Below are 57,671 nucleotides of genomic sequence, written 5' to 3'. Positions count from 1 at the left end.
CGGCCCCTCCATCAAGTATGTCGTCAATATCCAAACCTTCGATGATGTCGGCACCGCTCGTTTTTTCCGACGCGATGAGCATCGTCGCGAGTTCGTGCCAGGAAATGCTCTGGTCGCCCGACGTGAAATCAATGCGCTCGATACGGTCGAAGAAGATATTTCCAAAGACACCAGATGCGGCGTAGGCGAACTCGTTCTGGAGCGTAATGCTTCCCTGACCACCATTGACGTAGATAACAATTGAATGGCGGTCGCCATCCACCCTGCCGAAGCTAATATCCTCTCGGCCGATACCTGCTCCAAATCGCAGGAAGTCATCGGTTCCGGACAGAATGTTGGTCATTCGATCCTGAATGACGTCGTGACCGTCTCCAAGCGCATAGAGATAGAGATCGCTCTGATTTCCGCCGGAGATGAAGTCGTCACCCTTGCCAGCCCGCAGGATGTCTTCGCGCTCCATGCCATAGAGCTCGTCATTTCCATCAGTAGAATGGGCTTGCAACACGATGCTGGCGACCTGATCGCTTGTCAGGCTGCTGCCGTCATCGAACGTGAACAGGTCGATGCGGTTCATGTACCAGGTGCCATAAGGACCGGTATAGGTCGCAGCGAATTGTCCTTGGATGGTAATCTGGTCGAGCGGACTATTCTTGAAGCGGATGACGAGATCGTTCGATGCGCCATCGCGGAGGAATATCAGATCCCCACTACGGATGCCGTCCAGGAACTGAAGCATATCCTGGTCATTGCGGAAGGCATTGCCCTCGAAGTCGTGGATCGTATCCTGCCCGTCGCCACGACCGTAGCGATAAATATCAGTATCACCGCCGCCCTCGAGCAGGTCGTCTCCCTTACCACCCTGCAGGACATCGATGTCCTCCGTACCTGTGACGTGGGTCGATGCATCATCGATCTTCGAAACGGCTTCGGCAATGTCCACCTTAGTCCAAACGCTGCCGTCCTTGAATACGATCTGGTTGATTCCGAAGTCGTGGGAGGCGTCGCTAATCATCAAGCCAGGCCAGCGCCCTTCGAACTCGTTGGTGATGCGCAATACAGCGCCGGTGACCTTATCGGTCAGAAGCAGGTCGATACCATCGCGCGAGGCTATGATGTCGCCGGCATTGTGGGCGGAGAAGCGGACCGTATCGACGCTGCCGCCGAGACCATCGTCGTCAAAGATCTCAGTCGAGCCGAAGCTCTTGCCGATAACATAGTTGTCCGAGCCTGTCCCGCCGCGAACGACCGTTTCGCCACCATCGACGATCAGGATGTCGTCCTGTCCGCTGCCAATGACCACGCCGGTTCCGGTGAAGAACAGATCCTGCGCCATGCCGAAGGCATGCGCGAAGTCGACGACTGAGATGCCGCCGGCATGCTGCTCAACCGCGTTGAGCATGTTCTGCACCAGGAAGGCATAGGTGTTCTTCTGAGATGCCGATCCACGGGAATAGTCGGACAGGAATACGTCGAAGAAAGGCTTCCAATCGGTGAGCCATGACACGGCGTCGCTGCTTTGCTCGGCATCGGCAAGAAGCGCAGTGAAGACAGCGGCAATCTGCGAGCCGCTCTTCGAGGTGAAGCCGTCGCTTTGGGCATTATAGTCGATGCTATCGAAATAATGCGCAAGGGGACCGCTTTGCACCGCCAGCCGAACCGCAAAGAGGTCGAGGGCATCATCCATCTTGTCGAGGAAGGCCGCAACCGCCTGGTAGCCGGCGGTGGCGGAGTCCGGAACATCGAAGAACGCGTGCAGCGATTCACCGATCAACCGTTCATAGAAGGAGAAGTCCGAGCCGGAGATCGTGTCGATGACGACGCCGCTGCCGAGCGTGTGATTGGCCGACGATGCAAGATTGCTGCTCCAGTCGGCCTTCTGGTAGTTGTAGATGCGCAGGTAGTCGTCACCGTCGCGGTAATCGAGATAGGATACCGAAACGCCGTTATGCAGTTCCGTTCCGGTCGTGACGACAATCGATGAGTCGCCACCCGTCCATTGCGATAGGAGGCTGGAGAGCTCGCCGCGTCCCGACGTACCCTCACTGCTCGAGACGATGACGCCCGAGGCCATCCGGATGCCCGGAATGTCGGACGTGCTGTCACCGGCGGAGGAAACGCCCCAAGCGTAATCGACGACATTGCCGTCTTTGCGAACGATCGCAAGGTCGTCATACGCGGTCAGGCCCGCGGCGCCTGTTATAATATCAGCACCAATCTTGACCGGAGAGCCTTCAGCCCATGCCGTCAGGATAGGCCGGATTGCCTCGCGCAAGTCCGATAGGACCGGCGACGTCAGCGTTTGGACTGCAGCGCGCACAGCCGTCTCGGCTGTCGGAAGAACGCTCAGTGCCTCGTGCAAAGACACGAGGGTGCCACGCCCCTTAAGGTCGGCAAGGTCGAGGACCGACTGGGAGACCTGGATCGGAGCACCGACATAGGTGGTGTTCTGGTTGTCGAGACTGAGCAGCACGTCTGCGATCGTGCGAACCGTACCGTCAGCGAGCGTATAGCCTGCGGTGCTGGTGATTGTATTTCCATTGACCGTCTGGGTCGTGGTTCCGGTGTTCGGCGTCACGTTGATCGAGGTAATGCCACGATCCACGACACTCTTGAGCTCACCGGTATCGGTGCGGTGGTTCTCGTTGGCATCCTGCCAGACGAGAAGTGAGGAGAAGCTGTCGGCCGATGTGACCGTACCATCGCCATTGAAGTCTGCGAGCCCACTATCGTTGGCGTCGACCTTACCGTCGTGATTGCCGTCGAGAAGGGCGAGTGCGGCGAGTCCCGAAGTGGTGGCGTTGCCGAACATCTCGTCGGAACCAGTGATCTTGCCATCACCATTAAGGTCACGGACAAGAACGCCGTCGTCCTTGCCGACGAAACCGGATGACTCGGCATAGAGATCGTTGTCGAGATCGAGCTTCGATTTGGAGCGATCAAGCGCCGTGAGTTCGATGCCGTCACCATCGAGGTCGAGGACGAGAGGATCCTGACCACCCCAGGGATAATGACCCGTCATCGTCTTGATCATCAGGCCGAGAATGTCGAACGCGCCCTCGCCGAGCACGGAATACTGCCCCTTCATATCGAGCGTAATGTCACGGAAGCGGACGAAGTACATATGGTATTCGGCCAGGAAGATCCCGCCTGGCCCAACTTCGCCTTCGCCGCCTGGGCCCGCCGTCGCCTGATCCTTCCAATTGAGGACATACATCGTCGCGACGCCATCCGACGGGGTCCCATCGGCATTGGCCACATGCCAGAATGCATTGCGGATGACGAGTTCTCCCTCGGCATTCAATGCATAAGCTGTTCCATACGGACCCCAGGCATAGGGATCCTCCGACGCTTCGTTTTTGAGGCCGCCATAAAGCGTCAAGACACCGCCGAGCGCGATGCGGTCTTCGCTGCTGAGGTCAGTCACACCGATGCCGTTGGTGAACCAGATCTTGTCCTGGCCCTCACCGGTGGTGATGATCGAGCCGAAGTCGGCACTGATCAGCACATCATCATGATCGCTGAGCTTGACCTGATCGGCGCCTTGAACATGCAGCGCATTGTTGTAGCCAAGCGCTCCCTTGGCCGCGTAGTCGACAATGGTCAAGAGTTCCTGATCGTAACCCTGCCATTGGAATACGTTGTCAAGCGTGTAGACGTCATCGTGGTCCGACGTCACACCGTTGAGGTAGTTAATGCCGTGCGACAGCCCAGAGTAGTCGACGACATCGACGTTTTCAGTGAAGGCGTTAGGGCTCAACCTCTCGCCAGCCGGCACCTCGGATTGGATACGCCCGGATTTGCCCATATCGATGAGGATGGGTGCATCGAGTGCGGCATCGTTCAAAACAAGTTCGTCAGCTCGGTCTGACAATTCGACCTTATCGATCGAAAGAAGGATGTCAGTACCTTTTGCGCCGCTATTGGCGTCCTCTATAGTTATTTTAATGGCCTCAGCCTGGCCGAGCGTGGTTTTCTGGAGATCGGTGACGCGAAGGCCTTGTGTGAAGTCAGAAAGATCTCCGGTCGCCTCGGGATCCGTTGCTGACGCACCCGGATCAACCGTGTATCGGACCGTGTCTGTTTCGGTGCCGAATACGAGCCACTCGAGGAAATCAGTTAGAAGGCCAACCTTTTGATCGCTGCCGACGTAAATATCGTTATCGTTCTTATGGCCAGTGTTTACGTTCTCTTCAGTGACCGAGTCGATGAACAAATCGTTTCCGGAACCCCCGATCAAGATGTCGCGGCCGCTATGTCCATCCAAAACATCATCACCGTCCGAGCCAGCAATTATGTTGTTCTTAGAGTTGCCATCGACCGCGTCGTCTCCATCGGTAGCAGCTAGCAATGACGCATGGTGCGGGTCGTATCCGCCGTACCACTCAGGCAGCTTTGTCTTGAGCGGATCTTCGGAAACCGAAAATTGTATCGCGCCGATTACCTCTTGGATCGGCTTGTCTTCTGAGCTGGGATACAGAGTATGAATTGCCTCCGTAACGACACTGCTTCCGATTGTATCAGCCGTGCGCTCGAACAGGCTCTCCAGAAGCGTCTTCACGCCTCGGATTTCGATAAACGCGTTAGGGTCGTCCTGCCCCAAGCGCCATAGTTCCTGGTTTATTTCAAGCGTAAGAATACTTGCTTGATCAGCGGTCTGGACTGCATCGCCATTCTCGTCAGAAAGCTGAACAACTCCTTGCTCGGGACGGTAGGGGCTTGATTCGCCGTAGTCGTGATAGTTGACCTGTCGAACAGCCATCAAACCGGCAAATTGCACGATTGCTTCCGCCAGACCATCCAAAGCACCTTCCAGAACTGCTGATGACTTCCCCGATGAGACTAGAACTCCGAGAGCATCAGCGTCGTCGAAAAGAGCGCGCGCCCCCGTGTTGCCGAAGATAAGATTGCCCTCGTCGAGTACGGAATAAGCGATCGCATTCAGCATCTTGCTGGCTGCCGTTCCATATCCGCCCAGTTGATCCGCTTCAGCCGCAACGCCAAGCTGTTCGTCAAAATATGCTTTGAACAGAGACCCGCCTACGGAACTCCAGCTCACATGATGTTCAGCATCGGCGTAAGTCGTGAGAACCATAAGCGCCTGAGAATGCAAGCTGATGGCATCCAGCAAGCCGCCGCCATAGGCATTCATGGGCACGATATGAGACTGTCCATCGACCGAGAGCCCATATACGAGAGCTGCCGCCGCGATGGCGTCGACCTGAGCCGCGTCTGCACCGCGAAGTTTGTCGATCAACAGATTCGTTGGTATCCCGAGAAACGGCCCAAGGACGCGCGCCAAAGCTGCCACCTCTCCATCCATTCGATAGGAGGTTACGCTCGTGGCCATGGGGAGCCTGAAACCGTTAATGGTTAGGCCTTCCCCTTTCAGCGCATCGAGAACTGTGTCGGCAATCTGCTTTGGATCGTCAGCGATTGTCAGGGTACTGAAAAACGTATCAAGCGACGCCGTAAGCGCGAGGCCTAAGTAGGGTATCTCGTTAAAAACAACAGTCTCGGTTCCTGTCAGAGACCCGATGAAACCAGCAAGACTACCGCCGAGGGAGTGACCGGTTATGATCACATTTGACGGTGTGGACGAGTCATAATCGTCATCGCTGGAGTTCCATCCGGGGAAGACTTCATGACCCGTTACGTTTTTATAGAATTCTTCAGCATAGTAGGGCTGGAGATGAACGATCGGGACACCTGTATCGTCGCCGGTCATCCCAAAGGAACTGGACCAGCCGGCAATTATGTCCTTTAACGTCTCGATCGATGGCCAGCCGCCATTGGTGATAAAATCCGTGCCTCGATAGGCAATTACCGTTTCCGCAGTCCCGCCAACTGTCCATTTATAGGAAGTGGCGCTAAAACCAGATATGCTTGCAGTTCCGTCAAGTACATCGCTGGACAACTTGTCGACTTGGGCATTTCCAATTCTATTGGAGAGTTCGTTCCCGTCCTTGTCTGTAACTTGCGGGTTATCTCCCCTTGAATATGCATCCAGAGCAAGCAGGGCCAACATTACGTTCTTGTCGGTGGGCGTCTCTGTCATCGGCTTCCATCTCCAAAGAATCTGGCGGGAGTTATTATGTAGCTAAACGGCAGTTCATTGCGTGGGCGCGAGACCCCTGGAGGATCGCGTGGAAAAATTTTTCCGGGCGCCACGGCGGTATCGAGCCAGGGGAGCCGTTCTCGCAATTTATTGGTGATAGGGTCAGTCGTTATTTCGATATCGAGACCTGTGAAGTGGATACCTGGGAAGTATCGACCGAAATCCGCGGACTGGATTTCAAATATCGTTTTGGGATCGGTTTCGTTCTTGAACGAGACAATCACAGGCAGTCTGCCCGTTTTTAGCTTGAAGGGACGGCGACCGCTCGCATCGCGTAGTGTTGCAAAGTCCGCTTCCGACAGCGAACCAATGCTATTCTTGATGCCAAGGCTCGTCAGTACTCCGGCTTCGTAAACTTGAGTCAGAGTGTTGTTCGGATCATGCTGGACCGGCAGGATATAGGCCGTACTTTTGTCTCCGAGATCGAAAATCAGCGCCTCGCCGTACAGACGTGTGACGCCACCATTTCCGATAAGGCTGCGCGTTACCTTGGAATAGGTGATTTCCATCACCGAGGAACTCTCAATCGGTCGGCCATCCACCGTAGCCGACGCAATAACCTTAAAGCGAACAGATGCACTCTCACCCTGGCAAGACGCGAGAGGCAGTGCGCAAAGTGATGCCAAGAGCGACCGACGCTTCATTAGCTGCCCATTTTTCAATCAAGAGTTTTTCGCTACGATGAGGGGCACAGCCTTCATTATAAGCGACGCGAGCACGCTCACTGTCTGCATGTTGGTGCCAAACCCACCGCAACGGATATCGCACACCCGGTCGAGGCGCGCTCAAAGTTGACATTTGTTGTTGGAGTTTCGGCGGCCAGCTCGATCAGTTCATCACGTTGCCAAACTCAGCGCTGCTTGCAGCCGCTGACGTGACACCGTTAGTCAGTTTTCCCAAGATTTCCCGATCGACTAAATGGGCGACCATCGGGTGGATCTTGATGTCTCCTCGCTTGGCAACCTGATGAAAATTCGCCAGAACCATCGTTGCCAGCTCGCGTGTGGGCGCGATCACGTCGAGCAACCAAACGACCTCACCGCTCTTCCAGTCTTCCGGCTTCAGGCGGGCCGGGAACACTCCCGCCTTAGCCTGCTCCGAAATACGAGCATCAACCTCGGCACTGACAGTCGCCCAAATGGCGATCGCCGGCGGCTCAATGCCAGTGACGGCCTTGGGTGTCGCGATGGCGATACGATCATTAATTAAGGGATCCACAACCAGATGATGGAGGTCGGATAACATCTGACTGCGGTAGCGTGGCACCGAGCTCATCGCTAGAACAACCTGCCCAAATGTTGATTGCAATGCCGCCTTAGCTCCGGCAAGCTTCTTTTTGGTTTCATCAGATAATGGGTTTTGACTTGATTTAGCCGACGCTTCCGTCGCAATGTTATTCATGTATCCCCAGCCCCATGGGTTTCGAGCAAAATGGCTCGATAGAGTTGCAATCGGTCTATGCGCGACTGCCAGATGGACATTACAAATTGAATGTACAATTGCAAGTGAAATTGCCGCGCTATGCTCTCTTTGGGTGAAAATTTCGTCCGTGTCCTCTTCCGGCCCTTGACGGATGAGGCATACCCTCTCGTCAACAAGTCAGCGACCGAACTCAGTCGACTAGTCGGGCCGGGTCCCGACTCGGCCGCACGAGCCGCTACGGCTATTGCGTGCCAAGTCGCCCGAACTGACCCGGCCGACGTTTAGCCGATGTCGGCTGGGCCAACTTGTAACGGGCGGGTGGGCTGGAGTCCTCACCGGGAATGAAGGCAAGAACGAGAAGCATGCCGTAGAAGAAACAGGTAATTCCCTGGATCGCAAGCGTCGGCAAGGGAATTGCGAAAAACCTCGGTAAGAAGACGGGCGCGAGCAGCAGCCAAAGCAGATATTGAGACCAACCAATGTCGCGAAGCCGACTCGATACCATGTAGAGCAGGCCTACAATGGTGATCGCTGTCATCGCAATCGCGGCAACCATGTAAAGCGTTTCGAAGAAGGAGCGGCGGGCAACGAGCTTGGCTGTTTCGGCATCGCCCGCTCCAGTTCCCATGGCCATCTGTATAGCCCCTTTGGCCGCCATAGCACGGAAATTTTGCATGTCCTCTGCCGTCGGCTTGCGGCCGGAGGCTGCAACCTGCTTCACCAACTCTTCTTGCCCTTTGAACATCAGCGGCATGTTTTTGCCGCTGACCTCTCCTCCGACGGCGGTCCCTGTGCGTGGCGCCATTAACTCACGCGCTGCCTGATCATGTTCGGCCATAATCAGGCGCTCGATCGGGTCCTTCGCAAAATCGAAGCAGAACATGAGCAGAAGCAGCACGGCGTAGGTGATGCGTGTTAGGCGCGATTGGCCAAAAATGGTCATCAAGTCCAGATCCATCTCGAGGTGAGCGGACGATGCTCGCTGCAGCTCAAGGATTCGCTAACGCAATACAACTAGTTTTACGGATATAGGTGAAAATCATCGAGTTTTTCCTTCGCCGCTTGGTCTGTTCTCAATTTTCGCATTTGGTCCATCGGCGTTGGACGCGGGTTTTGATCTGAAGTGACGGATAGCTGTTTGGATTGCGAGAGTCCTCTGCCTGTGAAGCTCTTGAACGGGTCGAAAGCGGTGAGAAGGATTGGCTGGTGCCGCGCCTTGAACGGTTCGAATACGAACTGCATCAATAGCTATGTGCCTGCCATGCTTTATCTTTTGTTCACCTGCCGGCGGGTTCCCTTCGATCCTTTATGCGATCTTCCTGGCCCAAAACGTGAACCCCATAGCAACAAGCCAAGTGCTGGCCTCGAAAATCTCTCGCCGCGCCAGCGACGTAGGAACGTCCTGGGCCGAAGCGGATGTCGACTGCGGGCCAATATCGGTTCCCCGGGGGAAGCTTCATGCGTGCGAGCCCCCATTCTTTTGGATAACTTTCCGCACATCGTAAAAGCGTCATACTATCTTGGCGGGGAATCCGGAGAGGGGCATGCAATATCGCCAGAGGTCGGTGCTGTTCGCAGCACCTTGGCTGATCATCGGAGCTGCCGCAGTCGGCGTTTCGGGCGGTATAACCGTTGCAGACTTCGAAAAGCCGGAACTGTTAGTCGCTGCGCTGTTTGTCGGCATTATCATTGGGATGGCCATTGAGCAGTTCCTAACCGCGACGAGCAAACAGCCGGGGCGTGAGAGGAGCAGATCACGCCGGGAAGAAAGGCGCTGGAACGAGCGCGTCATACAGGGCCCCTGGCTTCAGACCCCAGCTGCTCAGCTATCGCGGCCAATCGATGCCACGGATCAACTGCGTATCGTGATGCGTTCGAAGTTCACCATCCAACCATTGCTGAACAAGAGTGAAGCCCGGGTGTTTCGAGAACTCGACAGTGTCGTGATCGGCTGCAATTCGTCCTGGCAGGTGATGGCTCAGGTTTCATTGGGCGAGATCCTTCGAAGTGCCGACTCAGAGGCCTACAGCTGCATCAACTCCAAACGTGTCGACTTGCTGCTCGTGGACGGCAATTGCCACCCACGGCACGTCATCGAATACCAGGGCGGAGCGCATCACCAAGGCACCGCGGCCGCGCGCGACGCGGTCAAGAAGGAGGCGCTGCGACGCGCCGGGATCGGCTATTATGAGGTGGTGGCTGGCCAAACGACGCCGTCGGAACTCAGACAATTGGTCGAGAAGCTGGTGGACAAGCCGAGTGTCACCTAAAGCGATCTCATCACGAACGCATGCAGGGTCGAGCCTCTTCGACCGAAAGAAACGATCGTCTTGCCTTGATGGAAGTGAGGCGCACCCGGGGATGATCTCCGATTTCCAGGCAGTTCGCGAAAATCTGTTTCCGGCCAGTCGCGCAGCGATCAAGGACTGGAAGGGGTTTCCCTGGCATCGTGATCGAACCAATCGAATTCAGGCCTATAAGGCGCATTCGTCGCAAGCCATCGCAATCGATGTGTTCGGCACACTTAAGATGAGCACAGATCGCGACCGCATTTTCGACGCCATCGCCGAGCGTGTGGGAGTGGCACCGGGTGGCCCATGGACAGTGACACTCGAGTGGACTGATACCGATCGGCTTCTGGGAGAACCCAGGCTCACGCAAGTCGATGCACTTGCCGTCGGCTCCGCGGCCGCACTCGTCATCGAGTGCAAGTTCACCGAACCCGGAGGACAATGTAGCCAAACGGCTGCTTCTCGCTCAGGCCAACGTCAATGCAACGGAAACTACGAAGACCAAATCAACCCGGGGAATGGCGTGCGGTCGCGATGCGCTCTGACAGGCAAGAGCATCCGCTATTGGGAATACATCCCAAAGGTCTTCGAGCTCGATCCGGTTGTCGACCATGCGCCCTGTCCTTTTAGGGGAGACGCCTATCAGTGGATGCGCAACGCCGTGCTGGCGGCAGCGATAGGCAAGCGCCGAAACCTTCAAGCGGCTGCCCTGGCAGCCTTTGCCGATCACCCAAGCTTTCCAACGGCGCGGAAAGCGATACGGGGCCTGATGGATCCGGGCCTCGCCGGCCAAGGGGCGATCACGCCTATCTCCTACCAGCAGATCATTGCGATCGCCTGCCAAGCCGGTCGAGACCGAGCGCTCTGGGACGCGCTTTCTGGATGGATAGATCATAAGATCGCACGGGCAGCGTCGCGAAAATCAGGCTTCCAAGAGGTTTGAAATGGATGCTGATATCTGGAATCGAGCCTTCTATGACGACGGCGAGTGGGTTTCCTGGTCCGACGTGGAAGAACAACTCCAATACCACGAGTGGCGCGCCAAATATCCCAATGCTATCCGACATCTGATCCCGTATTTTCAGGACCTCTTGGCACTGGCCGAAAGCTACCACCGTGAGACAAGTCGTCATCTTGATCTGTACGGCGTCATTGGCGAACTGTTCGGCGCCATCACCTACGGGATAAAGCTGAACAAGAACTACGCGCAGGGTGCCGACGGGCGGCTTGGCAACGATCACGTGGAGATCAAAACCATCACGCCGTTCAAGTCCAACGATGAGGTTTCCGTGAAAGTGTCGGGGAATTTCAGCAAGCTGCTCGTCGTGAAGATCAACGCCGACTTTGAAGTCTCATCGCGGATGGTTGATCGCTCGAAGCTTCCTAAAACGGCTAAACCTCTGCTGAGGATAAGGTGGAGCGATCTGCCCAAAGCCCAATGACGACTTCATGCGTGATCGCGCTAGTGGCGGCCTACCCCTCGTCGTCGAGCGCCCTCACTTCTCCGCGCGGCAGACTTTCATCGCTCGACGTGGCAGCCATAATTCTTAATTCGGATTTTTAGAATGCGCGCGTATAGTCCGCTTGGGATCGCAGCATCCGTGCCTTGAGGGGTCGGGGGCAATGAACTGGAATACATCGTCGACATTCACACCCGTTGGACTTACGCTGCGCGGTCAGCCAGCCCACAAGATCGTTCGCACGCTCGGCGACGCAGCGCATATGCTGATCACGGACTGGCCTTCCGATGATGGCGAGGAATACGTCAGCGCGGTGAAGGCCTGCGTTGATGCGATCAGCGGTCAGATTGCTCCGGAGCAATTCCGGGAAGCGTTTCTGCGTGCGGCCGATGAGGCTGGTATTGCTGCACTAACCGTCGTTCACCGATGAGAACTGTTGAAGAAGCGCAAAGCGACCTGTTCGCACCGCGTGGGGCGGCTCGCGCTGCGAACAGACTCAGGTTGCTGTCTTAGTGTGAGCAGAACCGGAGACCTCGATATTCGGCATCCGTGCGCCTTGAGCGGAATCGAACCCGCAACCTGCGAAAGTTCCAAAATCTCATCTCTCTGAAATCCATGGGCAATCCCAATGTTTGCCTACGGGCTTCCATTCTTGGTAAACACGCCGGCGAACAGCTTGTCGCCACGGCAATCGAGTGCATTCGCACTGAGCATCCGCTGTCTCGGCATGACCTCGCTCTCTAAGTCTGCGTAATGATCATGCAAAAATATCAGCGTCTTTCGCCTCGCGAACCCCTGCAAATATCTATCACCACACGCTTACACAGTTTATTTTGACGTGTAGTCTGCGGCCATGCTCCGATTACGGGCATAGCGCGATCGTACCGAGATCGCAAATGGAGGGATATTCATTGGGATACTGGAAGGATTTACCGGCATCTGCCGATCATCTGCGGCTGTTCAACCCAGCCAAGGGCTGGGTCGAGTTCGCCGATCAAGTTGACGGCGATGGCAAAACTACCAGTTTCGGCGCCAACCGCGATATCGATCTTGCGTTGAGCATCGCCATGAACGCCTCGAACCTGATGGTGCTGACCGGGGCCGGCGCATCATTCTGCGCACGAAATACCGCACAGAACGCTCTCACCGCGCCCGGCATGGGCGACCTTTGGGATGCGGTCAAAACCGCAGCCACCGACGACACATTCCAGGAAGTGATCAAGCTCATCCCCAAAGCCAAGGACATTGGAAAGAACATTGAGAAATTGCTGACCCAATGCAAAATTTATGTCGAGCTCTTCGACAACGCCCAGAGCGCCAAAATCACGAACTTCATTGGAACCGCCGAGAAGGCGATCTCCAAGCGCGTCAGCTTCGTCAACAAGGATACGGACCTCAAGGCGCACGGCACGATCATCCGTAAGATCGCGCGGCGCGGCGTGCGTAAGCCGCGCGCCAAATTTTTCACGACCAACTACGATTTGTGTTTTGAATACGCCGCGCGGACACAGCGCTTCTCCATCATCGATGGCTTTTCCCATTCCATGCCGCAAATCTATGATCGCGGCCATTTCTCGCACGACATCGTCCGCCGCGAGAATGCCAAGGAGGGGCCTGACTATATCGAGAACGTGTTCCATCTCTACAAACTCCACGGCTCGATCGACTGGAAGCGAAGCGGTGCCGATATCGTGCGGACTGAAGGCTCGGAAACGCCTCTCCTGATCTTTCCGCGCGACAGCAAATACCAGGAAGCGTTTGAGCCTCCTTATCTTGATATGATGGGCGCGTTTCAAAGCTCGCTGCGCGAGCCGGATACCGCCCTGATCGTCTCAGGCTTCGGCTTCAACGACGACCACCTGAGCAAGCCAGTGATGGCGGCACTGGAGGCCAATATGAGCCTCAAGCTGATCGTGTGTGACGTGGCTTTTCTCAGAGACGATGTCTTGGAGAAAGGCGATCATACCATCGCCGGGGAAAGCGCGGTGCGCGAGCATATCAGCGACTATTTCGAAAGGTTCAAGCACTTGGCGCGGATTGGCGATCAGCGTATCACACTGCTCAGCGGCCGCTTTGAGGATTTGGCGCTAGCCATCCCTGATCTTGTTGCGCAAACCGAACGCGAACGCCATCTTGACCGTATGCAGGCCGCGAGAGGCTTCGGCGATGGGGTACAGTCGTGATCAAACACAGCCTGGTTGATCCCGATCGCTATGTCGGCACGATTTCCGTCGTGACGGCGTCAACGGTGCAAGTGAACTTGCCTTACGCCACCGCCCGGCCGGAGCGCCGTGCCCTTGCGCGCGGCGCCGTCGGCGACTTCGTATTCGTGGATTGCGAGCTCGTGAAACTTCTCGGTCGACTGGTCGAAGTCAAACTGCCCGACGCCGAGCGATTGACCGTCGAGCCGACGCTGGGCACGCAACCCGACCCTCACCCGGTCGGCAGGGTGCAACTGCTGGCGTCAGTCGATCAACGCCAGAGCAAACTCATCCGTGGCATCCGCCACCATCCCCGCGTCGGCGACGCGGTTTACCTGGCCGATCCGTCGATGTTCGGCGAGCTCATGGCAAATTCACTGGTGGCGAGCGGTACGAGCGCGCTCGACATCGGCACGCTCGATGCGGGCAGCGGTGTACATTTGCGCCTGCCGCCTGAGAAGCTCTTCGGCCGCCACTGCGGCGTGTTTGGCGCCACGGGCGGCGGCAAGAGCTGGACCCTGGCCACCATACTCCAGCAGGTCAAAGCCGCTGGCGGTAAATGCATTCTCTTTGATCCCACCGGCGAATTTGCAGAAATCCCCGCCATATCGGAGCACTACGCCTTCGACCACGAAGAAGCCGGCAGCCAGCAGGTTCATTTCCCCTACCAGTTCATGACCGAGGACGATCTGTTTGCTTTGTTTCGCCCATCGGGCCAAAGTCAAGGCCCCAAACTCCGCGAAGCGATCAAGAGCCTCAAGCTTGTTAAGAAAAGTGAGGGACAGCTTGAAGGCGTGACGATCTATGAGAAAAAGCTGCTCCTTAAGAAGCAAAAGGACCGCCGCCCCTTCCTGAAAGCTTTGGAAGTGCATAGCGATGTGATTCACAGTCCGCTTTGCCACTTCGACATTGAAAACCTTCCCGACCAGGTTCAGCAGGAGTGCGTCCAGCCGACGGATTGGGACAATCCGACCCACTGGGGCAAGGTCAATGAGCAGGCCGTAGGCTACTGCGAAAGCCTGATCGCGCGCATGCGCACGTTGATCCATACCCCTGAGCTTGAATGCCTGTTCGGTAATCGTGGACAGTCCTTAGTAAAGGTTCTGGAAGCATTCTTTGCGTCCGAAAGGCAGGACATCCTGCGAATATCCTTCAAAAACGTCAGGTTCGAGCACAACACGCGCGAAATCCTTCTGAATGTCATCGGGCGCTTTCTCCTGGCCCGCGCCCGGCAGAACACCTTTCGAGACAAACCGATGATCACACTACTGGATGAAGCACACCAATTCCTAGGCCGAACCATCGGCGACGAATACGCCAGCGTGAAACTTGAAGCGTTTGGGCTTATCGCCAAAGAAGGTCGCAAATACGGACTGACGACCATCCTTGCCACACAACGCCCTCGCGATATTCCGGCCGATGTTCTCAGCCAACTTGGCACGTTGATTGTGCATCGTCTGACCAATGAAGACGATCGCAATGCAGTCGAGAAAGCCTGCGGCGATCTTGATCGCAACGCCGCTCTGTTCATCCCGACTCTCGCGCCTGGAGAAGCCATAATCGTCGGGCCAGACCTTCCCGCGCCGGTGCCTGTTTTGATTCACGAGCCCCCGTCGCCGCCCGATTCCAAAGGGCCAAAATACACGTCGTACTGGGCCAGTCGTCAGCCCAGGGCGGACTAAGAGCGATGGGGTGAAAGCATGCTTACAAATCTCAATCACCCAAAGAAGATGCGGAAGACCGCGCCTGCTGTCCAGGAAGCGAACCATCTCAACATGCCCAATCGGTCTGGGCGACGTGCCGCAGAGCGAACATTTACCAATGAGATCAAAAAGCAAAGTGATGCTACCTAAGGCCGACAATCTTCCATTGCACGCAACCGCCCTTCATGTAGATTACCTATACTGAATACTGGGGGAAGTCTTGCCGTCAACAACAACTATTTGGAATCCCGACGACTGGGAGATATTTGCGCTTGGCCTCCTGAATTGTCGGCATGGCGTCTTAAACGTTCACAAGGTACCCGCCAAAGATCAGGGCGACCTTGGTATCGACTATTACTGCAACAAGGACAGCGTCGCATATCAGTGTTACGCGGTAGAAGAGCCGATCGGAGTCGCTGAACGCGCGAAGAAGCAAAAAGATAAGATCACCAGGGATCTGGGTAAGCTTCAAAAAAACAACGTTATCGTATCGAAACTCTTCCTCGGCGCGCCGATAAAGAGATGGGTCCTGCTCAGCCCATTACACGACAGCAAGGACGTCAACATACACTGCGCGAACAAGACGACGGAGCTCCGATCGAAAGCACTGCCTTACCTCGACACTGACTTTGAGGTCCTTATTCATGATCAAGCATTTTTCGGCGCTGACGCCCTAACGCTGAATGCGGCGCAACTGTCGCTCATCAAACTTAGCATTCCAAATCCGACAAATCCGCAGATTAGCTCTTGGGAGAAGGAGAAGGGGTCACAGGATTTGCTGTCAACGGCTCGCACGAAGCTGGCGAAGCGTACAACTCCTCAAAAGCTTGAAGATGCGGTTGCGGATGCTACTCGTTATCATCTGCAGGGCGCGGCGCTTATGAGTGCACTTCGTTCTCAGGCACCAGAGTTACATGACAATCTTGCCACGGTGATTGCGAGCCGGAGGCGCCATTTAGAGTTTGCCGGCCCCACTGCAGTTACGGCCAGTGGCATCCTGAACGATGAGATTATGAACCTGAAGGAAGCAATCAAGGGTGCGGCGCCAAACCTATCACCTGAGAACGTCGATCAACTCGTGTTCGGAACCGTCTCTGAATGGATAATGCAGTGCCCATTGGATTTCCCAGATGTCCCGTGAAAGCCCTTTCTTAGACATCCTTAATACATCCAAGTTCACGTTCACCGTCCGCCCAGAGCCTGTCGCAGGCGACCTGCGGATGGCTTGGGGAATGGCGATACTGCTCCTAAGTGTATTTTACAGTCGAGGGAAAAAGGCGAGTTTTCAGAAGCTCCAATTTCTTGCTCATAATGTGCGACTCGAGGAGGGTCGAGAGGAGGCACTAGGATTGATCGCGGGACGGTATCGTCCACTCGACGTATCCGTAAGGGTCGAGCCTTGGCTAAACCGCGCGGTAGCGCTCAGCCATTCGATGGGTCTCGTTAGCGTTAACAAAGGATCGGTGGTTGTTTTGACGGACGAAGGTCGCAAAGCAGCTGAGGCAATTGCCAAAGCTAGCGGCGTACTTGACGCCGAGAGAGCCTTCCTTTCCGAGGTGGCGCCGAAGCTAACTGATGGCTTTATGAAAACGGTCTGGCGTCCGGAGAATCTTCTATGACTTTTAAACTGAGACGCCTAAGGCTTCGCGCGCTCACAGAGCGGGGCTGGTACGGAGTTGAACTCGGTTTCACCGACGGGCTAAATGTTCTTTGGGCCGACAACACCATGGGTAAATCAACCTGCCTTCAAGGGATGATTTACGTTCTTGGTTTGGAACGAATGCTGAGCCCTCGTCGAGAGATCCCTCTTCCACACGCGATGACAAGCCATCTTGTGACAGATAGTGGCGAGAGCGTGCGGGTCGTTGAATCTGACGTGATGCTCGAACTGGAAAATTCAGTCGGCACAATAGCGACAGTCCATCGCCCTGTCGTCTCAAAACTCGATGACCGCCTGATAACAGTAAAATTCGGCCCTGGTCTGTCTGAACCTGAAGGCCAGTATCGGACTCAGCAGTTCTTCGTGCGAGACCCGGGGGCTGCTCAACGTGAGGACGGTTTCCATCATTTCCTCGAGAATTTTCTTGGCTGGGAGCTTCCCGTCGTTCGAGGCTACGAGAAAGAAGATATCAAGCTCTATCTCGAAACCGTGTTCCCGCTGTTCTGGGTGGAGCAAAAGTCCGGGTGGTCCTCCATCCCCGCAGCCATTCCGACATATTTTCGCATTCGAGAGGTCCACAAACGAGCAGTCGAGTTCATCGCGGGGCTCGAAGCCTACGAGATTGAGCGCAAACGTGAACAGCTAAATCAACGCATCAACGTTCTTACCAGCAGATGGGAAACAAATTGGCATGACCTCAGCCAGCTGCTGAACAGATCTGCCTCACGCATTGAGGCACTTGGTACGAAGCCGATCGTTGATTTGAATGCGATCTCGAAAGCGTTCGTGTCAGTGGCAACACAAGTTGGCTGGACGCCACTTGATGACCATCTTAGATCGCTGAAGTCCGAACTCGACACTATTTCCCAAGCCGAAGTGCCGGTCGTGTCCGACAATGTCCCCGCCATAGAAGCCAAACTCGCCGAGGTGATCGCCCACGCGGAGAGCCTCAATGTCCAGCGCCTTTCGTTAAACGGCGTGAAGCAGGTAAAATTAGCAGACGTTGACGCCCTGACACGGCGGATCCAGACTTTGCGAGAAGATCTTCAAAAAAACCAGGATGTTCAAAAGCTACAGCGCTTTTCAGGCGTTCAATGGTCACTTAGTCCTGACCGGTGCCCCACCTGCGAACAAGGCTTGCAGGACACTTTACTTTCGCAAAATGCGTAGCATCGATCATGCCAATCGAAGATAATATCTCATACATCAAATCTGAAATCAGAATGTTTGAAGACATACTTCGGCGCGAAGAAGAGGAAAATCGAGAGCGTGAAGGATTACTCTCACAACTAAATCGAGATCTCAGCGAAGCGTACACGGTAATAAGAACACTAAGAGCTGATTTAGTAGCGCCGGCGACGAGCGTTTCGGCTTCAGCGATTGAAGAGCGAATTCTGATTGAACGGAAGATTCGAGATTTTTCCGAACTGCAGTCTTTCTTTGACGATGCGGTGAGCAGTTTCAGCACCCTGTCTGAGCAGTATACGACGCTTCTTCAACAGAGAAGCGCGCTTCCTGACGACGAGCTGTCCGACAGCGATAAGGCAAAGCTCAACCGTCTGTCTGAATTGCTACGTGCACAGGCGCGGCAGTTTGGATTTAAAACCTTTCAACCCGACGATCTTGCTATCTCCCAGGATACGTATCGTCCCGAGGTTGAGGGTTTTGAGATCGGTTTTGAAACATCCGCAAGCGACGCAATAAGATTGAAATGGGCGTATCAGCTTGGGCTGCTCGAACTCGCCGCTTCTTACAGCACGAACCATCCAGGTGTTTTGGTCTTCGACGAACCGCGCCAACAATCATCTTCGAAGGTCAGCTTCGAGCAGCTTTTGCGACGAGCAGCGACATCGAAGGCTCGTGGACAACAAGTGATTTTCTCCACGAGTGAGGATTTGTCGATCCTAGCACCGATAATAGGCGAGATTGACTGCACCAAGATCATTCTTAAAGGGCACGTCCTACAACCAATTTCGACAGGTGATTGACGCGAACCTGCCATGACGCCGGCAGGAGCCGAAGATGAACAACTTCTCTGTCGAGCGAGGTCGACGAGCGGCAGACGAGATTGACCTAAGATGACAGCTCTCAGCTTTTACGCGGCTCTCCTTGACCAGATGGATCTGGCCCTCGAACATCTCGACAAGGGCGGCGTTCATGATGCCCGGTTTGCGTTGATGCTGACCGACAATGCGGTAGAGCTGGCAATCCATAGGCTCGCTACAGAAAAGCATGCTCACCTCAAGAGCTGGCACCATTTAGAGGAGGCGTACCCCCATAAGCTGGAGTTGGCCGAGGCTGTCGGACAGTCTTTCGACGCGAAGCTAAAGTTTGCACGTATCGCGAAGATGGTCACAGAGGAACAGGCGCGGACAGTTGCAATAATGCATGAGTTCCGAAACGAGCTGTACCATGTCGGCCTCCAGCACGAAGCCATCCTGCCAGCCATTGCTAATTTCTACTTCTCGGTAGCCTGCGACATTCTGAAGGCGTTTCCCGGGCGTGGTCTTTACTACGGCAATAAGATGGTAATCCCGGAACGCGCGAAGAAGTATTTCAACAGCAGCAGACTCAATCCGGCCGAACTAGGTGACTTCGAGAAGGCGTGCGCAACGCTGAAGGATCGGTGCCATTTTGATAGAGGCAAGACGATCGGTGCGCTCGCGGACTATATGGATTATATCATCACTGAGAACAATGTTTACCTCGATGTCATCTCAACTGGCGTGTTTCCCAAGGGGAAGGGGATCACGCGAGATCAGGCGACAATCAATTGCCAGACATGGCGGCTGGCCTTCTCGCCTGTGGGTCACAAGTTCGCAAGCGAGAATGGCTTTTCCGGCAGATCTATCCATGACCTTGTTGATTGGCTCGCCGCCAACTACCGCCTGACGATCAAGAAGGATCCCGTTCCAGGATGGAAGCGGCGGGTTCAGCGCTTGCGCTCTAAGGCCAACACACATCTGGCCGTCGCCACCTATGTCGACTTCCTGAGAGACACCTTGCAATTCCGCGAGGATCTCGCGGAGAGTTGCGCAGCCGCCGAGGCTGAAATTGACCGTCAAATTGACGAAATTCGTGCGCGCCGTCGAAAGGATTGATCCTCCTATGCTGAGATTCACAGACCCACAGGAGCCAACGATCGCTGATCGATGTATCCGACCACTTTGTTTCGCCGCCCTTGGGGACGAATACTATGGTCTGGATGGGTTCGAGCTCACGCTGCAGGATGGCGCGGTTGCTCGCCGTTTGCTGTTTGGACTTCAGGGTAGTGCCGTTCTCTTCCAGTACCGAGGGCGACATTTCGCCGTCTTCACGCGCCACCAAATAGCAACGATCGCGGGTGAAACAGCAGCGGCTTTTAAGGACCGCTTGGACTATCTGGTAGTGCTGATGGACGATGGCACCGACAGCACCAATATTCCGTTCAACACATACCTATTCTCGCCTGGTTCCACAGAGGATGAAAGTGACTATGTGATCGGTGTGGTCGAGTATGAGATGCTACCATCATACTCACGACATCAGTTCTTCCCCGTCGAACGTCGCCACATCGGTCGCGCTGGTGATTTAGCTTTAGCCTCAGGCTTGCCAAGCCATCTCCAGCGAATGGTGATGGAGAATGGCGGGATGCGGATCCATCCGATCTGCAAGTCGGGACACCTAGAGTCCCGCAGTAACTGCGGCGTGTTGCGATATCCTGAGGACTTAGAGCCTTTGGATGGCATGAGTGGTGGAGCGGTCTTCGTTACTCGATTAGCGGGTGATGGTCATTCCTTCGAGATCTTCTTGGATGGCATTATCCAGCGGGGCGGAGGAGGTTACGTTCGCTATCTCGGTCTCGAAATCATTTTGGACCGGGTAGATGATTACATCTCTCGCCTTCGAAATGTGGCCGCGGCAGACGATGCCTGAGACCTTCGACACGTCCGAGAGTGAAGCGACCGGACGTGGTCCGCGTATTGAGATTCTGGGAGAATACGAAGAGCAATGACGCTGGAAAAACTATCGTCCCCGCAATCCGGAACGCTGGGCGAGCTGCTGACCGTACCAAAGCTGAACACACTCGGACTGGCCGCCTATATGAGCCCCGAAGGCGCACCTGGGCACGATGTCATTGTTGTCGTCGGTGGGCAGCCGAAATCGATCGAGGTGAAGACGCGGCAGTTCCTGCGCCGGCCGACTGAGATCACCCGCTGGCCTGTAGAAATGCACAAGAAAGGCGACGCGGACTTCTTCATCTTCATCGAACTCGATCTGAGGACGATGGCACCAACGTTCTACGTCCTGACGAACGAGCAGGCTCGCGCAGTCCACAGGAACTATGAGGGCGGAGGAAATTGCTATCCTCCAGAAGTTCGAAAGCAGGTAAGCCCACGGTGAGGGCCGTCTTGCGAGGTTTATGCGAACATCGGAAGTCCTAGTGCAAACACTAGGAGTAGTCCTATGACCAAGCATCCGATTGAAGTGATCACGTCTGTCGAGCGCCGTCGGCGCTGGTCTCGCGAGGACAAAGAGCGGCTGGTTGCAGCCTGCCTTGAGCCTGGTGCGGTTCTTTCCGAGATTGCCCGTGCGGCCGGCATCCACGTGAGCCAACTCTTTCGGTGGCGCAAGGAACTCTGCCGGATCGAGGAGCCGTCGACGCAGGTGTCGAGCACCTTGGTGCCCGTGATCGTTTCGGAGGCCGCGCCGGCAGCCCAGCCCGCTGCCTCAGAAGCGCCGGCCTCATCGCATCCCCGCCGGAAGCGCAGCGATGTGACGATTGATCTGGGCCGCGGTCGTCGTGTCCGTGTGGACAGCGACATCGACACGGAGGCACTTGGCCGCATTCTCGATTGTGTGCTGGGTCGGCGATGATCCCGGTTCCTGCTGGTGTGAAGGTCTGGCTGGCGACCGGCCATACGGACATGCGCAAGGGCTTTCCCGGTCTGTCTCTGATGGTGCAAGAGACACTGAAGCGCGATCCGATGTGTAACCGGTGTTCCGATCCCACATTGTCCTCGCCGCCCTGATCTGTGATCGCCTTTCCATGGACGAGCAACGGGAGTTTCTCCATGGAGAGTACATTGGAGTTTCTCACAACCAGGAAGTCTGGACGTGAGGTTCATCGGCATTGGCCTGATGAGGTCAAAGCGCAGATCGTGTCTGAGAGCCTTCGGCCCGGTGCGAAGGTGAATGAGGTCGCTGAACGCTTTGGATTGCGGGCGAACCGCCTTTCGACTTGGCGGACGATGGCGCGGCAGGGCAAGCTTGTTCTGCCTGCACCCGAGAATGCTGTGGAGTTCGCAGCGGTAGTCGTCAATCCACCCGTTTTGGAGCCGCTGATCAAGACTAGCCGCCCCGAGATCATCGTCGGTTCGGTCACGATCCGCCTGGAAGAGGGCGCGTCTGCCGCCCGCATCGCTGCTGTCGCGCGTGCCTGCGCTGTTCCGGCATGATCTTTCCATCGAACCGGGTTCGGATCATGGTGGCGACCAAACCGGTCGACTTCCGCAAGGGCCACGATGGCCTGGCAGCGCTGGTCAAAAACGAGCTGCACAAGGACCCTTTTACAGGGACGGTCTTCGTATTCCGCTCGCGCAAGGCGGATCGCCTGAAGCTGATCTACTGGGATGGCAGCGGTCTGGTGATGGCCTACAAGCGGCTGGAGGAGCACACGTTCACCTGGCCGGGCATCAAAGATGGCCTGATGACGTTGGGCCATGCTCAGTTCGAGGCGCTGTTTGCAGGCCTCGACTGGCGTCGTGTCCGTTCCATGGAGGCAAGAGCGCCGGATGCCATCGAATAGATGCGGCACGATGACTCGGGCGGTAAATTCCAACGGCGAAGCGACGCTAGCTTTGATAGACTTCGGCCATGTTGGACGCCGCCAATCTTCCCGACGATATTGCTGCCTTGAAGGCGATGCTGATCGCGGCGCAAGCGCGTGAAGTTCGCAAGGATGAACGGATCGAGCGGCTAGAGAAGCTGGTCGCCGCCTTCAAGCAAGCCGCCTTCGGCCGCAAATCCGAGAAAGCTGACCCAGAGCAATTCGATCTTGCGCTGGAAGACCTGGAAACGGCCATTGCAACCATCCACGCCGAAGACGAAGCCGATAGCCCTTCTGGGAAGCCGCACCCCAAACCCCGCGCCATCAATCGCGGTTCTCTGCCCGCCCACCTTCCTCGCGTCGAGGAGATCATCAAGCCGGAAAACCTGATCTGCGCTTGCGGCGGAGGCTTGCATTGCATCGGCGAGGACGTCTCCGAGCGGCTGGATGTCATTCCGGCGCAGTTCCGTGTCGTCGTCACCCGTCGCCCCAAATATGCCTGCCGTTCTTGCACCGACGGCGTTACTCAGGCTCCGGCTCCCGCCCGATTGATTCAGGCCGGATTGCCGACAGAAGCGACCATCGCTCATGTGCTGGTGTCCAAATACGCCGATCATCTGCCGCTCTACCGGCAGGCCCAGATAATGAGCCGCCAGGGCCTTGATCTCGACCGATCCACACTCGCCGATTGGGTCGGTCGGGCTGCTTTCGAACTGCGCCCGGTCTTTGACGCATTGATTGCCGATCTGAAGCGGTCGACGAAGCTGTTCATGGACGAGACCCATGCGCCGGTCCTCGATCCCGGCTCACGCAGAACCAAGACCGGATACTTCTGGGCCCTGGCCCGTGATGACCGACCTTGGGGCGGAGGTGCGCCTCCTGGTGTAGCCTTCACCTATGCTCCAGGTCGCGGCGGGTTACATGCCGAGCGGATATTACAGGGGTTCACGGGCGTCCTTCAGGTGGACGGCTATGCCGGATATAATCGGTTGATCGCACCGGACCGTGTCGGTCCCGACATCCGGCTAGCCTATTGTTGGGCGCATGCCCGGCGTAAACTGGTCGAGATCACCCGCAACGGCTCGGCACCGATTGCCGCGGAAGGCGTGAAGCGGATCGGCGAACTCTATCGCATGGAAGACGAGCTGCGGGGTCGTTCCCCAGAGGCTCGCCTGGCCGGGCGACAGGAGCGATCAGCGCCATTGATCGCCGACATGCGGATGTGGCTGACGCAGCATCGCGCCCGCGTCGCTGGCAAGTCGCCGCTTGGCGAAGCTCTGGCCTATATCGCCAAATACTGGGACGGCCTCTGTGTCTTCCTGACTAATGGCCGCATCGAGATCGACAACAACACCGTCGAGAGAACCATCCGGCCGATAGCCCTCAACCGGAAGAATGCTCTCTTCGCCGGACATGACGCCGGGGCGGAGAACTGGGCGACCATCGCCTCGCTCATCGAGACTGCCTTATGCCGCGCGCGGCATAAGGCGGTTTATGCCGACCGGCGAACTATGCCGATTAATCAACTTTTTGCCAACGTTTCCAGCACCATAGCGGCCGCCTAGTCGGCATAGCTTAGGGTCTCTCCGTCGCAATTGTCGCGAAGGAGAGGACACATGAACGCAACTGACTATTTGAATCGCAGCGCCCTATACCGGAAGCTGGTCTACGGTCCGTATCGGGAGTTTGCGGGCGTTTACGCCGCCAAAATGTCGAACGAAGGTTTGGGGCGGCAATGCACGTGGCGGTCGCTGAGCCTGTTTCGGGATCTGATGGACTGGCATGTTGGCAATGGACATGCTCCGCAGGATTTGAATGAGGTTCACGCCGACCGCTTTCTTGAGCATCGTTTCAAACACTGGAAGCCCGACTCGGGCGATCGATCGGCGCTCCGCCGCTTGCTTTTGGCGTTACGGGAGAAAGGCTTAATACCAGCCGCGCTTCCGATTCAGCGCAGTGAGCACGAGATGATCGTCGATGTATTCGGGCAATATCTCTCGAATGAGAGAGGGCTCGCCGCCGCGACAGTGGGGAGCCACAAGCTTCTGTCGCTTCGATTTCTCCGGGAGGTGTGTCCTTTCGGCGCAGACGAGTTTGCAGCGCTCACCCCGGAGATCGTTATCGGTTATGTCGAGCGACATGCGCTCGACGGTTCCGCCGACAGTGGCAAAGCCATGTGCGGGGTTGTGCGTGCTTTCCTGCGCTATTTGCATCTGAAGGGCTTCATCTCGACGCCGCTCGCTGACTGTGTGCCGTCCATCCGCCGCTGGCGACTTGCCGGCCTTCCAACCTTCCTGCCGCCCGAGAAAGTCCAGAAGGTTCTCGATGCCTGCGATCGGACGACGGCAATGGGTCGTCGGGACTATGCGGTTCTGATGATCCTCGCCAAGCTCGGTTTGCGCGCCAGCGAAGTGGCCACCCTCAATCTTGACGATATCGACTGGCAGTCGGGCACGATCCTCGTACACGGAAAGGGACGACGACAAGCGACTATGCCGCTGCGTCACGACGTCGGAACAGCGATCGTCGCTTATATCCGGCATGGGCGCCCAGCTTCGGCATGTCGGCGAGTCTTCTTGCGAACACTTGCGCCGCATGTGGGCTTTGCCTCCGGCTGCGCCATCACGATGATCGCGAAGCAGGCACTCGAACGGGCAGGCATTGACGGCTATGCGCATCACGGTGCCCATCTTTTCCGCCACAGCCTTGCGACCGACCTTTTGCGGTCGGGCGCCAGCTTTGCCGAGATCGGTCAACTGCTCCGCCATCGAAGCATCGACAGTACAAGAATCTATGCAAAGCTCGATATTGAGAAGCTGCGGGAACTGAGCCTACCCTGGCCGGGAGGTGTCCAATGAGCCGGCTTCGCACCGCGCTTGAGCGCTACATCGGCATGCGCCAAGGGCTGGGATACAAATATGACGGTCCGGCAAAACGATTGTCGGAGTTCGTCGCTTTCATGGAAGCCCGCGGCGCCGAGACCATCACGGCGGACCTGGCAATGGAGTGGGTCACCTCGATGGGCCGGCAGCCGAGTTGGTCAATCCGACTGGCTGATGTGCGCTGCTTTGCCCAGCACCTCAGTCATTTCGATCCTTTGACGGAAGTGCCACCGAGCGACGCTGTGGCGCCGGCACGGCGGACAAAACCCTACATCTATAGTGAGGTCGAGATTCAGGCACTTCTGGCGGCAGCACTGTCGTTGCCGCCGGCCAACGCCCTGCGGCGCTGGACATATCACTGCCTGTTCGGGCTGATAGCGGTCGCCGGACTGCGCCATTCCGAAGCGCTCAGCCTGCTCCGGGCCGATGTAGATCTCGACCAGGGCGTCCTCACCATCCGAGAGACAAAGTTTGGCAAGTCACGGCTGGTGCCGCTGCATGCCACGACAATTGCTGTCCTTTCAGGCTATGCCGCCCGACGCGATGCACACCTTGGTACGCCGCGTAGTCCCTATTTCTTCGTCGCCGAACAGGGCGGCAGATTGCTGCATCAATACGTGCACCGCGTGTTCTGGCGACTATCTCGGCAAATCGGATTACGGCAGGAGGGGAAACGAGATGGCCCACGGATTCATGATCTTCGTCACCGTTTCGCCGTCCAGACCCTGATCAACTGGCATCGCGCCGGCGAAGATGTGGAACGCGAGCTGCCGGTTCTCTCGACCTTCCTCGGCCATGCGAATGTTCGCGACACCTATTGGTATCTGTCCGCCACGCCGGAACTGATGAACCATGCCGTACGGCGATTGAATAAGCGCTGGGAGGTACGGTCATGAGACGCACGAAAGACCTGGCCGTGCTGATCGAGCGGTGGTTCACAGATCGGCTCATGAAGCATCGAGGTGTAAGTTCTAACACCATCGCCTCCTATCGCGACACCTTCAGGCTCCTGTTTGCGTTCGCACAGACGCGCCTTGGGAGATCCCCATCGGAGTTGACGCTGCGGGATTTGGACGCTCCCTTCATCGGCGCATTCCTGGAGGATCTTGAGACGAAGAGATCCGCCTCGGTGCGGACCCGGAATCTCCGCCTTACAGCCATCCGCTCTTTCTTCCGATATGCGGCGTTCGAGGAGCCGGCACATAGCGCCCACATTCAGCGTGTGCTCGCGATCCCCAGCAAGCGATGTGACAAGCGGCAGCTTCAGTTTCTAACTAGGCCCGAGATTGAAGCGATCCTGGACTGCACGGATCGAAGCACGTGGCTGGGACGCCGCGACTACACTCTGCTGTTACTGGCCGCCCAAACGGGGCTGCGGGTCTCGGAGATCATCGACCTTGACCGAGATTCGGTAATGCTCGGCCGCGGTGCGCATGTGCAATGCATCGGCAAGGGCCGCAAAGAGCGAAGTACGCCGCTCACAAAGGTTGCACAGCAAGCCCTCCGTTATTGGCTCAAGGAACCAGGGAAGCGAGGCTCAACAGCCCTCTTTCCGAATACGCACGGTGGCAGGCTCAGCGCCGACGGCGTGCAGGCACTGCTGAACAAATATGTCGCCAAAGCACGTGAGCACTGCGTCTCCCTTCGCTCAAAGCGGGTGTCGCCCCATGTCTTGCGGCACTCTGCTGCCATGGAGTTGCTGCAGGCGGGCGTCGACTGCTCCGTCATTGCCCTGTGGTTGGGCCATGAAGCGATGGAAACGACGTTGACCTATCTTCATGCGCATCTCGAACTGAAGGAATCTGCACTCGCAAAGCTGAAGCCGTACGAAGGCGCCAAGGCCGAGCGATTTCGACCAAGCGACCGGCTTCTGGAATTCCTGAACACCCTCTGAGCATGAGAACTATGCCGAGTGCCAAACAACGGCGACCCGCCAAACTGGCTCGGAACGCACGGTTTGCCGTTCCTGCCAGAAGACGCACTCGGCATAGTTCGCCGGTCGGCATAAACGTGTAAGCTCAATACTGTCGATCCGCTTGCCTATTTGACCTGCACACTCACCGCCATTGCCAACGGTCACAAGCAGCGCCAGATTGAGGGTCTCCTGCCGTGGAATTACTCCTTAGCATAATGGGTGTTTGAAGGCTTTCGTCGGCCCGTTAGCGAAACGACGACGCAGCTATGTGTTTGGCTCTAGATTCGGTCTCCAGGAACTGGGTAAAATTGATCCTGTGCCTTTAACGACCTGTTTCTTGATCACCGTTACCCTGCCCAGGTGGCCGTTCGGCGCTAACCAATACAGTTCCAGAGAGGCGGAGCGTGCAGCAGATTCATTATCGCTTATTTCGCTGTGTGCTTTTTGCTGGCCTTCTCGTGGCGGCTTCGTGCTCGGACAACAGGGCGACCGCAGTAGTGAGCAAATTTGCCGAAAGCGAACTTCACTACATTGGGACTGGATGTGAGGGGCCATTCTGGGCCATTCGAGACGGCAACTTCGTCGCCTTCGACGGGGCGGCGTATCGGGTCCAGATGGAGAATGTCACCCTTGAGGATATCGGTTCGCATCGCGTTTCCATGTCCTCGCCATTGCCAAAAGGGAACCTTGTTACGACATTTGTTGGTTTCCACGCAGAACTGAGCCGGTTAGGCGCATAATTTCCATTGAGAATTGAGCCATGTGAACCTTCCCCCAACGCGGAGAGCGACGGGGGCAACGGAGTGATCCACATGGGACTTTTAAACATCATCCGTCGGATGGCGCTGCGCGAGAAGCAGTCGATCCGCGAGATCAGCCGGCGCACTGGACTGTCACGCAACACGATCGCGAAGTATTTGAGTGCCGGTACGATCGAGCCGACGTTCACGGTACCGGAACGACCGAGCAAGCTTGATCCTTTTGCCGACAAACTTGCTGGCTGGCTGCAGACCGAGGCCGGAAGGTCGCGCAAGCAGCGCCGAACGCTGAAGCAGCTTCATGCCGATCTGGTGGTTCTCGGCTTTACCGGCTCCTATGGACGGGTCGCCGCGTTCGCCCGTGAGTGGCGGGTTGAGCAGCAGACGGCGGGCCGCGGCATATTCGTTCCGCTGTCTTTCCGCCCAGGCGAAGCATTCCAATTCGATTGGAGTGAGGACTATGCCGTAATCGGCGGCGAGCGCACGAAGCTTCAGGTCGCCCATATCAAGCTATCACACAGTCGCGCCTTTCTGGTCAGAGCTTACCTGCTGCAGACGCACGAGATGCTCTTCGACGCTCACTGGCACGGGTTCCGCGTGTTCGGCGGCGTACCTGGTCGCGGCATCTATGATAACATGAAGACCGCGGTCGATCGTGTTGGCCGCGGCAAGGAACGGCAGGTCAACGTCCGCTTCCAGGCGATGACGAACCACTACGTCTTTGCGCCCGAGTTCTGCAATCCCGCCGCAGGCTGGGAGAAAGGCCAGGTCGAGAAGAACGTCCAGGATGCCCGACCACGGCTGTGGCAACAGATGCCGGACTTTCCAGATTTAGCGGCGTTGAACGCATGGCTGGAACAGCATTGCCAGGACCTGTGGCGCGAGACACCGCATGGCACCTTGTCCGGTTCGATCGCAGATGTTTGGGGTGATGAGCAGCCTGCCTTAATGGCATTGCCCGCCATGTTTGACGGCTTCGTCGAGCAGAGCAAGCGCGTCTCACCGACATGCTTGATCACCTTCGAGCGTAATCGTTACAGTGTGCCTGCATCATTTGCGAACCGGCCCGTCAGCCTGCGGATTTATCCCGAGCGGCTGGTCGTTGCAGCCGAGGGCAATATCCTCTGCGAACATCCGCGGATCATAGAACGCAGCCACGACAAACCACCACGGACGATTTATGACTGGCGGCATTACCTTGCCGTCATCCAGCGCAAGCCCGGTGCTTTGCGCAATGGCGCACCCTTCCTGGAATTGCCGCCGGGCTTTCGACAACTGCAGGATCAGATGCTTCGCCGCCCCGGTGGTGATCGGGAGATGGCCGACATCCTCGCTCTGGTTCTTCATCACGACGAACAGGTTGTCGTCAGGGCTGTGGAACTGGCTCTGGATCAAGGCGTCGCGACCAAGACGCATGTGCTGAACCTGCTGCATCGTCTGATCGATGGGAAGACGACTGATGGTCCTGACATCGACACGCCACAGGCGCTGACCTTGCTGCTTGAACCCAAGGCCAATGTAGAACGCTATGACGGTCTGCGGGTCCGGATCGTAGGAGGTCGTCATGCGTCATGATCCTGCCAGCGCCGCCGTCGTCATCATGCTGCGTAGCCTGAAGATGTATGGCATGTCTCAAGCCGTCACGGACCTGATCGAGCGTGAGCGTCCGGTGAGCGGATTTTGGTTAGGTGTGGGATTGGCGCAAGTTACGACACAGATGATTCATTTGTGACGTAACAGGGTATGAATGGCCAAGGTTGAGATCCTGACGGGTGCCGAGCGACAACGTCGATGGTCGACGGAACTGAAGCTTTCGATATTGCAAGAAGCGTTCAGCGCGGATGGCACCGTTTCGGATGTGGCGCGCCGGCACGACGTTCTTCCGCAGCAGATTTACGCCTGGCGAAAGAAGCTCTTGCCACCCGAATCTCCCCAGACCGCATCGTTCATCCCGGTATCGCTTATCGGAGCGTCGGAGTGCGTGAGTGAAGGCTCTAAGAGGAGCAGTGCTCGGCCGAGATGCAAAGACGTTGAAATCGTCCTGAGGAATGGCCGCTTACTGAGAATTGCAGCGGACATGGATCTCGAAGTGCTATCGTCACTGGTCGCTTGTGTGGAGGCGGCATGATCGGGCCTTCGGGGAATGTGCGGGTTTATCTGGCCTGCGGGGTGACCGACATGCGGCGTGGCATTGATGGACTGTCCGCGCTTGTCGAGACGGCTATCAAGGAGGTGCCGGGCTCCGGCGCAATCTTCGGCTTCCGCGGAAAACGCGCTGATCGGATCAAACTTTTATGGTGGGATGGCCAAGGGTTCTGCCTGTTTTACAAAATTTTGGAACGCGGATACTTTCCCTGGCCGACAGCGAAAGATGGGGTTGCGCATCTGACGCAAGCTCAGTTGTCGATGCTTGTTGAGGGGATCGACTGGCGCCGACCTGCGTGGACTTCCGCTCCCGGTCGAACGGGTTAAAAGCTATATTTTGCAAGGACATCCGGAGCATAATGCTAGCGCTTCCGGCGCAAATCGGCTACGTATGCGGGTATGGAAATAACGCCGCTGGACAGTCAGGAGGAGCTATCTGTTTTGCGCGCGCTCGTCGCTGAACAGGCGGCGAAACTTGAGCGCCAAGAAGCCGAAGTCAGCAAGCGAGACTCCATTATCGGGCTCCTGCGCGCGCAGTTGGATTTGCTCCGCCATCGGCAGCATGGCGCTTCTTCGGAAAAGATCGACCGGAAGATCGAGCAATTCGAACTGATGCTGGAGGAGATCGAAGCCGCCCGCGCCGAGGCTGAGATGCGCTCCGGGAAAGCTCCTTTGCCGGAGTTGGACGACGCGCCGGACAAGCCGAAGCGTAAACCATTGCCCGATGGTCTTCCAACCGAAGAACTGGTCTATGCAGCACCCTGCAGTTGTCCGACTTGTGGTGGCACATCGTTCCTGAAGGCCGCCGACAGGGTGATCCAGGTGATGGAGCACGTGCCGGCGTCCATCAAGATTGTCCGCCACGTCGAAAAGCGCATGATCTGCAGGGACTGCGATACGACGGTGGCAGGCGAAATGCCGACCCTGCCGATCGAGCGCGGCAAGCCCGGACCGGGGTTGCTGGCCCATATCATGGTCGCCAAATTCGACGATCACATCCCGCTCTACCGTCTATCCGAGATGTACGACCGGCTGGGGATAGATATCTCCCGATCCGTGATGGCCGACTGGGTCGGCCGCGTGTCAGTTCTGCTGGCTCCTCTCATCTTGCTGATCAGAGCCCATATCGCGGCGGTCGACCGAATACATACGGACGATACCCCGGTCGATGTTCTCGACCCTGGGCGAGGAAAGACAAAAACCGGGCGGGTCTGGGTCTATGTCTTCGATGGCAGCGGCTATCAAGATCCCACTCCAAGAGCCATTGCCTACTACTATAGCCCCGACCGCAAGGGCGCGCATCCAGCCGACCATCTCGCAAACTTCAGCGGCGTGATGCACGCGGATGGCTATGGTGGCTATAAGAAGCTTTACGGCAACCAGATCGTCGAGGCCGCCTGCATGGCCCATGTGCGCCGCAAGTTCCACGATGTGATCAAGCTGAAGCCATCTCCAATCGCTGACGAAGCGCTCTCGCGCATCGGTGCGCTCTACGATATCGAGGATCGTATCCGCGGCATGCCGGCTGACGAGCGGCGTACACTGCGCCAGCAACACGCCAGGCCCCTTCTGGCAGACTTCAAGAGCTGGATCGAGGAAAAGCTGCAGGCGGTACCACAGAAGCAGAAGCTGGCTGAAGCGATGCGATATGCCCTCTCGCGATGGGCAGCGTTGAGCGTTTACATCGACGATGGCCGTGTCGAAATCGATAACAACATAGCTGAGCGAGCCATGCGTCCGCTTGGAATCGGAAGAAAAAATTGGCTCTTCGCCGGGTCAGACAAGGGCGGTGAGCGCATCGCCAACATTCTGACTATCATCGAGACTGCCAAACTCCATGGCCACAATCCGGAGGTCTATCTCACAGACGTCCTGACCCGGATCCCGAGCCATCCCAAGGATCGGCTCCAGGAACTGCTGCCGTGGCAGTGGGTGCCGGCGAAAGACCGATACGAGGCTGCGTGATGGCACGCTCGAGGTTCATCTACACGCTCAAAGAAGTCGCCGTCATGATCGGCGAGAACCTTGAACTACTCGAGGAAGTCACCGCCAACTCGGACAATATCGCCGAGGGCGAATTGGTATATGTCCGCGATGGCAGTGAAGATGGCACAAAAGGCCTGACCGAAAATGGAATTGACGACCTTCGAGATCTCCTGGCCGACATACGGACGTGGGATGGTGGAATCCGCCAGTTCCTCGTCGATGAACAATGCGATCCCGAGGTGATCGAGCGCGTCATGGCAGATGAGCTAATCCGCAAGTCCTAAACCGTGCCTCGTTGACGCAAAAAATGCATTCGCCGGACGCTTACGATCGAGCAAGGGGCTCCAGCGTTTGATGCAGCCGTGCCGATCCTGTCCCAATTGCTGAAAGCCGAAATGGCCGAACGCGAGGTCCGCTCCATCGCCTATCATATGAAGGCTGCCCGCTTCCCGGCCTACAAAGACATCTCCGGATACGACTTCGCCGCCAGCGAAGTCAACGAAGCGACGGTGCGCCAACTAAACCGATGCGAGTTCATCGACGGAGCGCAGAATATCGTGCTTGTCGGCGGGCCGGGCACAGGCAAAACACATGTCGCGACCGCCCTCGGTGTCCAGGCGATCGAGCATCATCGCCGAAAGGTCCGCTTCTTCTCGACCATCGAATTGGTCAATGGGCTCGAGCAGGAGAAGGCCAAAGGAAAAGCAGGCCAGATCGCCGAGACACTGGTTCGCCTCGATCTGCTGATCCTCGATGAGCTGGGATACCTTCCGTTCAGTGCTTCGGGTGGAGCGCTGCTCTTCCACCTCTTGAGCAAGCTTTACGAGCGCACCAGCGTCATCATCACCACCAATCTCAGCTTCAGCGAATGGGCCACGGTCTTCGGCGACGCCAAGATGACGACCGCTCTGCTCGATCGCCTGACCCACCGTTGCCATATCCTGGAAACCGGGAACGACAGCTTCCGCTTCAAAGCCAGCTCGGCCGCCGCGGCACAAAAGAGAGGAGAAAAGGCCAACCCATTGACCAAAGCATGATCAGAAAACCATACTTAGAGGTGGCTCACTTCTCGGTGGAAAAACCGGCTCAGTTCCGCGTGGAAACCAACAGACATTCTTGCTCAAGCACGATGATACAGTCGCCATAATCGAAGGCATTCGCCCGGTTCCAGATTTCACGCCTGAGCAATGGGCATCGGCTTATGGCGCTCAGATGCGACAAGCGTCAGAGACATTAAGAGCGAGCCCCTCATTGGTTTTATGCCCGGCTTCGAAAAGCTAGAGTAGGACTGCAATTGGCGCGATGCAGTCGTCCCCGGCCTCGCAAGACAGTTCGAAACGCCTAAAGCATCTTGATCGAGTGCGACCGGGACCCCGCTTACTCTTCCATCACTGATGAAACAACGTGACATCGCCCCCCCCCGGCGCGCAAAATACCACGCTCCATCCATGAGGGCGCTCGCGACATGGCTCGCGATATCGCCAAAACGGAAGCCTATGTCACTTCGAGGCGGGAGAGGAAAAAGGTCGAGATGCTCTTTGCTCACCTCAAACGCATCCTCAGATTGGATCGCTTGCGACTACGAGGGCCGAATGGAGCTAGAGATGAGTTCCACCTCGCAGCCGCAGCCCAAAACCTCCGGAAACTCGCAAAGCTACAAAGCTAATCCCGACGCCGATGCCGAAACCAGCATAAAGGGAGCTACACCTTGGCGCGCCAGCCGCAATCCAGATGCTGCCGCACGATCTCGACGCGACTTTATCAATGGTATCGGCCCATTACCGCCATCCCGACTATTTCTAGGGCATTGGCTTCTGATTGGGATTCGCGGCCAGGAATTCGCCAAGAGCCCGGTCCTCGGCATGGCGTTTCTGCTGATCGATAATCACGAAGTTGGTACCCAACTCGACCTGAAGCAAAAGCAGAAGCTGGTCCACATCGCTATTGAAGCGGTCGCACCTGGCTTGCGTCCAGAGGCTTGGATCAGGTGGATACAATGGGTTGAGGTAGCTAAGATATTCTTGATCAAGACGGTTGATGAGCGAGTGAACGTTGCTTGGCAATAAAAGCCGGGGGGGAAGTGCGACATCCCCTTGAAGGTCATACACGGTCGCATCAAGCGGTCCGACGCCTAATTTGGATCGGGTAGCATCATCACCCGCCCACAAGCATCCGCCAGCCCCAAAATCAAAGAAAAATCGTAGTGTACCTTTTGTCATGGTGGGAACAGTCATGTTTTACGAAATGTCCGCAAGTGGCGCATCGTTGCCATCTCTATCACAGCGGTATTACTCGAAACAGCAATACGCGCACGGTCAAGGTGCGAGGCAAACAGCGCTAACTCCGATGTGTGGGCGCCTGTTCGTGTTCCGCGGGCGTGGCGGCGGCCTGATCAAGGTCATCTGGCATGATGGTCAGGGAGCCTGCCTGTTCACGAACGATCGGCGTTCATACTACACCTCTTTCCTCGCCAGTTGATGTTTTTGGCTCAGTTTGCGTTTCTCGATACGCAGCAGCGCGATTCTTGAGGGGGTTCCATCGGCTGCATTGCTTTTGCGGCAGGTCTCCATCGGCGATTTCGTACAGGCTATAGTGCCCGTTATAGGCATGTCTGGTGATGAGGCCAAATTTGGCCCATCTGGCGACGGTTTGCTCGCTGATATTGAGATGCGCTGCCGCTTCCTGTCTTGTCAGCATTCCCCGCTGTCGCAGTCGATCATATCGTGATCGCAGCTTATATTCGTGGATGAGATAGGCGACTTTGAGGGGTGTAAAGCGGGCGTCCTGGCAGCCGCGACGTGCGGTTCCACCTGGGCGATGTCCCTGCTCGTTTAGAATCTCGGCGATCTCGGGATAAATGTAATCGTCGAGAAGCCTATCGACCAGTTCAATGATACTGGGCTTTGTCTTGATCTGCTGAGGAGAGGATTTTGGGTTCATGGTGGTGAGCGTCTGGATTTTGCCGCCCTTGAAGCGAACGTGAAGCTTGGTGGTTCCTTCCGCTGGCAGCTTTAAGAGAGTGACATCCTCAATGATGTGGGCCAGTAATCGCTTGCGTTCGCGGCTTAGGGTATCCGGCTCTTTCCAGAGCTGGTTGAAGTCGGCCGTCATCGCGACTAACCGTTCGTGGACAGCTTTATCGAGGATGAATTGATCGTGCTCTCGGCCACGTTCGCGCTCTTCGCGGGCACTGGCCAGCGTGCGAAGCTTCTCGTTCCATTCACCTTCGAGCGTGTCGGCGACGAGGCGGTTACTAGGATCGACAAGCATGAAGCGGCGCTGAGCGAGCTCGGCTTCCGTTTGGGCGCGTTCGATTGCGCGACAGCGCAGCCGGTCTGCTTCTTCATGCCGGGCTTGGATCTCCTTGCGGACTTCGAGAGCGAGTTCGACGGCCGCCGGCGTCATTTGCTCGGCAATCAGCATACCGATGGCTTCATCGACGGGAGGCCCGGCGATCGACTGACACATAGGCTCCCCACGATAAATGCGGGCACGATTACAAATGTACCAGGCTTCCTGCCGGCCACGCCGCGCCGCATAGCGAACCCTAAGATGGCTGCCGCACTGCCCACATACGGCCCGGCCTTGCAGCAGTGCCGGTCCCTCCCTTGGGATTGAAGCTCGTGCCGCTTCAAATCCACGGCCATTCGCCTTGAGGATCTTCAGATTCTCCTGATGTCGCTCCCAGCTGATATAGCCGGGATGAGCATCGGGAATGCAGGCCGGCCAGTCATCAATGTCGCGCGCACGCAGAGTCTTTTTGCCGTCGATGGTGCGTCGAAACTGTCGTCGGCCATAGGTATAGGCGCCAGCGTAGCGCGGATTGTTCAGGACACGCATCGCCGTCGATGCGGTCAGCGGCCGAAACAGCGTGCCGCCGTTGTGTAGGCGCGATGGAAACAATAGGCCTTCATTGCGAAAGACCTTGACGGTCTGGGAGGCGGACCCGAGGCGAGAGAACATCTCAAAGAAATGAATGATCGTTTCTCTGACTTGCATGTCTGGATCGAGCGTCACATTGCCGAAATGGTCATAGACCAACCCAGTCGGCAGGAGGCAACGAAACTCGCCGCGCCGCACCTTGTTGAGAATGCCGCCGCGTAGCCGGGCTTTGATCACATGCAGTTCGGCCTCACTCATTGTTCCCTTGAGGCCGAGCAGGAGCCGGTCGTTGAAACTTGCCGGATCATAGACGCCGTCCTCGTCGAGGATCAGGGTGTCGGCAAGGGCGCAAATCTCCAGCAGACGCTGCCAGTCGGCATTGTTGCGCGCCAGACGCGAGACCTCCAGGCCCATGACGATCCCGGCATGTCCCATGCCGACGTCGCTGACCAGCCGCTGAAACCCCTCGCGCCACACCGCCGATGCACCGGACTCTCCTTGATCGTTGTCGATGACGATAATCTGCTCGTCGCGCCAGCCGAGGGCGACAGCGCGTCCCCGAAGCGCATATTGCCGCCTGGCGCTCTCGACGTTCTCGACGACTTGCCGCATGGAAGACTGGCGGATGTAGAGGTAGGCGCCACGTTCGAGGTGATGAGGCTGGACTTTGAGATGTACATTCATGGTGACCTCCGATCGTTGGTGCTCATAGCGATTGTCGCAAGGACGTGAACGACGGCGCTGTGTCCGCCGCGCAGCGGCCAAGCCATTGACGATGGGTAATTCTGCTCTGGCGGGGTGACTGCTGTTGCGGTCAGCGCCTGAGCCCATCCCCACATGCCCCGGCGCAGAAAGAGCATCAGGCCGCTACGGGCCATAAGTGGCAGCGCTGCGCCGAAGGCGGCCTTGCGCAATACCTCGTACTGGGACGCGATGGTCGACGGTTGGGTCGGGCATGCCGCCGTCGCGGCAATGTTTACGTGTCGCTTTTTTTTAGAACCCGCTCGATCGATCTGGGATGAAGCTCGATATCGAGTTCCTGGCGGAGCAGCTTGGCCAGTTCCCGGGCGCGAACGGGTTCTCCTGGGGCGGTCTGCGCCTGCAGAAATGCCAGGACTTTGTCGTCGATCTTGTGGGGACCGCGGGGGCCCGGCTTTGTCGGCACCAGTCCGGCAATCCCGGCCATGTCGAAGTTCACCTTGGCCTGGTAATAGGTTGGCCTGGAAACACCGTACTCGTCGGAGGCCTCCGTCACCGACACCTTGTCGATGGACACGCGACGCAGCATCTCGTATTTGACCTGCACGGCGTCGTGCGGATCGAAGAACTCGCTGCCCCGAAACTTTGGATCGCGCACCTTCTCGGGGGTGGGATTGAACGTGCCCTCTTCGATGAGGACATCCATCTTTGTGCGCTTGCTCTCGTACTTCGCAGACATCAATGGCTCCGAGGACATGAAGCGGCGTTAGCGTAATGCTAATTATGCCGCATTCTGCTACCTCGTCAAGGCGATGTTTATGGTCTATCTGACGCGATATCTCGTATTTGCAGGCGTACCATCTCATAAAAACGACCTCTTGCGGCATAATCCACTTTACAGATGCGACATATTTACCTTTACACTTCAGCGCGTCAGCGCGGGCTCGATTTGCTCGAAAGGCGCTCCACCAGAGTGGCCAACTCCATTAAGTCGACAATCCGCAAGAGCAATCGTCCGTTGCTCATGACGACTTCGGGATCCAGGCTCACAAGATCAGTCCATTGCGGAGGAACCGACCAAACAGTGGCGTCCTCGGTCTGCAGCAAAAGGCGTTCACCATGCCGGTTGTAGCGCTTGCCGATGCACGGCAACTGTCGTGGGAATAAAGGATGAAACGGATGCGTTACCCGCACTAACTGCGTATCTGCGTTGGCAGTGGCTGCATTCTGTTGTGAGGTACAAGAAGTTGGAACGTGGACGTTTCATATGGCCGTCGGCGGCCGATGGAACGGTCGTGATTACGCCTGGGCAGCTCGGTTATTTGCTGGAAGGTATCGACTGGCGGATGCCGCAAAAGACCTGCGACCAACCTCGGTCGGATGAGCAAAAATACTGGAATAGCGGGGGCGAATATGATTCCATCTCGCCATGAACAGCCCTGTCGACCAGCTTCCAGATGACCTTGCCAGTGCGCTCGCACTGCTGGCCGAAGAGCGAGCGCTGCGTGTTGCTGCCGAGGTGGAAGCGGCGACAGCCAAGGCGGAAGCTGCCAGCGCAAAAGCGCTCGTGTCACATTCCGAGGCGCTGATCGCGCGGCTGAAGCTGGAGATCGAGAAGGTCCGCCGAGAGCTTTACGGCAGCCGCTCTGAGCGCAAGGCGCGGCTTCTCGAACAGATGGAACTGCAACTCGAAGAACTCGAAGCTGATGCCGGCGAAGACGAACTCGCGGCAGAGATGGTTGCCAAAAGCTCGACCGTCAGGGCCTTCGAGCGCAAGCGTCCGTCACGCAAGCCCTTTCCTGAACACCTGCCGCGCGAGCGCGTCGTTATTGCCGCCCCATCCAGTTGCCCATGCTGTGGATCGGCCAAGCTGTCGAAGCTCGGCGAGGATATCACCGAGACCCTGGAGGTCATTCCGCGTCAGTGGAAGGTTATCCAGACGGTGCGGTAGAAGTTCACCTGCCGCGAGTGCGAGAAGATCACGCAGCCGCCAGCACCCTTCCATGTGACACCCCGCGGCTTTGCCGGCCCGAACCTTCTGGCGATGATCCTGTTTGAGAAGTTCGCGCAGCATCAGCCGCTCAATCGCCAAAGCGAGCGCTATGCCCGAGAGGGGATCGATCTCAGCCTGTCGACGCTTGCCGATCAGGTCGGCGCGTGTGCCGCAGCCCTGAAGCCCATCCATTCGTTGATCGAGGCCCATGTCCTGGCGGCCGAGCGGCTGCATGGCGACGACACGACCGTGCCGATCCTGGCGAAGGGAAAGACCGATACCGGCCGCATCTGGACCTACGTTCCGGACGATCGGCCGTTCGGCGGACAGTCACCGCCCGCCGCCCTCTACTATTCCTCTCGGGATCGGCGGCAGGAGCATCCAGAGCGACATCTGAAGACCTTCACCGGCATTCTGCAGGCGGATGCCTATGGCGGCTATAACCCGCTGTTCAAAGCAGATCGCGATCCCGCGCCTCTGCGCCAAGCACTCTGCTGGGCACATTCGCGCCGCAAGTTCTTCGTGCTGGCCGACATTGCCACGAACGCCAAACGTGGCAGCAAAGCCGGACCGATTGTTGATTTCCACTGAGAGCTGACCCGGCGCAGCCAGATATTTCCATTGAGAATTGACCCATGTTTCAACCGTCCCTCGCATGTTTTCAGCGGGGGCTCTGGAGTGATCGACATGGCATTACTGAGCGTAATCCGACGCTGGCATTTTCGAGAGCATCTATCGATCCGGGAGATTTGCCGCAGGACCGGCCTGTCCCGGAATACCATCCGCAAATACCTGCGTGCCGGCGGCGTGGAGCCGAAGTTCAACGTCCCGGAGCGACCGAGCAAGCTTGACCAGTTTGCGGATCGATTGTCAGCTTGGTTGAAGACGGAATCCAAGAAGGGCCGCAAACAGAAGCGGACGATGAAGCAATTACATGCTGACCTGGTCAGCCTCGGCTACGAGGGCTCCTACAATCGCGTGGCGGCATTTGCTCGGGAATGGCGTGATGATCGGCAGAGGGAATTGCAGACGACAGGCCGCGGCACGTTTGTGCCCTTGGCGTTCGAGCCTGGTGAAGCCTTCCAGTTCGACTGGTCGGAAGACTGGGCGATCATCGGCAATGAGCGCACCAAGCTGCAGGTGGCGCATACGAAGCTGAGCTACTCCAGGGCTTTCATCGTCCGAGCCTATCTCCTGCAGACGCATGAGATGCTGTTCGATGCCCATAATCACGCGTTCCGCGTCTTCGGCGGCATTCCTGGCCGCGGCATCTACGACAATATGAAGACTGCAATCGACAAGGTCGGCCGTGGCAAGGAGCGCGACGTCAACGTCCGCTTCATGGCAATGGCCAGCCACTACGTGTTCGAGCCCGAGTTCTGCAATCCGGCCTCCGGCTGGGAGAAAGGACAGGTCGAGAAGAACGTTCAGGATGCGCGTCATCGCTTCTTCCAACCGGTCCCGCGCTTTCCATCACTGGAAGCCCTGAATGACTGGCTTGAGCAGCGTTGCAAGGAGTTCTGGGCACAGACCCCGCATGGTCAGATGCGTGGCACCATCGCCGACATCTGGGCAGAGGAAACACCAGCTTTGATGCCCGTTTCCAGGCCGTTCGACGGGTTTGTCGAATACACGAAGCGGGTCACGCCAACCTGCCTCGTGCATCTGGAGCGCAACCGCTACAGCGTTCCGGCATCCTTTGCCAATCGACCGGTGAGCCTTCGAGTCTACCCGGATCGTGTCGTCGTCGCGGCAGAAGGTCAGATCGTTTGCGAGCACCGTCGCGTCATCGATCGTTCCCATGATCGACCGGGGCAGACCATCTATGACTGGCGGCATTATCTGGCGGTGGTGCAGCGAAAGCCCGGCGCTCTTCGCAACGGCGCACCGTTCGCCGAGCTTCCAGACGCATTCCGGACCTTGCAACAATATCTGCTCAAGAAGCCAGGTGGCGACCGCGAGATGGTCGATATCCTGGCACTTGTTCTCCAGCACGACGAACAGGCAGTGCTCTCGGCCGTCGACATGGCGCTGAAGTCCGGCGTTCCGACCAAGACGCATGTGTTGAACCTGCTGCATCGCCTGGTCGACGGCAAATCCTTCACGCCGCCGACCCTCGACGCACCTCAGGCACTGACGCTCACCAATGAGCCCAAGGCCAATGTCGAACGATACGATACCTTGAGAAAGACGGAGGTTCGCCATGCGTCATAATCCGGCAAGCGGCGCGATCGTCATCATGCTACGGCAACTGAAGATGCACGGCATGGCCCACGCCGTCGGTGATCTGACCGAGCAGGGATCGCCGGCGTTTGAGGCTGCCATTCCGATCCTGTCCCAGCTTCTCAAGGCGGAGACTGCGGAACGAGAGGTCCGATCGACCGCATATCAGCTCAAAACCGCACGCTTCCCGGCTTACCGTGATCTGAACGGCTTCGACTTCGCCAGCAGCGAGATCAACGAGGCGCTCGTGCAACAGCTTCATCGCTGCGACTTCCTCGACGACGCCAACAACATCGTTCTGGTCGGCGGTCCCGGCACGGGCAAGACACACATTGCCACCGCGATCGGCGTCCAGGCCATCGAGCATCACCATAAACGGGTCCGGTTCTTCTCAACGGTCGAACTGGTCAACGCTCTCGAGCAAGAGAAGGCGCAGGGTCGGTCTGGGCAGATCGCTAATCGACTCGTCCATTCCGATCTCGTCATTCTCGACGAGCTGGGATACCTGCCGTTCAGCGCCTCAGGCGGTGCATTGCTCTTCCATCTGCTGAGCAAACTCTACGAGCGCACCAGCGTCATCATCACCACCAACCTGAGCTTCAGTGAATGGGCCAGCGTGTTCGGCGACGCCAAGATGACGACCGCGCTGCTCGACCGGCTTACCCACCACTGCCACATCCTGGAAACCGGAAACGACAGCTTCCGCTTCAAGAACAGCTCGGCTCATGAGCCCAAAACAACGAAGGAGAAACGAAGGAACTTGACCACCACGACCAACACAAACGATACCTAAAGGCGGGTCACTTCTCGGTGGAAACGCCGGGTCAGCTCTCAGTGGAAATCAACAAGTATATCCCTTGAAGGGCGCTTTCGCTTGCTAGCCACAGGAACGTAGCAAAGTGCTCAGGTTCGACTTCTGCAAAATCCAGCTGCTGAGCCTGAAAGGCAGTTATTACGGCGGCGAACCTAGGCAACTGGCTGTAGTAATCGCTCTGTCTCAACACGTCTAGCAAAACTGAATGCTTAAGGCCCAACCGGGCAAGCCGTGTCTGAAAATCGCCATCCGCCAGTCCCCGTCGAATGACCTCCTCGATTTTTGTGGTCACCTCATAGTCGTGGGACTGGAAGTCGTTGTCAAATCTGCAGAGGTAGAAAAAGAATTCCCGTAGCAGGAAACCATCGCTGCAAATCTGCCGCCAAACATTAGGCCTTACGAGATTGATAAAATCGTTGATCGATCCCGACACGCTTGACGCGGCCGCCAGGAAGCGCCAGATGACATCCAGTTCCCCCGAGCTGCGCAGGGAGAAGGTCACTCCCCGTTGACTTTCCAGCATTGTATCAAGCGTCAGCGACAATTGGTCGAGATATGCAAGAGCTTCAAGCCCGACTACTCCGTGTTCGATCTTTCCTCGCGCACTAAGTATGTTGAGGGCGGTACAAACGCGCTCCCACTCGGCATAGACCAAGCCGTTCGCGACGATTTCCTCCGCTTGGCGTATGAGCCCGTCTTCAGTTTCAGGATCCTGCAGGGTGATCTTGGCGACTGCCTGTCTTTCCTGCCATGCGACTGATGTCGCAAGTGGCCAATCGCACGCGCTCGCGAATGCTTTCGCGCAGGCTGACCATGTATAGTGCGCTCTCAAGAACGATGCGAGTTCCATGGCACCATGCTTGCGTCGGCTATAGTTCCCAGTGAGGCCAAGGATAGCTTTGCTCATGGTCTCAGCATCGACGGCCTTTTCGCCCGTGAGGGAAATTTCAACCACCCCCTCGCTGCTAACACCGACATTTCCGCCCCAAACGTTGGCCTTCAAGAACTGGAAGAGGCCGGAATGGCTGGAACAGATCAGTGGTACGCCGAGACTGAGAGCTTCCCAACCGGAAAGCCCAAAGCCCTCGTGCCAAGATGGCATCAAGGCGAAATGAGAATTCGCGAGTGTCTTAAATAGACGTCCCGCATCAGCTGTGTACGAAACCGGATCGAGTGAGATGTGCTCGCCATACTCAGAGAGGTTTGCCGGCTCGGCTGCTTCGGGACCAGCTCCGAACAACGTCAAGCAACCTCGATTTAGAAAACGGCTATCCCTGCCCTGATGGACCTCTTTCGCCTTTCGATAAGCAATGGCAACCGCAGAAATTGCTAGCTGCGCGTTCTTAACCCGGTCGTCCTGCTGGCCGAGACGGCCGCTCATAAAGATCTGCCAAGCCGGTTCGTTATTTTCCATGGCGGGCTCTAACGGCGGCACACCGGGGATGAGCATGCTTACGCGCTTTTTGCCAGTTGCGCCATAAGAGCTCTCAGCGAGAAGTGGCCCAACCGCCAGGACGAGGTCCGCACGATCAGCCAATTCAGTCTGCCGAGCTTCCTTCTCCCCTCGCTCTTCGAGGGAAAGCCCTTTCTGTAGGTCGTACTGCTTGTAATGCATATGCTTGATTACAGCAGATCGGACCGTCGGAAGCTTAAGCCCCCTCAGATAGCCAACGGTATCGATTGCCAGGAAACCTGTATGCACGTCATGTCCGACTACAATGACGTCGTTCTGTAAGTTATTAGAAGCCGCAAGTGCCGCGTGGATACGGTTCGCGATGGCCTCCGGGCACCCGAGTTCCTCTCCTGTTTCGACAATAACCTGATCCTCGACCGAGCTTGCCCTCGGCCCCATCACGAGACAGTGGCACAACCCGGTCGAGCCCAGCTCCGCGGCTACCGCCTTGGCAAGGTCCTGATTGAAGACGTTGATACCGCCGTGTGCGCGTCCCCAGTGCGTGGCGAGAAAAAATGCAGAATAACTCATCGTTTACCGCCGGCACCTGAACAATCATCGGATTCGCTTTCGATCGTGACTACCACAACCTGACTCGTGCGAAAATCCATTTGGCAAGCGAGTTTAGGCCAGAAGAAGAACCGGCGCATCGCGGAAATTGTGAGTATTTGTCCTCGGGTTGATTAGGGCCTGCCTTTTTTCTGCGCTCGAGTGCATCGACGGAATTTAGCTTCATGTGGTTTTCCGAAGGCGCGGCGGAGTGGATCGAGGAGGTGCTGCACGTAGTGTCGGACATGCGGCAGTGCCAATCCTGCTGAGCACCAAGACGTGCGCTGCGCCGTATGCGCCGTCCACGCCCCATTGATTTTTCAGTTTCCGCTACTGGGTAGTGCTGGCTGAGGGCTGGATGTGAGCTCACCGAATAGTATCTGACGAGCTCATTGTGAGGCTTTGATGCGGGCGTCATAGGCCATGGCATCAGGGCATCGATGTCTTTGGCGAGGTGGCCGTGGCGGCAGGAACTTCTAGGGATGGAAGCGCTCGATCCCGTCCGGCGGTATGTGAGGATCGGTGAACAACCGTCGACGTGGGGTTACTCCCGCCGCCGGCTCTACGCGCATGACGCACTGTTCCGTGAGAACTCCGATGTCTACGAGGTCCTTCACGAATTCGACTTCGTCTACACGGAAGACAAGAGGCTGTTCTTCTTTCTGGCGATCTTTGGAGAAGAATACGGGATCGATATGAGCGATCCCGACGCTGCCAGTTGTTTCGACTTTCTTGAAAAGCAAAATGGCGGAAGCCCGCTTTACCCTTCGACGGGCTAGCAATGGTCTAATTCTGAGAACCGGCGTTTGTATCAAAGGCATCACACGAACTCCAACACGAGGGGTGGGTTGTACTCCTTTTTCATTTTGAATCCTGGCCCTTTGCATCCGTGTCTGTACAGATGGTATAGTTGTGCGTACTCGGATACTGAGCAGGCGATCGATTGCCTGTCGAGCGCCTGGGCTGCCTTTCCCCAAGCTGACCGCCTATGAACACAGAAGCAAAGATGAAGATTACTGAACGTGCCGTCGCTAAGCTTGCCAATTCAATGCGTATCTACGCAGAAGCGAATGCCAGGTTCAACGAGCTAAAAAAAGTAGACCTAGAGGAAGCCATCGATAATCTCGATCGCGCATTCGAGGCGAAGCTAGAAGCTTTTCACAGCGTTTATGACGTAGATCGAGCGGTTTTCAATTATTTTGATCATGCCGACACCGCGCTTATTTTAATGCTTAGAAATGCGATCCATCACAGAGATCACGAACTGTTCTCCAGCTGGAACAATACGATGGCGCAGGATGGAGGCCCCCATCGGTTCAGCGGCGCCGAATTTTTGATCGCGAGCCACACCTTGGTAGGCGAGGCACATGTCGGACGCCAACTCTACAAGGCCGAAGATTTCCTGTTTCGCCTCGACCCCAGTCAAAATTCACCTGCTCTAGAAGGCAAAATGAGTGCTTTGAACAGAAGCAAGCTTCTGGGACAATTGAAAGCTGACCTCAGCTTCAGCGAATTTTTCTCGAAGGCACGGCGAGAGGGCTACCCTGACAAACAGCTCTATTTCAACGTTATACCTCTCTTCATATCGGCAGTTTGCCGCGTGTTTCGAAGCTTACGGGCAAGAGGCGTGCGGTTCGTGGGATACGATGCGAATGCATATGAGATGCATTTCACGGACGAGCTGAAAGTAGACTTGTCATCCCTGTCCTACGCTACCATCAGGATCAACTGAGTTGATTCGATTCATCGGCTCAATGTGGAGGTTATTTCGTTTAGCCACTTCGCTACGAAATCCCCCACGCTCGAAACCTCCCCCTGCCCGTCATCTCACGCAAGCCCAGCTCCAAAACAATCCGCCGCGCCGCCTGCGGCGTGACGTCGAGCGTCTTCGCCACCATCCCGGCCGACACGAGCGGCTTTGCCATGACGAGCTCGACCAGCTCCGGCAGCTTTGAAGACGTCCGGCGCCCGTCCAGCTTTCGGTCCATCATAGTCTTCGCCAGCACCAGCCGGTCATGCTCTTTCATGCCGATCTCGGCCGCCGCCAAAAGACCTCGCGCGATGGCGAGCATTCGAGTTTCCCGGTCGCGATGGCGGCGCCGATCGACGGGAATGGTTTTGAGGCCGAGGTTAATGGCGGCCAGATGGGCGCCGGTGGTGATGCCGGCCTGGCGCAGGATTGAGGCGCAAAACAGCCGGCCGAGCCAGGGCGCGTGCTGAAGGACGGAAAACTCGTTCCAGGCATCGAGGGCGACAATCGCCTGCAGCACCACCGGCAGGTGTTCGGCCTGGCGGAGCACCCCGCGCCATTCGTCGAGCCGGGCATCCTCGTCCCAGTCGAGATCATAGACCAACGCATTGCGTTCGCGGATCTCGGCTCGGCCCGGCTTTTTCGCCACCGTCGGCATCGTCCCCCTCCCCTTCCCGAACCGGAGCAGGCTCCACGTCGGCTTCCCTTTCAACCTCGCCACCGCCACCCAAAGATGGTCCAGGCCACGCCTGGCGCAGCGAGCGGATGCCGTCGGCAGAGAGCGCCCAATCAGGAGATTGGCCGGCAACCCGCCGGCGGGTGCGCAGCACGTCGCGGGCGATGGTCAGCTCATGGGTGGGTGTGCGAATATCGCGGGTGGCGTCATGGAGGACGAGGTCTTCCAAGTGGACGAGTTCACCATCGATCCACAGCGAGGCGCAGGCGTCGGTATAGTGCGATCGTTCGATCCAGCCTTGCCCGACCGGTGAACGGGCGATGCGCTCGTCGAGCCGCACCAACAGGTCGCGTCAGCAACCGGTCGCTGAAGGCTGGTCATGAGGATTTTGGACAAATCATAACGCATTGAATTCATGGTAAATGATTTGTTAAACGGACGCTATTGCGGAGTTAGCATCCGTCACTGGTCGACATCGTTGAGACGACGCCTCACTTCCGATAAGTACTGCTTATCGGAAGTGATTGCTATAACGCCGCAAATCAGCGAAAACGGTATCAATGGAGGGCCAATGCGGCCGTGCTGACACCCGGTTTTCGCGCCTCAGGAGGCATTTTGGACATTCTTGCTGCGAACACGGCACCAGACGCGATCGCCCGGCGGGCCGAAACCCTCGACACCATTGCCGCGGTGCTGCCGATCGACCGGCGCGACAAACTCGCCGAAATCCTGTCCGACCAGGACGTCGAGACGCTCAAACATCTGGTCAACGAAGGCATGGGTGCCAACACGCTTCGGGCGCTGACGTCCGATTTCGCTTACCTCGAGGCCTGGTGCTTAGCGGCGACCGAAAGTCCGCTGCCCTGGCCGGCACCGGAAGCGCTGCTGCTGAAGTTCGTCGCCCATCATCTCTGGGATCCGACGCGGCGCGAAAGCGATCCCCAGCACGGCATGCCGCCCGAGGTGGACCAGTCCTTGCGAGACGGGGGCTTTCTCCGGTCGGCCGGGCCGCATGCGCCGGCGACCGTCGGACGACGGCTCGCCAACTGGTCGACGCTGACCAAGTGGCGCGGCCTCGACGGCGCCTTCGCCTCCCCGACTTTGAAATCCGCCATTCGTCTCGCCGTGCGCGCCGTCCCCCGGACGCGCCGCCGCAAGAGCGCCAAGGCGGTCACCGGCGATGTTTTGGCCAAACTGCTGGCGACCTGCAGCGGCGACAGCCTGCGCGATCTGCGCGACCGGGCCATACTGATGGTCGCCTTCGGCTCCGGCGGCCGCCGGCGCAGCGAGGTGGCCGGCCTGCGGAAAGAACAGCTAACGATCGAGCCGCCGGTGACTGTCGAGGATGGAAGCCCCCTCCCCTCGCTCTCCATCCACCTCGGCCGCACCAAAAATTCCGGCGCCGGCCAGGACGAGGTCGTCTATCTGACCGGCCGGCCGGTGGAGGCGCTGCATGCCTGGCTGGCCGCCGCCAAGATCGACGGCGGCAGTGTGTTCCGGGCGATCGATCGCTGGGGCAATGTGTCTCGCCGGGCGCTCGATCCGAAGGCGGTCAATGATATCGTCAAGTTGCGCGTCGAAATGGCCCGATTGGAGGTGGGGGAGTTTTCGGCGCATGGATTACGGTCGGGGTATCTGACGGAAGCAGCCAACCGCGGCATCCCGTTACCCGAGGCGATGGAGCAGTCGAGGCACCGGTCGCTTCAGCAAGCGTCCAGCTACTACAACAACGCGACGCGGCGAAGTGGGCGGGCGACTCGCATAATGGGATGACGAAACATCCGTCCGACGGGCTTGGACGGGTTTAAGAAGTTCATTCTGCTGCCTCCAAGGCCTAAGCCGGATTATGCGAAGAGGCAGCGTTGGTCGACCGAGTTTAGCCGCCTCGTCTTGACTATGCGTGACTTGAGTCGTTGCGCGTCCAGACCAACAGTCTATGATTCCAACCCGGGGCTGAGTTACGCGATGACGGCCGAAAACTGGTCAGTCTCTACCAACTGCCAGCCCTTGCTCGTTGCGAAGTAAATCTCGCCGGTAAACCCGCCGCTTGAGCGGGTTTTGTCCACCAAACAAGCCGCACACCAGTTGCCAGAAGGTTCTCTTTTGAATGATCCGTCAGCCATATACCTTAGGTGTGCAAATGGGCGACCACAGTAGTCACACCCGGCTGGTAGTTGACCAAGCCAAAACTTGTCCGTTTTTGTCGCGCGAGTGGCCGATATGACCTGTTTGAGAAAGGCCTCAGCCTGAACTATTTTCTGATAGTGGTAACCTGCGATGGCGTTTTCAAACCCGGTGTCGGTCTCATCAAAAAACTGCGCCAATTCGGCGACGGCCTCCTGGGCATATGTGACAAAATCCGGAAGCCCTTCCTTTGCTGATTGTACGACCATTTCTTTGCCTTGCAGGCGAACGCGATGGAAACTTCTTTCGGAGGTCTTTCCGATCGAATAGCGCAGGCCAAGATCCGACATGACATCCATGTTCCGTGGTCGGTGCGAGCCCCAAAATTTCTCCGAAGCATAGTCGCGCGCGTGATCTCCGAAGTGACGACGTATGACGGATCGAACGTCTACCGGTGCTCCATCCCATTCCAGGAAGCCCTGGAACACCTCGCGGCGGGTCACAAACTCGATCTCACATTGGAGTGCAGGGGTGTAGAGGCTAGCCTCGTAGTACTCCGCTGCCAGAACGCGGAGAATATCGTCATTGCTGTAGATTTGAAGGCGTATCACCGCCGGTCCACCTGCACTCGCGTATTCGAAGAGCTCACGCAGGGTCGCATGCCACTCGTTGTTAAATTGAAGCGCACGCTTCACAGATGCGGCCAGCTCTCCCATCTGTGCATTCGATTCGGTCGTGGCAACAATATCGAGATCATTGAACGAATCCGTTACAACGAGTTCTTTGATCAGCTCCGCGTCAGTCATCGATACATCGATGAACCTGCCGTAACGCCTGATCTCGGCCTCGCTAATACGATCAGGCGTGAACCATTCGCCTGCCCGCTCCGGGTACGAGATCGTAGAGCTGATCGATCTCAATCTCGAATGGACAAGTTCGAAACCAGGTTCGTACATCCTATCAGCTGCGACAGCCTCTTGATCGATTTGGAGGACGTGACCCTCTACGTCATCCTTGACTTCTCGAAACGCCGCTCGCGAAAGTCGTCTCTCGAGATCGTTCAGATAGAACTCCTTCGAGTTTTGTTGCTGAGCAAAGTATAGGTAGTGCATGTCATCGGCGGGTATTTTGGAAAAAATCAGAATGAAATCTTCGACACCGCTGGTGTTCATGTGCTTTGCGATGAGCTTTATGGCTCGGTCGATGTCCGGTTGAGACCCAAACCGCCACATGTAGTGCCTTCGAGCAATGCGACGATTGAGAACACGCGGATTCGAAACAACCTTTTCGATGCGAGCCGGAAGTTTATTTTGCCCCAGCACAATTCGTCCAGCCGAAACGTCATAGGGGCAGTTCCGCATCCACTCGGAAAACGGGACATGCAGATCCACCCAGTCCACAGATAGAAGGATAAAGCGGTATTCCCGCTCCTTGACTAGAAGCTTGTGTCGAAGAAGTGCGGCATATTTGATCAGTTCATGCACTGCATCGCGCGATGCACTTCGCGTCCGTTTGATCTCAATGATTACATACTCACCTCCCGGTGCGACCGCGAATATATCGAGGAATCCGTCTGAGCCATTTGGGTTCCTGAGGTGGTGTTCCTTACCTAGAAATTTCAGGTTTGGTTCCACCAGATCCAAATTGTCGATCAAATAATCCCTGATTTGATCCTCATTCACACCAGACATGATCGACTCTCGCGAAACCGCTAAATGCCGATTCATATCGGGACAATTGTTACGATACAGCAAACTCCAGCCCAAAATGCCAAACGACGATCAAGCCGCGGGTGGAAACCGCTAGCCTGGATCGCGGGGAGTTTTCCCCTAATGGATTGCGGGCCGGATGATCACGGTGCCGCCAATCGTGGCTTTTCCTCCTCCCGTAGGCGATCGAGGAGACGCTGCATCGACAAGTGCTGCAAGCCTCAAGCTATTTCAATCACGCTGGCCGGCAGTGGGCAGCTGCCTGAATGCAGATTGCCTATTATTCGAGGCACGTAATCGGCCGCAGCTAAGACGCCTTGCAATTAGGAGTAGGGTAATAGAATTTCGGCTACATAAACTTTGATAGGGTTGCCCGATGTCCGAATCCAATAATTTCCGAGATTTTGTCCTCTACCTTGAAGCGGCATGGGACAATCCAGGAAGAACCGAGCTTCCTCCACCTGCCGTCGCGTTTCGTGACGAGGAGGAGCAACTTAACGCAATGCTAGCAAAAGTTCTTTTGGACGACGGAAGCCCCTTTTCAGTGGCCGACCTGCGAAAGCTTATCCGCTACGCAGCATTGTCAAACGCCCTCACGGGGAGAGACGGCGCGCTGCTCTTCGTGTTGGAAAAGATCGCGCAGCGCTTTCCTGTCTCACAAGGTCTTATCAAACCAAGCCACGAACGATGGCACATTGCGCTTGATGTAGGTAGGCGGTTGTTAGCCTTAAACAACTTCAGAACGCCCGATTCAAAGACGGAAAACATGGTCGCTGCCCTGCAACGCTTGCGTGATGGCGGCCACAGTTTCTCGCTCGACGAGACGGGCATTGACCGCAATTCGGACGGTTTCCTGACCGTCACACAGCAGATCCTTGCGCGATTGACAAGCGTTGGCCGGACAAAAGCTTTTTCCTTCTTGGAAGGCTTAGCAAGGCGCCTTTATGATTATGAGTTCGACCAAGTCCTATACTCACGCAATCCAAAACAGCACCCAAGAGAATCCTCCGTGCCCTTCGGATTTCTCTGGCAGCTGACGGCCCGCGTGGAAGGTTTGACGTCCATCGTAGCTGACCATAATGATGTCCTGCATCAGGCTGTGGCGCTGGCCCGCGATCTTGTAGCCCTGACCGGCATAGAGAGCTACGGCCAGTTTTGGGCGTTGAGCGTGTCGACTAGGGATATCGACCAGTGGCTCGCTGACGCGACGCTGCATGATCACCTATTTTCGCTGCAGCAATGGACGCCGTTCATTACTCCCATATTTCTCCGTAGCTTCTTTGGCACCGATCAGGATTCAAGGCTGCGCGGTCAGTTGGGATGGGGAGTGGAGGACGCAGCAACCGCATCAGAGGCCCTGATAAGAGAGGTAGCAACCAGTCCTGGCGTTTTAACTGAGAGCGCATTGGAGTCCGTTCTTCCTGCAGAAACGGTGTCTGCGTTGCTTCGTGACCTGACGCATCAAGCTCCAACCCCGAACAACAACTACGTATCTCCCTTCTCAGCACCCGAAGCAGATCTCATGTTCAAGCCTTTCTGCAGGGCAGGTTCGACCGCGGACGTGTTTATCCCGACTCGATCGGCATTTGGCCCTGCCTGCTACGAGGCCGTCGCTGCTGGCCTTCGCAAAGTGCTCACAAAAGATGAAATTGGCGCATTGACGGGTGAGGGCCTCGAGCGAACCACCGGCGCAATCCTGAAGTTTCGAGATGTCCATCCGACGATAGAAGCTAAATCGTACCAGATGGCCGGTGCCGATGGAGAGTGCGATCTGGTTCTCGAGGATGACAATACGATCATATTTATCGAGTGCAAAGCCAAACCCATTACGCGCACCGCCATGTCGGGCAACGCAGCCGACGCGATACTTCTTTATCTTGAGGGCATCGTTGCCTCACAAGCGCAAGCCCTCCAGCATCAATCCATGCTTGAGAGCCATGGCCGGATTGTTTTCGAGGACGGTTTCGTTCTGGAGCACCGCGCCAGGAAGATCATTCGTCTTTCCATGACCCTTTTCGACTATGGAACCCTGCAAGATCGATTTGTCTTCGCACAGCTTTCTGCTGCTCTAACAGATAGCGAGCTGGTGGCGAAAGATCCTTCGGCCAAGAAGAGAGTGAAGAAGGCAAACGAAACGCTCGAAAAGCTGCGAAAGACCCTGGCCATCGCTAATAATCTGAATGATGACGTATCGAGGCAGATTTGGATTCGCTCACTCCCTACGGCATCGCTCTCTATTGGGCAATTGGCTGCGCTCCTAGTCGAACAGAACGATGTCGCGAAACTCGCCCGCGTCCTTTCCCGACCGGCGAGTTTCGCAACGGGAAGCGTACTCAAGGAATACCACTACTTGCGAATGCAACAGCTAGTCTAACCATCCCGGTGTATCGCTCCAGTCCTTTCGCTGGTTCATTCACACGAACCCCCACCTCGAGAGTGCCGTATCGGAGTAAATCATACGTCCGTGACCCTGACCCTTTCTCGGCTTTTGCGACGAGCGCTTCATAAGGGGTCGCCGACCCGTAACGCCAGAAGTTCGTAGGTGAACCACGCAGCAAATGACTGCAATGCGACGCTCACGATTTCTCCGAACCGTTGCCATATCGGTGAAGGCCTGCATGTGTATCAGCCCATCACGCATCGCGGATCTTTGCCTTCAATAGGAGCGGGCGAAATGCGCTAACCAAAACCCTGACAGCTGTCAGGGTTTTGTCTGTGGGGGCCTTAGGTGTTTAGTCCCGGCATTTGATGGATGGGATCGATGATGAATCGATCTGGCTCCAAAGTCCATCGTTTGCATATGAACTCGTAAGGCGTGAGGCCCTTTAGCGTCTTGAGCCGGCGCCCGAAATTGTAGGCGTCGATAAAGTCGGCGAGATGTTTTTTTAATTGCGCATGATCGTCGTAGTGGAAGCGCTTGACGGTCGCCTCCTTGATCGTTCGGTTCATCCGCTCGACCTGTCCGTTGGTCCAGGGATGCTTCACCTTTGTCAGGCGATGCTCGATGCTGTGATCGTCGCAGACCCAATCGAAGATGTGCTGGAAGGCATTTCGATCACAAGCTCGGTTAGTGAACTGAATGCCATTGTCGGTCAAAACGGTGTGAATGGTGTAGGGCACTGCCGCGATCAGATTGCGCAAGAACTGGGCGGCATTCATCTTGTCGGCTTTGTTGTAGAGCTCTGCGAACGCGAACTTGGATGTTCGGTCAATTGCGACAAAGAGATAGAGCTTGCCCTCAGCCGTCTGCACCTCGGCAATATCGATGTGGAAGTAGCCGATCGGATAACTTTTGAACTTCTTCTTCGGCTCCTTGTCGCCTCCGACCTCCGGCAGACGTGAAATGCCGTGGCGCTGCAAACACCTGTGCAACGACGAACGCGTCAGATGTGAGATGGTAGGCTGAAGAGCGTAGAGGCAATCATCGAGCGGTAGCAACGTATGCCGGCGGAAGGCGACGATAACGGCCTCTTCTTCGAGGGAAAGGGTCGTCGAGTGCGGGTCCTTCGGACCTGTAGGAAGATCGACCAACGATGTCCGCTTCTTCCATTTCGCCACGGTTTTCTGGTTGATCCCGTATCGCTTCGAAAGCGTTCTCAGGCTCTTCTTCACTATTTTGTATTGCTCGACGGATTGCCTCTGTCGTCGTGGCGCTCCCGTGTAGAACTATGGCCCATAGTGCTTCCCTCCATGCCAAGAAAAATATTGCACCATCAAATGCCGGGTCTAAACAACTAGCCCACTGCGCGCTCGCCTTGTCCGTGAACTCTTAGCAGCGCCATGAGAACCGGCCCTAACGAAAATTCGCCCCGTGCCGCCTTGCGTGTTAAATCTCGGAGATATCCTCCTGGCGCGTTGATGTGCCCTGCCCGCTCGAGGATGCAAGCGATCGCCGTCGCCGCGTTTTCCGGCCCCATCACGTCGCATGCCTCTTGATAGGCCGACGGGCTGACGCCCAGCATCGATCGGGCGACCACCGCTGCAATCATCATTGCGCGCCAGCTGTCGATCGTACCGCCCGGCCCATACATCGAGATCTCGGGGCAAGCCCGCATCACCATGCCAAGCGGAAAATTCCGGACTGGCTCCCGCTTTGGCCGACCATCGTTCACGGCCTTTGCGCCCTGCTCGTTCCTAGAGCTAGGTTCAAATTCACAGCAAGATTCGGTATTTGAATTCTGTATGTGCTGCTCATGATGGTCACCATTGGTGCTAACATTTTCATCTTTTTGATGCATTTCCAGGATGTTGATGATCTCCTGCTGCAGAAGCTCCATCTCGTCCAGGATTGAATTCACATCACTGAGCGTCGGAGAGCGCGGAATCCTGCCCACGAGACCGGTGTAGATCGCTTCGATGCTTTCCCAGTTGCCCGACGCACCTTCCTCGATCGCAGCAGAAATGAGCTTTCGAACGTCGCGCCTGCATATCGTTAAATTTTCCTTCGCCCGACGGAGGGCAAAACGATCGGCAACGACTTGTTGCGCCATCATTGCAAGCTCATCCACCCGCATGAGCAAGGGTGACAGATCAAAGCCGAATGCGCTATCGATCTCACCTGCCTTGTCCTTCCGGGCATAGCGCTTCCCATTCGCGCTGTCCTTGCGAACGATCAGTCCGGCCTCTACGAGAAGAGCCAGATGTCTGCGAAGCGTGGCGCCAGCGATACCGTGCGCCCGAAGTGTCAACTGGGCGTTGGACGGAAAAACGATGAGCTGCGCATCTTGGCGCAATTCGTTGTCGGGATAAAAGCTCAAGAGTGCGTCGAGGACGGCGAGGCTGCGATCCTGCAACCCAAGCAACTCCCTTGCTTCGGAGGCGTCCCTAAAGACCTTCCATTTGTCCGCCGTCTTGCCTGGCTTAATCTCACTCGCCTCAATTTGCCGCTTCACCAAGGCAAGCGTCATCGGCCGTCGCCCAAAGGGCGTCGTCACACTTCCAATCTGCATTTTTTTCACCTTCAAAAAGGCAAAAGAAACCCGCTCACCAAAATTACGGTGCCAAAGACTCTTGACTGGGATTCGGGGAAATGCGATTCTCTAGTTGTCACACATTGAGAGAGGCTTCCACGACGGCAACGTTTGGGGGCCTTTTTCTTTTGCAGCGCTTCCTTTCTTCCGAACCCTGACAACTGTCAGGGTTCCTCGTTTTCTCGCAGGCGGGCAAAGCGCTCAGTCAGCGCTGGGAGCTCCGCCTCAACAAACTTCAAAAATTCAATCCCAAGCGTGCCCTCAGCCGAAATTCGAACCTCTTTCGAGGACATCGACAGGGTGCCGAGCTTCGTTCCGCTTTTGTCTTCAATCGGGATTGGCTCCCGACGACCCGTCGATACCGGCTTGATCGCGTTCAATGCACGCTGAAACCTCTGATCGGAGGTCTCTGCAGCATCGCCTTTTCTATCCAGCGCCGCCCGTAAGGCGTCGAGCGTTCCCGCGTCACCCGCAACCGTCTTGGCAAGATCGAGCCAACGTGGCCGCCCGATCTTTGGAGCCCGCCCAATGGCCTCGATGATATCTGCCGGAACGACCCTGTAGACATTCCGCATCCGAGCCAGTTCTGCGTCTTCGATCGAAAGCGCGGCGTATATGTGCCGAGGCTTGATCCCCGCATCATCCATTCGTGATGCAAATAGCGCGCGCTCGATCCAGGTGAGGTCTTGGCGCGCCGCGTTTTCAATACCTTGTGCGAGAACCAGGTCGAGGTCGGAAATCTCGACTTCGAGCGCGCGAACAGGCCTCTTAAGCTGCATGGCAGCGAGCCAGCGTCGATGCCCGTAGATGATCTGATAGCGACCCGGCGACGAGGGGTGTTTGCGGACTTGGACCGGAACCTTTTGCCCCTCAGTCTCGATCGACCGCTTGAACACCTCGAAGCTCGCCCCGTCATCGTCCGGCAGCCTGTCCGGATAAGGGGAGGGGTCGATGAGTGACGGATCCAACTCGCGAACCGCACCACCGCCCGACTCAACGATAGCCTTCAAGCGATCTCGCTCGGTTCGAATGTCGTCGATCGCTCGATGAGCAGCACCGATCACACCTGCTCCGACACGATTGCCGGGAGCCGGGGCAGGGGTCTGCGACGGCTGCTGTTGATCCGCAGCCTGATCACTCTCCAACTCCGCGGAAAGCAAACCGAAGCTGGCGACAATCGACTTGCGAGGAGATTTACTCATGTCCGCCCCCAGCTGTCATTGACGAGGCGAACAATCGCCTCGTTCACAGCATCTACTGCCTCGCGGGCACGCTTATGAGTATCGCGCCCGATCTGCCCCAATTCGAGCTCGTATACTGAACGTTTCGCCAAGCCGGCTGCCTCAACGGCGGTGCTTTCAATGGCGGTTGGCAATAGTACATCGGAGCCGAACAGGTGCCGAAGCATCGCAACGACTTGCGACTGTGGCGCGTCATTTGTGTCGTGCCGTGTGACCAGATACCGAATGAAGTCCTGGTCCAACTGAGCGCCGCTCTCGTTCAAAACACTAATCAGATCGCCCATCATGAGAAGAAACTGGCTCATTGACGCGACGTCCAGCATGGCCGGGTGGACCGTGATGATCATGCTAGTCGCGGCGTATATCGCGCTCAACGTCAGAAAGCCGAGCGACGGCGGAGTGTCGAGAATCACGATGTCGTAGTCCGCCTCGACTTCCGAAAGGGCGAGTTTCAGTCGCTCAAAGAAGATCGCGCCGGAGCTGGACTTGTTCGCCAATATCCGTGGCGTTTCGTGCTCATACTCCATGACTTCAAGATTGCCAGGAATGAGGTCGATGCCATCGAAATATGTCTTGCGAATTATCTCGCGGATTGGACGACGTTCGGCATCGTCGTAACGCAAAGCGGCATAGATCGTTTCATTCGAGCCGACGTCAACCTCGGGCTGAGCACCGAACAAAGCGGACAAGGATGCCTGCGGGTCTAGGTCGAGCGCGAGGACGCGATACCCATGCAGGGCGAGATAGTGGGCAAGGTGGACGCAGGTTGTCGTTTTCGCGCTGCCGCCCTTGAAGTTGGCTATCGCAAGAACCTGGAGGTGCTCGCCGGCACGACGTCGAGGAAGGAATCGCAAGGCGTCTGCAGGTTTCTGCATCGCGAACAATTCACGCAGTTCATTGATCTGGGCTAGCGTGTAGACGCGATGGTTATTCTCCAGCCTGCTGGGAACCGGACCACGTCCTTCGGTCGACATCAGCTTCAGGGTCGAATCGGGTATAGACGTCAGCTTCGACACTTCATTGGTCAGAAACGGACGCAGAGTCTTTTCTGACTTTGGCGGATACATACGAGTTCTGAGCTGCTGCAATTGCCCGGACAAGAGCCCGGCATGGCGCATGATTTTGCTGCCGGCATCTTCCTTCGAGCCAACAACAGTTTCTACTCGGTTTGCTATCGCCATCTGTCCCTCTTGGCGGCTTTCTACCGGTTTACCGGCCACTGCCCGCCAAAGATAGAACAC

47 protein-coding genes and 8 pseudogenes (1 of these 55 running past the window's edge) are annotated in these 57,671 nt (G+C 56.8%); 40 read left to right on the top strand and 15 right to left on the bottom strand.

Annotated elements, in window-relative coordinates:
- The 4 genes from AB8B31_RS33940 to AB8B31_RS33925 all read right to left on the bottom strand — a co-directional run.
- Positions 1–5,254, bottom strand: partial view of a calcium-binding protein gene (locus tag AB8B31_RS33940; protein WP_439007669.1) — the beginning only. It extends 5,873 nt beyond the left edge of the window; the window shows 5,254 of its 11,127 coding nt (coding positions 1–5,254); it begins with the start codon at positions 5,252–5,254; the stop codon falls past the left edge of the window.
- Between the two features lie 797 nt (positions 5,255–6,051).
- Positions 6,052–6,624: a hypothetical protein gene (locus AB8B31_RS33935; RefSeq protein ID WP_179874269.1), complete on the bottom strand. Its 573-nt coding sequence runs from the start codon at positions 6,622–6,624 to the stop codon at positions 6,052–6,054.
- Between the two features lie 319 nt (positions 6,625–6,943).
- Positions 6,944–7,516 (bottom strand): toxin-activating lysine-acyltransferase, encoded by a 573-nt coding sequence (locus AB8B31_RS33930; protein ID WP_096772207.1) that lies wholly within the window; start codon positions 7,514–7,516, stop codon positions 6,944–6,946.
- Positions 7,517–7,778: 262 nt separating this feature from the next.
- Positions 7,779–8,480: a hypothetical protein gene (locus AB8B31_RS33925; protein WP_143540782.1), complete on the bottom strand. Its 702-nt coding sequence runs from the start codon at positions 8,478–8,480 to the stop codon at positions 7,779–7,781.
- Positions 8,481–9,081: 601 nt separating this feature from the next.
- On the opposite strand from AB8B31_RS33925, the gene AB8B31_RS33920 reads away from it, so the two are divergent.
- From AB8B31_RS33920 to AB8B31_RS33770, 31 genes and pseudogenes are all read left to right on the top strand, one after another.
- A complete protein-coding gene (locus AB8B31_RS33920; protein ID WP_096772210.1) occupies positions 9,082–9,807 on the top strand; it encodes a DUF2726 domain-containing protein in 726 nt (241 codons plus the stop codon).
- Between the two features lie 91 nt (positions 9,808–9,898).
- A complete protein-coding gene (locus AB8B31_RS33915) occupies positions 9,899–10,771 on the top strand; it encodes a PGN_0703 family putative restriction endonuclease (RefSeq protein ID WP_096772211.1) in 873 nt (290 codons plus the stop codon).
- Position 10,772: 1 nt separating this feature from the next.
- Positions 10,773–11,270 (top strand): hypothetical protein, encoded by a 498-nt coding sequence (locus AB8B31_RS33910; RefSeq protein WP_096772212.1) that lies wholly within the window; start codon positions 10,773–10,775, stop codon positions 11,268–11,270.
- Positions 11,271–11,451: 181 nt separating this feature from the next.
- Positions 11,452–11,718: a DUF982 domain-containing protein gene (locus AB8B31_RS33905; protein ID WP_096772213.1), complete on the top strand. Its 267-nt coding sequence runs from the start codon at positions 11,452–11,454 to the stop codon at positions 11,716–11,718.
- A gap of 466 nt (positions 11,719–12,184) precedes the next feature.
- The gene (locus tag AB8B31_RS33900) at positions 12,185–13,471 is read left to right on the top strand and encodes an SIR2 family protein (RefSeq protein ID WP_239619774.1); all 1,287 of its coding nucleotides are present in this window, start codon (positions 12,185–12,187) and stop codon (positions 13,469–13,471) included.
- Positions 13,468–15,171, top strand: coding sequence for an ATP-binding protein (locus AB8B31_RS33895; RefSeq protein ID WP_096772214.1), 1,704 nt, complete (start codon positions 13,468–13,470; stop codon positions 15,169–15,171). The genes AB8B31_RS33900 and AB8B31_RS33895 overlap by 4 nt, the downstream gene beginning before the upstream one ends.
- Positions 15,172–15,412: 241 nt before the next feature.
- Positions 15,413–16,333 (top strand): hypothetical protein, encoded by a 921-nt coding sequence (locus tag AB8B31_RS33890; protein WP_239619773.1) that lies wholly within the window; start codon positions 15,413–15,415, stop codon positions 16,331–16,333.
- The gene (locus AB8B31_RS33885; RefSeq protein WP_096772215.1) at positions 16,323–16,811 is read left to right on the top strand and encodes a hypothetical protein; all 489 of its coding nucleotides are present in this window, start codon (positions 16,323–16,325) and stop codon (positions 16,809–16,811) included. Before AB8B31_RS33890 ends, AB8B31_RS33885 begins: the two co-directional genes overlap by 11 nt.
- A complete protein-coding gene (locus AB8B31_RS33880; protein WP_239619772.1) occupies positions 16,808–18,022 on the top strand; it encodes a hypothetical protein in 1,215 nt (404 codons plus the stop codon). The genes AB8B31_RS33885 and AB8B31_RS33880 overlap by 4 nt, the downstream gene beginning before the upstream one ends.
- Positions 18,023–18,075: 53 nt before the next feature.
- Positions 18,076–18,840 (top strand): hypothetical protein, encoded by a 765-nt coding sequence (locus tag AB8B31_RS33875; RefSeq protein ID WP_239619771.1) that lies wholly within the window; start codon positions 18,076–18,078, stop codon positions 18,838–18,840.
- A 90-nt stretch (positions 18,841–18,930) separates the two neighbouring features.
- Positions 18,931–19,953 (top strand): hypothetical protein, encoded by a 1,023-nt coding sequence (locus AB8B31_RS33870; RefSeq protein ID WP_239619770.1) that lies wholly within the window; start codon positions 18,931–18,933, stop codon positions 19,951–19,953.
- Positions 19,907–20,767 carry a hypothetical protein gene (locus AB8B31_RS33865; protein WP_141399591.1) on the top strand — a complete coding sequence of 287 codons (861 nt, stop codon included), beginning with the start codon at positions 19,907–19,909 and terminating at the stop codon, positions 20,765–20,767. The genes AB8B31_RS33870 and AB8B31_RS33865 overlap by 47 nt, the downstream gene beginning before the upstream one ends.
- Before the next feature lie 75 nt (positions 20,768–20,842).
- The gene (locus AB8B31_RS33860; RefSeq protein WP_096772344.1) at positions 20,843–21,235 is read left to right on the top strand and encodes a hypothetical protein; all 393 of its coding nucleotides are present in this window, start codon (positions 20,843–20,845) and stop codon (positions 21,233–21,235) included.
- A 63-nt stretch (positions 21,236–21,298) separates the two neighbouring features.
- Complete coding sequence (gene tnpA / locus AB8B31_RS33855; protein ID WP_096772345.1) at positions 21,299–21,709, top strand: IS66-like element accessory protein TnpA; 411 nt, start codon at positions 21,299–21,301, stop codon at positions 21,707–21,709.
- On the top strand, positions 21,706–21,864 hold the full coding sequence (gene tnpB / locus AB8B31_RS33850; protein WP_096772346.1) for an IS66 family insertion sequence element accessory protein TnpB: 159 nt from the start codon (positions 21,706–21,708) through the stop codon (positions 21,862–21,864). The genes tnpA (AB8B31_RS33855) and tnpB (AB8B31_RS33850) overlap by 4 nt, the downstream gene beginning before the upstream one ends.
- A gap of 42 nt (positions 21,865–21,906) precedes the next feature.
- A complete protein-coding gene (locus tag AB8B31_RS33845) occupies positions 21,907–22,290 on the top strand; it encodes a transposase (protein ID WP_141399592.1) in 384 nt (127 codons plus the stop codon).
- Positions 22,287–22,640, top strand: a complete 354-nt coding sequence (gene tnpB, locus AB8B31_RS33840; RefSeq protein WP_141399593.1) for an IS66 family insertion sequence element accessory protein TnpB — start codon at positions 22,287–22,289, stop codon at positions 22,638–22,640. The genes AB8B31_RS33845 and tnpB (AB8B31_RS33840) overlap by 4 nt, the downstream gene beginning before the upstream one ends.
- A 68-nt stretch (positions 22,641–22,708) precedes the next feature.
- Positions 22,709–24,124 (top strand): annotated as a pseudogene (gene tnpC / locus AB8B31_RS33835) (IS66 family transposase); the annotation flags it as partial.
- A 153-nt stretch (positions 24,125–24,277) separates the two neighbouring features.
- Positions 24,278–25,519 (top strand): site-specific integrase, encoded by a 1,242-nt coding sequence (locus AB8B31_RS33830; RefSeq protein ID WP_096772357.1) that lies wholly within the window; start codon positions 24,278–24,280, stop codon positions 25,517–25,519.
- Positions 25,516–26,439 (top strand): tyrosine-type recombinase/integrase, encoded by a 924-nt coding sequence (locus AB8B31_RS33825; RefSeq protein ID WP_086083856.1) that lies wholly within the window; start codon positions 25,516–25,518, stop codon positions 26,437–26,439. Before AB8B31_RS33830 ends, AB8B31_RS33825 begins: the two co-directional genes overlap by 4 nt.
- The gene (locus AB8B31_RS33820) at positions 26,436–27,437 is read left to right on the top strand and encodes a tyrosine-type recombinase/integrase (RefSeq protein WP_096772358.1); all 1,002 of its coding nucleotides are present in this window, start codon (positions 26,436–26,438) and stop codon (positions 27,435–27,437) included. Before AB8B31_RS33825 ends, AB8B31_RS33820 begins: the two co-directional genes overlap by 4 nt.
- A 114-nt stretch (positions 27,438–27,551) precedes the next feature.
- Positions 27,552–27,674, top strand: a pseudogene (locus AB8B31_RS33815) (transposase domain-containing protein); the annotation flags it as partial.
- A gap of 188 nt (positions 27,675–27,862) precedes the next feature.
- Complete coding sequence (locus AB8B31_RS33810; protein ID WP_096772308.1) at positions 27,863–28,198, top strand: hypothetical protein; 336 nt, start codon at positions 27,863–27,865, stop codon at positions 28,196–28,198.
- Positions 28,199–28,270: 72 nt separating this feature from the next.
- On the top strand, positions 28,271–29,791 hold the full coding sequence (istA, locus tag AB8B31_RS33805) for an IS21 family transposase (RefSeq protein WP_141399585.1): 1,521 nt from the start codon (positions 28,271–28,273) through the stop codon (positions 29,789–29,791).
- Positions 29,781–29,885 (top strand): annotated as a pseudogene (locus AB8B31_RS33800) (ATP-binding protein); the annotation flags it as partial. The gene istA (AB8B31_RS33805) and the pseudogene AB8B31_RS33800, both read left to right, overlap by 11 nt.
- A gap of 78 nt (positions 29,886–29,963) precedes the next feature.
- Positions 29,964–30,344: an IS66-like element accessory protein TnpA gene (gene tnpA, locus AB8B31_RS33795; RefSeq protein ID WP_096772384.1), complete on the top strand. Its 381-nt coding sequence runs from the start codon at positions 29,964–29,966 to the stop codon at positions 30,342–30,344.
- A complete protein-coding gene (gene tnpB / locus AB8B31_RS33790) occupies positions 30,341–30,688 on the top strand; it encodes an IS66 family insertion sequence element accessory protein TnpB (protein WP_003574550.1) in 348 nt (115 codons plus the stop codon). The genes tnpA (AB8B31_RS33795) and tnpB (AB8B31_RS33790) overlap by 4 nt, the downstream gene beginning before the upstream one ends.
- Before the next feature lie 72 nt (positions 30,689–30,760).
- Entirely contained in the window at positions 30,761–32,326 is a 1,566-nt protein-coding gene (tnpC, locus tag AB8B31_RS33785; RefSeq protein WP_096772372.1) for an IS66 family transposase, read from the top strand.
- Positions 32,326–32,631, top strand: coding sequence for a hypothetical protein (locus AB8B31_RS33780; RefSeq protein WP_096772371.1), 306 nt, complete (start codon positions 32,326–32,328; stop codon positions 32,629–32,631). Before tnpC (AB8B31_RS33785) ends, AB8B31_RS33780 begins: the two co-directional genes overlap by 1 nt.
- Before the next feature lie 51 nt (positions 32,632–32,682).
- Positions 32,683–33,384 (top strand): annotated as a pseudogene (gene istB / locus AB8B31_RS33775) (IS21-like element helper ATPase IstB); the annotation flags it as partial.
- Positions 33,385–33,767: 383 nt separating this feature from the next.
- Positions 33,768–34,042 (top strand): annotated as a pseudogene (locus tag AB8B31_RS33770) (transposase); the annotation flags it as partial.
- A 104-nt stretch (positions 34,043–34,146) separates the two neighbouring features.
- Here the strand turns inward: AB8B31_RS33770 and AB8B31_RS33765 are convergent.
- On the bottom strand, positions 34,147–34,581 hold the full coding sequence (locus AB8B31_RS33765; RefSeq protein ID WP_376766383.1) for a hypothetical protein: 435 nt from the start codon (positions 34,579–34,581) through the stop codon (positions 34,147–34,149).
- Here AB8B31_RS33765 and tnpB (AB8B31_RS33760) point away from each other — a divergent pair.
- On the top strand, positions 34,565–34,825 hold the full coding sequence (gene tnpB, locus AB8B31_RS33760) for an IS66 family insertion sequence element accessory protein TnpB (RefSeq protein ID WP_376766382.1): 261 nt from the start codon (positions 34,565–34,567) through the stop codon (positions 34,823–34,825). The two genes, AB8B31_RS33765 and tnpB (AB8B31_RS33760), sit on opposite strands and share 17 nt — an antisense overlap.
- Here the strand turns inward: tnpB (AB8B31_RS33760) and AB8B31_RS33755 are convergent.
- The 3 genes from AB8B31_RS33755 to AB8B31_RS33745 all read right to left on the bottom strand — a co-directional run bounded on the left by AB8B31_RS33755 (position 34,796) and on the right by AB8B31_RS33745 (position 38,122).
- Positions 34,796–37,060 carry a recombinase family protein gene (locus AB8B31_RS33755; protein ID WP_439007431.1) on the bottom strand — a complete coding sequence of 755 codons (2,265 nt, stop codon included), beginning with the start codon at positions 37,058–37,060 and terminating at the stop codon, positions 34,796–34,798. The genes tnpB (AB8B31_RS33760) and AB8B31_RS33755 overlap by 30 nt on opposite strands.
- 145 nt (positions 37,061–37,205) lie before the next feature.
- Positions 37,206–37,667 (bottom strand): helix-turn-helix domain-containing protein, encoded by a 462-nt coding sequence (locus AB8B31_RS33750; RefSeq protein ID WP_096772314.1) that lies wholly within the window; start codon positions 37,665–37,667, stop codon positions 37,206–37,208.
- 194 nt (positions 37,668–37,861) lie between these two features.
- Complete coding sequence (locus AB8B31_RS33745) at positions 37,862–38,122, bottom strand: DUF5372 family protein (RefSeq protein WP_239621142.1); 261 nt, start codon at positions 38,120–38,122, stop codon at positions 37,862–37,864.
- On the opposite strand from AB8B31_RS33745, the gene tnpB (AB8B31_RS33740) reads away from it, so the two are divergent.
- The 4 genes and pseudogenes from tnpB (AB8B31_RS33740) (at position 38,086) to istB (AB8B31_RS33725) (ending at position 41,937) form a co-directional block, all read left to right on the top strand.
- Positions 38,086–38,361 carry an IS66 family insertion sequence element accessory protein TnpB gene (gene tnpB, locus AB8B31_RS33740; protein WP_170961542.1) on the top strand — a complete coding sequence of 92 codons (276 nt, stop codon included), beginning with the start codon at positions 38,086–38,088 and terminating at the stop codon, positions 38,359–38,361. The two genes, AB8B31_RS33745 and tnpB (AB8B31_RS33740), sit on opposite strands and share 37 nt — an antisense overlap.
- Positions 38,358–39,497, top strand: a pseudogene (tnpC, locus tag AB8B31_RS33735) (IS66 family transposase); the annotation flags it as partial. The gene tnpB (AB8B31_RS33740) and the pseudogene tnpC (AB8B31_RS33735), both read left to right, overlap by 4 nt.
- 111 nt (positions 39,498–39,608) lie before the next feature.
- Entirely contained in the window at positions 39,609–41,135 is a 1,527-nt protein-coding gene (gene istA / locus AB8B31_RS33730; protein ID WP_130713392.1) for an IS21 family transposase, read from the top strand.
- Positions 41,125–41,937, top strand: a complete 813-nt coding sequence (istB, locus tag AB8B31_RS33725) for an IS21-like element helper ATPase IstB (RefSeq protein ID WP_130660431.1) — start codon at positions 41,125–41,127, stop codon at positions 41,935–41,937. The genes istA (AB8B31_RS33730) and istB (AB8B31_RS33725) overlap by 11 nt, the downstream gene beginning before the upstream one ends.
- Positions 41,938–41,968: 31 nt before the next feature.
- Here the strand turns inward: istB (AB8B31_RS33725) and AB8B31_RS33720 are convergent, their stop codons facing one another.
- A complete protein-coding gene (locus AB8B31_RS33720; RefSeq protein WP_439007668.1) occupies positions 41,969–43,942 on the bottom strand; it encodes a glycosyltransferase in 1,974 nt (657 codons plus the stop codon).
- A gap of 500 nt (positions 43,943–44,442) precedes the next feature.
- Between AB8B31_RS33720 and AB8B31_RS33715 the strand changes: the two genes are divergently transcribed.
- Together AB8B31_RS33715 and AB8B31_RS33710 are read left to right on the top strand one after the other, a co-directional pair.
- Positions 44,443–44,739 (top strand): hypothetical protein, encoded by a 297-nt coding sequence (locus tag AB8B31_RS33715; RefSeq protein ID WP_096772334.1) that lies wholly within the window; start codon positions 44,443–44,445, stop codon positions 44,737–44,739.
- 227 nt (positions 44,740–44,966) lie between these two features.
- A complete protein-coding gene (locus AB8B31_RS33710; RefSeq protein WP_096772333.1) occupies positions 44,967–45,692 on the top strand; it encodes a hypothetical protein in 726 nt (241 codons plus the stop codon).
- 52 nt (positions 45,693–45,744) lie between these two features.
- Here the strand turns inward: AB8B31_RS33710 and AB8B31_RS33705 are convergent.
- Positions 45,745–46,803 (bottom strand): annotated as a pseudogene (locus AB8B31_RS33705) (RHE_PE00001 family protein).
- Positions 46,804–47,007: 204 nt separating this feature from the next.
- On the opposite strand from AB8B31_RS33705, the gene AB8B31_RS33700 reads away from it, so the two are divergent.
- Complete coding sequence (locus AB8B31_RS33700; protein ID WP_376766415.1) at positions 47,008–48,159, top strand: site-specific integrase; 1,152 nt, start codon at positions 47,008–47,010, stop codon at positions 48,157–48,159.
- Positions 48,160–48,344: 185 nt separating this feature from the next.
- Here AB8B31_RS33700 and AB8B31_RS33695 read toward each other — a convergent pair whose 3' ends face one another.
- On the bottom strand, positions 48,345–50,201 hold the full coding sequence (locus AB8B31_RS33695) for an endonuclease NucS domain-containing protein (protein WP_064843629.1): 1,857 nt from the start codon (positions 50,199–50,201) through the stop codon (positions 48,345–48,347).
- Between the two features lie 394 nt (positions 50,202–50,595).
- On the opposite strand from AB8B31_RS33695, the gene AB8B31_RS33690 reads away from it, so the two are divergent.
- Complete coding sequence (locus AB8B31_RS33690) at positions 50,596–52,593, top strand: YraN family protein (protein ID WP_141098791.1); 1,998 nt, start codon at positions 50,596–50,598, stop codon at positions 52,591–52,593.
- 350 nt (positions 52,594–52,943) lie between these two features.
- Here the strand turns inward: AB8B31_RS33690 and AB8B31_RS33685 are convergent.
- From AB8B31_RS33685 to repA, 4 genes and pseudogenes are all read right to left on the bottom strand, one after another.
- A pseudogene (locus tag AB8B31_RS33685) lies at positions 52,944–53,889 on the bottom strand (IS481 family transposase).
- A gap of 64 nt (positions 53,890–53,953) precedes the next feature.
- On the bottom strand, positions 53,954–55,168 hold the full coding sequence (repC, locus tag AB8B31_RS33680) for a plasmid replication protein RepC (RefSeq protein WP_064843808.1): 1,215 nt from the start codon (positions 55,166–55,168) through the stop codon (positions 53,954–53,956).
- Between the two features lie 185 nt (positions 55,169–55,353).
- On the bottom strand, positions 55,354–56,391 hold the full coding sequence (gene repB, locus AB8B31_RS33675) for a plasmid partitioning protein RepB (protein WP_064843806.1): 1,038 nt from the start codon (positions 56,389–56,391) through the stop codon (positions 55,354–55,356).
- Positions 56,388–57,671, bottom strand: a complete 1,284-nt coding sequence (gene repA, locus AB8B31_RS33670; RefSeq protein WP_096764644.1) for a plasmid partitioning protein RepA — start codon at positions 57,669–57,671, stop codon at positions 56,388–56,390. The genes repB and repA overlap by 4 nt, the downstream gene beginning before the upstream one ends.

Origin of the sequence: Rhizobium sp. 62_C5_N11_2 (assembly GCF_051811185.1) — a bacterium.
GTDB lineage: Bacteria > Pseudomonadota > Alphaproteobacteria > Rhizobiales > Rhizobiaceae > Rhizobium > Rhizobium leguminosarum.
Note: the sequence above shows the minus strand (reverse complement) of the source record. Positions and strands in the feature narration are given on the sequence as shown.

What these genes read in the sequence shown, in the direction of transcription:
- AB8B31_RS33935 (WP_179874269.1), bottom strand. Translation starts at nt 6,624, where the DNA reads ATGGAAATCACCTATTCCAAGGTAACGCGCAGCCTTATCGGAAATGGT.
- AB8B31_RS33930 (WP_096772207.1), bottom strand. Translation starts at nt 7,516, where the DNA reads ATGAATAACATTGCGACGGAAGCGTCGGCTAAATCAAGTCAAAACCCA.
- AB8B31_RS33925 (WP_143540782.1), bottom strand. Translation starts at nt 8,480, where the DNA reads ATGACCATTTTTGGCCAATCGCGCCTAACACGCATCACCTACGCCGTG.
- AB8B31_RS33920 (WP_096772210.1), top strand. Translation starts at nt 9,082, where the DNA reads ATGCAATATCGCCAGAGGTCGGTGCTGTTCGCAGCACCTTGGCTGATC.
- AB8B31_RS33915 (WP_096772211.1), top strand. Translation starts at nt 9,899, where the DNA reads ATGATCTCCGATTTCCAGGCAGTTCGCGAAAATCTGTTTCCGGCCAGT.
- AB8B31_RS33910 (WP_096772212.1), top strand. Translation starts at nt 10,773, where the DNA reads ATGGATGCTGATATCTGGAATCGAGCCTTCTATGACGACGGCGAGTGG.
- AB8B31_RS33905 (WP_096772213.1), top strand. Translation starts at nt 11,452, where the DNA reads ATGAACTGGAATACATCGTCGACATTCACACCCGTTGGACTTACGCTG.
- AB8B31_RS33900 (WP_239619774.1), top strand. Translation starts at nt 12,185, where the DNA reads ATGGAGGGATATTCATTGGGATACTGGAAGGATTTACCGGCATCTGCC.
- AB8B31_RS33885 (WP_096772215.1), top strand. Translation starts at nt 16,323, where the DNA reads ATGTCCCGTGAAAGCCCTTTCTTAGACATCCTTAATACATCCAAGTTC.
- AB8B31_RS33880 (WP_239619772.1), top strand. Translation starts at nt 16,808, where the DNA reads ATGACTTTTAAACTGAGACGCCTAAGGCTTCGCGCGCTCACAGAGCGG.
- AB8B31_RS33875 (WP_239619771.1), top strand. Translation starts at nt 18,076, where the DNA reads ATGTTTGAAGACATACTTCGGCGCGAAGAAGAGGAAAATCGAGAGCGT.
- AB8B31_RS33870 (WP_239619770.1), top strand. Translation starts at nt 18,931, where the DNA reads ATGACAGCTCTCAGCTTTTACGCGGCTCTCCTTGACCAGATGGATCTG.
- AB8B31_RS33860 (WP_096772344.1), top strand. Translation starts at nt 20,843, where the DNA reads ATGACGCTGGAAAAACTATCGTCCCCGCAATCCGGAACGCTGGGCGAG.
- tnpA (WP_096772345.1), top strand. Translation starts at nt 21,299, where the DNA reads ATGACCAAGCATCCGATTGAAGTGATCACGTCTGTCGAGCGCCGTCGG.
- tnpB (WP_096772346.1), top strand. Translation starts at nt 21,706, where the DNA reads ATGATCCCGGTTCCTGCTGGTGTGAAGGTCTGGCTGGCGACCGGCCAT.
- AB8B31_RS33845 (WP_141399592.1), top strand. Translation starts at nt 21,907, where the DNA reads ATGGAGAGTACATTGGAGTTTCTCACAACCAGGAAGTCTGGACGTGAG.
- tnpB (WP_141399593.1), top strand. Translation starts at nt 22,287, where the DNA reads ATGATCTTTCCATCGAACCGGGTTCGGATCATGGTGGCGACCAAACCG.
- AB8B31_RS33830 (WP_096772357.1), top strand. Translation starts at nt 24,278, where the DNA reads ATGAACGCAACTGACTATTTGAATCGCAGCGCCCTATACCGGAAGCTG.
- AB8B31_RS33825 (WP_086083856.1), top strand. Translation starts at nt 25,516, where the DNA reads ATGAGCCGGCTTCGCACCGCGCTTGAGCGCTACATCGGCATGCGCCAA.
- AB8B31_RS33820 (WP_096772358.1), top strand. Translation starts at nt 26,436, where the DNA reads ATGAGACGCACGAAAGACCTGGCCGTGCTGATCGAGCGGTGGTTCACA.
- istA (WP_141399585.1), top strand. Translation starts at nt 28,271, where the DNA reads ATGGGACTTTTAAACATCATCCGTCGGATGGCGCTGCGCGAGAAGCAG.
- tnpA (WP_096772384.1), top strand. Translation starts at nt 29,964, where the DNA reads ATGGCCAAGGTTGAGATCCTGACGGGTGCCGAGCGACAACGTCGATGG.
- tnpB (WP_003574550.1), top strand. Translation starts at nt 30,341, where the DNA reads ATGATCGGGCCTTCGGGGAATGTGCGGGTTTATCTGGCCTGCGGGGTG.
- tnpC (WP_096772372.1), top strand. Translation starts at nt 30,761, where the DNA reads ATGGAAATAACGCCGCTGGACAGTCAGGAGGAGCTATCTGTTTTGCGC.
- AB8B31_RS33780 (WP_096772371.1), top strand. Translation starts at nt 32,326, where the DNA reads ATGGCACGCTCGAGGTTCATCTACACGCTCAAAGAAGTCGCCGTCATG.
- tnpB (WP_376766382.1), top strand. Translation starts at nt 34,565, where the DNA reads ATGGTGGGAACAGTCATGTTTTACGAAATGTCCGCAAGTGGCGCATCG.
- AB8B31_RS33765 (WP_376766383.1), bottom strand. Translation starts at nt 34,581, where the DNA reads ATGACTGTTCCCACCATGACAAAAGGTACACTACGATTTTTCTTTGAT.
- AB8B31_RS33755 (WP_439007431.1), bottom strand. Translation starts at nt 37,060, where the DNA reads ATGGGCTCAGGCGCTGACCGCAACAGCAGTCACCCCGCCAGAGCAGAA.
- AB8B31_RS33750 (WP_096772314.1), bottom strand. Translation starts at nt 37,667, where the DNA reads ATGTCTGCGAAGTACGAGAGCAAGCGCACAAAGATGGATGTCCTCATC.
- istA (WP_130713392.1), top strand. Translation starts at nt 39,609, where the DNA reads ATGGCATTACTGAGCGTAATCCGACGCTGGCATTTTCGAGAGCATCTA.
- istB (WP_130660431.1), top strand. Translation starts at nt 41,125, where the DNA reads ATGCGTCATAATCCGGCAAGCGGCGCGATCGTCATCATGCTACGGCAA.
- AB8B31_RS33720 (WP_439007668.1), bottom strand. Translation starts at nt 43,942, where the DNA reads ATGAGTTATTCTGCATTTTTTCTCGCCACGCACTGGGGACGCGCACAC.
- AB8B31_RS33715 (WP_096772334.1), top strand. Translation starts at nt 44,443, where the DNA reads ATGGAAGCGCTCGATCCCGTCCGGCGGTATGTGAGGATCGGTGAACAA.
- AB8B31_RS33710 (WP_096772333.1), top strand. Translation starts at nt 44,967, where the DNA reads ATGAAGATTACTGAACGTGCCGTCGCTAAGCTTGCCAATTCAATGCGT.
- AB8B31_RS33695 (WP_064843629.1), bottom strand. Translation starts at nt 50,201, where the DNA reads ATGTCTGGTGTGAATGAGGATCAAATCAGGGATTATTTGATCGACAAT.
- AB8B31_RS33690 (WP_141098791.1), top strand. Translation starts at nt 50,596, where the DNA reads ATGTCCGAATCCAATAATTTCCGAGATTTTGTCCTCTACCTTGAAGCG.
- repC (WP_064843808.1), bottom strand. Translation starts at nt 55,168, where the DNA reads ATGCAGATTGGAAGTGTGACGACGCCCTTTGGGCGACGGCCGATGACG.
- repB (WP_064843806.1), bottom strand. Translation starts at nt 56,391, where the DNA reads ATGAGTAAATCTCCTCGCAAGTCGATTGTCGCCAGCTTCGGTTTGCTT.